Below are 56853 nucleotides of genomic sequence, written 5' to 3' on the forward strand. Positions count from 1 at the left end.
GGTATCTACGACGCGTACACGCGGCTGAACCTGCGCTACTCGCAGATGGCCCCCCTCACCATGTGGGAGGAGAAGAACACCGGCTCGAACCTGCCGGCCCAGATCGAGCTGTACGCGACCGACGGCGGCGCGTACAAGTTCCTCTTCATGGCCAAGGGCGGCGGCTCGGCCAACAAGTCGTTCCTCTACCAGGAGACCAAGGCGGTCCTCAACGAGGCCTCCATGATGAAGTTCCTGGAGGAGAAGATCCGTTCGCTCGGTACGGCGGCCTGCCCGCCCTACCACCTGGCGATCGTCGTCGGCGGCACCTCCGCCGAGCACGCGCTGAAGACCGCGAAGTACGCCTCCGCCCACTACCTGGACGAGCTGCCGCGCGAGGGCTCCCCGCTGGGCCACGGGTTCCGCGACGAGGCGCTGGAGCAGCAGGTCTTCGAGCTGACCCAGAAGATCGGCATCGGCGCGCAGTTCGGCGGCAAGTACTTCTGCCACGACGTCCGCGTCGTCCGCCTCCCCCGGCACGGCGCGTCCCTCCCGGTCGCGATCGCCGTGTCCTGCTCGGCGGACCGCCAGGCGACCGCGAAGATCACCGCCGAGGGCGTCTTCCTGGAGCAGCTGGAGACGGACCCGGCGCGGTTCCTGCCGGAGACCACGGACGAGCACCTGTCCGAGTCCTCGGACGTCGTCTCCGTCGACCTGAACCAGCCGATGGACGAGATCCTCGCGACCCTGACCAAGCACCCGGTCAAGACCCGCCTGTCCCTGACCGGCCCGCTGGTCGTGGCGCGCGACATCGCGCACGCCAAGATCAAGGAGCTGCTGGACTCGGGCGCGGAGATGCCGCAGTACCTGAAGGACCACCCGGTCTACTACGCCGGCCCGGCGAAGACCCCCGAGGGCTACGCCTCGGGCTCCTTCGGCCCGACCACGGCCGGCCGCATGGACTCGTACGTCGAGCAGTTCCAGGCGGCGGGCGGCTCCAAGGTCATGCTGGCCAAGGGCAACCGCTCGCAGCAGGTGACGGACGCGTGCGGCGCGCACGGCGGCTTCTACCTCGGCTCGATCGGCGGCCCGGCGGCGCGCCTGGCCCAGGACTGCATCAAGAAGGTCGAGGTCCTGGAGTACGAGGAGCTCGGCATGGAGGCGGTCTGGAAGATCGAGGTCGAGGACTTCCCGGCCTTCATCGTGGTCGACGACAAGGGCAACGACTTCTTCACCTCGCGTGAACCCGAGCAGCCGACGTTCACCAGCATCCCGGTCCGGGGGCCTGGCCTCGGCTGACCTCCAACAGCACAGCAGAGCCCCTGGCACACGCCGGGGGCTCTGCGCTTGCCCGGAGGCAGGGGTTCGGCAACCGGCGAGATCCGGCCGACCGCACCGGTTTCCTGTTCTCTCAACTGTGATCCCTTGACCCTGTGGTCACGGGATCGGGAGCATCGAACGGGACACAATCGAAGACCTCACAGCGGGGACGGCATGGCAGTAACACGGCTGGTCGGGGGGTGCGAGAAGGGAACGTGTGCCACGTTGTACCGCGTGGAGGAAACCGGGGACCTCCTGGTGCAGGGCTACGACGTGGAGGACGCGGGGGCCGTGGTCGGCATCGAGATCCCTGCCGGTGAGTCCGTGGTCCGCATCCCCGCTGAGATCATCGAGAGGTACGCGCGTGAGCATCTCGCCCGCTGATTTCGAGAAATTGTTCTCCGACTTCCGCCGGGAAGCTTTCCGGTTGGAAACTCTGGACGACTACAGTGGATCATCTGACGCGGATATGATCCGCGCTTTCCTGGCCGGTGAGTCTCAGCCGGACAACTACAACCAGGAATGGGCCGACGAGGTACGCGGCAACGTTGAGACTGGAAAGCGCATGTACCGCGTCCACATCCTCTCGCACCCCATGACTGACTATCTCCGATTTGAACTCGGGTGGGGCTACCGCAAGAACGCGAAGGCTGGAGAAGAGTTCTTCATCCTGGACGTCACAGCCCAGCCGAACCCGCTCGAAGGGGTTCCAGACTTCTGGATGTTCGATGAATCTTCCGTGGTCTCGATGAACTACGGAGAGGGTGGGAAGTTCCTGGGGGCTGAATCCCACTCCGATACTGCGGAATGGATGGCCCGCCGCGACCTAGCACTGAGTCACGCCGTGCCGTTCGCTGAGTGGTGGGAGCGGTACGGAAGCGAGTGAACAGTACGGATCTCGGCAGAGCACTGCGGGAACTGCGAAAGGCCGGCGGGAAAGAGGCCAAGGCGGTTGCCCGCAGTGCTGCCATGTCTCCAAGCAAGCTAAGCAAGATTGAGAACGGTCACCTCGCGCCTAGCGTTATCGACGTAGAGCGCATCCTCTCAGCCTTGGGCGTACCGGCAGAGGTGAAAGCCCAGCTGACCGAAGCTGCCCGCGTGGTGGCCACGGAGGCTACGGCGTGGCGCATCTACCGCCGCACCGGCCTGCACAAGCATCAGGAAGAGATCCGGGCCATAGAGGCTCAGACAAGCCTATTGAGAGTCTTCCAGTCCTCCTGCATTCCAGGGCTTCTCCAATCGCCAGAGTACGTCCGTGCGGTTCAGCAGAATTCAGAACTGACCGATGATGCGCTAGAGAAGATGATCGGCGCTCGGATGCGCCGACAGAAAGTCCTGTACGACAGGCAACGCCGCTTTCGCTTCCTGATCACTGAGTCGGTGCTTAGGTGGGCACTGATCCGGCCGCCAATGATGGCAGCGCAGCTAGACAAGCTCGTCACCATGTCGAGAATGTCGAATATCGTCATTGGCGTAGTGCCTCAGTCGGGACCCAAGAATGACCTCCCTACAACCTCGTTCGTCATGTTTGATGCTCGACTAGTAATTGTCGAGATCCCGCACGCTGAGATCACCACCAGCGAGCCGAGGGACGTAGAGCAGTACGTGAGGAAGTTCGACGGGTTCGAGCATCTAGCCCTAACGGGTGACGTCATGCGTTCCATGGTCGAGAGCATCCGAGATGAGTTCTTGCGCGAACAGGAAACCGGCTAGAACCTCGCCCCGTGCCCGGACATCATTGGTTGTCGATTCCCGGAGACAGCGGCGAAGGGTGCGCAATGGCAACCAAGACGGACGAGTGGGAGTACGTGACCTACGCGCCCCCTGGACAAAAGTATTCGGCCTGCCAGCGGTCCGTTAAGCCTCTCGACCCCGTCCGCCGGGGAACCATCGAGCGGGCTTCGGGCCCGCCCGTGGTGATCTACCGGCACGCGGCGGACTGCCCCGGTCAGAGAGTGGCCGCGTGATGGAGATGCAAGCCTGGAGAAACGCGTGGGACCGGGCCGAGAACGCCTCAGAGTCCATACGTGCAGCCCTTGCCGCCCTCGGTCTTCCCGAGTCCGCGTGGTGCGGCGTGAGGCCGTCCGTGACTAGCACCGGCCGCGCGTACGTGGACCTCGGGAAGCTCCCGACCGAAGCGGTTGAGCAGATCGCCGCAGCCCTTCGGTTGCCCTCGGCGCACTGAGGCGCCGACAGAACCCTGTCTCCGTCCCCACCTCCCGGCGTGAGACAGGTAAGCCCCCGACCGGACAAGGCTTGAACAGGGACAGGATGTGTCCCGTCTGAGTTGACGTGCTCAGGTTCTCCCCCCGGTCCGCCCCTTGGCTGGGGTGCCGCCCTGGGCGGTGAGGGCATCGCGCAGTTCCAAGAGCAGGGGTGGAAGCTTGAGCCGGGTGGGAAGCGCGTCCGGTTCGAGGCTACGTATGCCAACCGTGACCAGCTCTGGACGGGGAACCTGACTGTCGAAGGGCTAACCCCGGACCAGGCGGCGGAACGCCCTACGCTCTACAACGCCTCACCGCGGCCCGTGGGCTGAAATGCATGCCGGGGTCTGCGGTGGTGCGAGCTTCCCCCGATCGGGGGAGAGGCCCTCGCGTATGTCCGCCTATCGGCAGATGGCAGGCCAATGCGCTCCCGGCAAGGCTGTTCCCGTACCCGAACGGCCTACCACGAACGGGAGTTCACGATGAAGAACCGCACGCGCGCCCTCGCTCTCGGCGGATCCGCCGCCCTGCTCGCGGCCCTGGTCGGCGCCACCCCGGCCCCGGCCGCGCCGGCCGCGCCGAAGCTCGCCTCCGCGCACGGCGGAGGCACGATCTTCTTCCCCTACTCCCCCGACGACGACATCCGCTTCACGGTCGACGCCGAGTCGGACCCGTTCACCAGGCCCCTCCCGGCCCCGGGCCTCGAGAAGGGCATGCCGACGGACGCGCGCGGCCGGGTGACCATCTCCCACCACTACGCGGAGGGCGGCTTCACCGGCGTCGCCGAGGCCGAGGTCGACTGCCTGGTCACCGGCGGCAGGACGGCCACTCTCACGGCCGTGGTCAAGACCTCGAACGTCGGCTGGGAGGGCAGGCGGATCGGCATCAGCGTCCAGGACGGCCAGCGCGGGGAGCCGGACCGCCTCGGCTTCTCCTGGGCCGTCGCCAACGCCGACGTGAAGCCGGACGGCACGGTGGCCCAGGGAACGGTGGGAACCTGCATGGCCCCGGCCCCCTTCACGGAGGTCACCAAGGGCGCCTTCAAGGTCACCCCGGCCCCTCTGGCCCCGAGGCCGTAGCCCGCGCGGTGAACCCGGCCTCTCGCAGCAGATCCGTCAGGTACCGGGCCTCCACGGGGGTGGCCCGGTACCCGTCGCGCACAGCGGCCAGGACCTCCGCGATCGTCATCCCGAGCGCATCGCGGAAGACCTTCAGGGCCGCGCCGCCGGAGCCGTCTGCGCGGAGCAGGACCGTGCCCTCGTGGGCGACGACGGCCGCGCGGACCTCGGCGGGCGCCGGTCCCCACCCCCAGTCGAGGTTGCACGCGTCGCGCGGTCCCCCGAACGCGCACCGGTCGCACCCCCACTCCGCTTCCCAGCGCAGCCGCCCGTCGGCGATCCGCTGCCAGGCGTGGAAGACGCAGTGCGGGCAGGGCTCGCAGCACAAGGTCACCATCGTCGGCTCCGGCATGGCGTCACCCTGCCCTGCCCAGGAGGGCGCCCGCATCCGGTTAACGTCGGGGACACGACCCCGCACCTGACCGTTCACGCCGGTTTGCAAGGATTTCCGTGTGACTCCTCCCTCTCCTAAGGAGGGGGCTTCTCACTATGCCGGTTGGGCTTCGCGACGGACCAGCCCGGCCCGTAGAACGTTGAGTGCGCCCACCGTGTCCGCGTGCGCCTGGTGGTCGCACGAGACGCAGTGGAACTTCTCCTGGGTGGGCCGGTTCTCCTTGGCGGTGTGCCCGCATTCGGGGCACCGCCTGGAGGTGTTGCGGGGGTCCACGGCGATCACTTCCCGTCCGGCGCTTTCAGCCTTGGCGTGCAGGATCGTCAGGAACACCCCCCATCCGGCATCGGCTATCGAGCGGTTGAGCCCGGTCTTGGCGGCGGCCCCGTTGGGCAGGAAGCTGCCCGGCGTCTCGGGGTCGGGCTTCGGCGCGGCGGTGCGTACCATGTTGCGGATCTCGAGGTCTTCGTGCGCGATGAAGTCGTGCTCACGGACCAGTGTCAACGCGGTCTTGTGTGCGTGGTCGAGTCGCCGGCGTCGTACCTTGCCATACAGCTTGGCGACCTTTTCCACGGCCCGGCGGTGGTTCGCCGTGCGCTTGTCCCGACGGACGCGGGGGAAGCGGCTCAGGGACTGCTGTGCGGCTTCGAGCTTCTCGGCAGCACGGCGGCCGTGGCGCGGGTTGGACACGAACGCGCCGTTGGAGTCGGCGAGGAACTGGGCTATGCCCATGTCGATGCCGACCACACTGCCGGTGGCGGGAAGTGGTTCGGGCGTCTCCTGCTCGGCGGTCAGCACGACGAACCACTTCCGGCCCTCGCGCTTCACGGACACGGTCTTGACCTTGCCAGCCACCGGCCGGTGCTGGTGGACCTTGACGTGCCCGACGCCCTGGAGGCGGACGCGGGTGACGGGGTCGTGAGGCGTGGCGTCCCAGCGGCAGCCGTCACCGTCCTTGGGGAAGTCGACGGTGTCGAACCAGTTGACCCCACGGAAGCGGGGGTAGCCGGGGGTGTCGCCGGACTTGATCCGGCGGAAGAACGCGGCGAACGCCTTGTCGAGACGGCGAAGCGTGGCCTGCTGCGAGGAGAACGACCAGCGGCCGTGACGCTCCGGGTCGAACGCCCGGATCTCCTTGAGCTGCGCCGACTGCTGCCCGTACCGGATGCTCGTCTTCGACACGTGCCGGTAGGCGTCACGGCGTTCCTGCAACGCCCCGTTGTAGAGCGAGCAGTGATCACGCAGCATCTCGCCCAGCGCGATCGTCTGGCCCACGGTGGGCCGCATGAGGAACTTGTACGCACGGATCATCCGGCCCACCCCCTTTCGGTCTGGTTTCGTTGAGAATACTACGCTTGGTCTATGTCACCACGTTGGGAACCAAATCCGGATCTACGCCGGGGTCGTCATGTCGTATTCAACCTTCATGCGCATCTGGTCTTCGTCACGAAGTACCGGCGCGGTGTCTTCACCGGCGAGATGCTGACCCGCTGCGAAGAGGTGATGCGGGAGGTCTGCACGAGCTTCGAGGCTGAGCTGCGCGAGTTCAACGGCGAGGAGGATCACGTGCATCTCCTCGTCCACTACCCGCCCAAGGTTGCACTCTCGAAGCTGGTCAACAGCTTGAAGGGCGTCAGCTCCCGCTATCTGCGCCAGGAGTACACGGGCACGATGAACCGGGCGATCATGCACGGCCACCTCTGGGCACCCTCGTACTTCGCCGGGTCCTGCGGCGGCGCACCCATCCAGATCGTCAAGGACTACATCGAGAACCAGAAGCGGCCCGACTGACCGTCACCGACGCAGGCGCAGAGCACTCCGGCGCTCCGCGCCTCCGCCCTCGGGATCGCATTCCCTCCGGCCTGAAGGCCGGGATTCCCTGCGAAGATCAAAGGATGGCAGCGACTACCTCATCCCTCCGCACCGCCCGCGCCGTCCGGGTGGTCGCCCACCGCGGGGCCTCCCACGAGCACCCCGAGCACACCCTCGCCGCCTACCGGCAGGCCATCGCCGACGGGGCCGACGCGCTGGAGTGCGACGTGCGGCTCACCGCCGACCACAAGCTGGTCTGTGTGCACGACCGGCGCGTGGAGCGGACCTCCGACGGGCGGGGGGTGGTCTCCGAGATGACGTACGCGGAGCTCGCCGCGCTCGACTTCGGCCGGTGGAAGGGCGAGGAGCACCGCGGGGCGCGGGTGCTGCTCTTCGAGGACCTGCTGCGGGAGGCGCTGGCCGCGCCCCGGCCGGTCGGGCTCGCCGTGGAGACCAAGCACCCCTCCCGCGCCGGCGGCCGGCTGGAGGCCGAACTCGTCAGGATGCTCAAGGAGTACGGGCTGGCGGACGGCTCCACCGGCCGCGTCGAGGTGATGAGCTTCTCCCGGAACGCGCTGACCCGCACGCACCGGCTCGCGCCCGGCCTGCCCACCGTCTTCCTGATCGAGCGCAAGGTCAGGCCGGTCCGGCCGCCGTACGCGACCCACGCGGGGCCGGGCATCGATCTCGTACGCCGGGACCCGGGGCTGGTGGGGCGGCTGAAGGCCAAGGGGCTGTCCGTACGGGTGTGGACGGTGGACGAGCCCGAGGACGTGGAGCTGTGCCTGCGCCTCGGCGTGGACACGATCATCACCAACCGGCCGCGGGAGGTGCGCAAGCAGCTCGAGTCCCGCTGAGGGGCGTCCCGGCGCCTACGCTCCGGGCCTGCGATGCTCCCGGCCTACGCTCCCGGCCGTCGGCGGACGCGTACGGCCACCACTGCGCATGCGGCGACGCCGGCCAGCGACCCCACGAGCAGAGGATTGACCCAGCCCGGGACGACCTGCACGCGGATGCCGTCGGGGAAGGTGCACACCGTCGACACCGGGAAGTGCCGCCGTTCGATGGCGATGTCGGCGTCCGGGGTCCGGTAGCTCTGCGGGCCGTACTGCGCGGTGAGTTCTTCGATGCAGGGCCGGGTGGGGCGAGGGTCGAACCCGCTGAAGCTGCCCAGGGCGAAGGAGATGACGGCGACGCACAGGCACGCCCACGCGCCTTCGCTCCACTGGCCGAAGGCCGACCGGCTCATGCCCGGTCGTCGGGTGGCCCCCAGGTGAACCGCTTTGACGAGAAGGAACGCACCGGCGGGCAGGGCGAGCAGTACGGCTATGAGGGTGATCACCGGGAAAGCCTGCCACACGGTTTGGAGACACCCGGCCGGGGTGCGCCGGCCGGGTGTGGGGGCGCGTCGAGCGGGGCGGTTGCTAGACGAAGCGCTGGTTGGCCGAGCCGTTGCAGGTCTGCAGGCGCAGCTGGTCGTGGGCGGCGGCCACGGTCAGGCACATGCCCGGGGCGGCCGCGGGGTGGAGGGTGGCGCCGTCGCGGACCCACTGCTGGTTGGCGCCGCCGTGGCAGTTCCAGATGATCAGGCCGGTGCCGGCGCCGTAGTTGGCGCCCGGGGCGTCCAGGCAGCGGTCGTGGGTGAGCTCGATGTGGACGGACTTCTTCGCGGAGTCGTACCACCAGCCCTGGTTGCGGCCGCCGTGGCAGTCCCAGCCGATGACCTTGGTCTCATTGGCGCTGGAGCCGCCGTTGGAGTCGAGGCAGTTGCCGGTCGCCTCGTTCCTCAGCGGCTTGTACAGGTCGTCCCAGGCCCCGGCCTGCAGGACGGGCGTACCGGTGCTCGCCGGGTCGGCGCAGGAGCCCTCGCGCAGGCCGGAGTCGTAGAGCTGGGTCAGGCAGGACGCGAACGCGCCGTGACCCCGGTAGTTGGGGTGGAAGGACTGGCGGGCGGTGTTCTCGTCCCACGGGAAGTGGTCCCCGAGGTCCAGGTAGAGGCCGCGGGCCCAGGTGTCCTCCATGCACACCTCGTGGCCCTGGAAGAGCCGCGAGTTGTCCAGGTACGTGGCGCCCGAGGCCAGGGCGGCCGCGCGCATGCCCTTCTCGAAGGTGGGCACCGCGTAGTTGCGGCCCCAGGCTGCGTCGGAGTCGTAGCCGGCGCAGCCTCCGGGGAGCTTGCCGGGGAAGTTCGGGTTGTCGTAGAAGTCGGGGCCGATGGGGCTGGGGTAACCCATCACGACGAGCTTGTAGTCGGAGTCGGCGTAGCCCGCGTCGCGCATGACCGTCTTGAGGTCGGCGAGGGTGGACTCGACCTTGGGCTTCAGGCCGTCGACGCGCGCCTGCCAGCCCGGGCCGTACTTGGGCTCGCAGGTGCCCTGGCTGAGCACCCAGCGGGTGACGCAGTCGGTCATGACCGGGCCGAACTGCAGGTCGTCGTTGGCGCCGGCGACGAGCAGCACCATCTTGATCTTCGTGTTGCGCGCCTTGACGGCCAGGTTGTCGCTCTGCACGAGCTCGTCGGCGTACTGCTTGCTGCCGCCTATCCGGATATTGCCGGTGTACGCGCCGGAACAGGCCACGTTGAAGGTCAGGTCGGCCGGGATGCCGGTGCGGTGGATCGCGGTGTCGGGCGAGCGGTGGCACTGGTTGGCCGAGGTGTTCGTCGCGGGGTCGTAGTTGCCGACGCCCTCGCCCGAGATCTCGCTGTCGCCGAGCGAGATCAGCCCGGTCTTGCGCTCGTTCAGGGGCCGGATGGCCGGGTCGCCGTAGATCTTGACGGCCTCCGCTGCGCGGACTGCCTCCAGTTCGGGCGACAGCGGGGTGACGGCCCCGGCGGTCGTGGCGGTCGTGGCCGCGTGGGCCATGGGGGTGACGGCGGTGACGCCCCCGAGGGCGGCCGCGATCGCCGCGGCCGCGGCGAAGGTAAATCTGAGCCTGGGTTTCGTACGTACATGTGTCATGACGCCTCCCGACGCTGGTGTTACCCCCGGTATTTACTGGCCGGTAGGGGAGTTGGGAACACTTCGAACAAGACAATTGCTCAACTTTTTGAGGAGGCCATGAAGATGACGAACGATCAGCAGGCCCATGGACCGGCGGGCGCGTACCGGACCGAGCACGACTCGATGGGCGAGGTACGGGTGCCCGCGCACGCCAAATGGCGAGCTCAGACCCAGCGCGCGGTGGAGAACTTCCCCGTCTCCGGGCAGCGCCTGGAGCGTGCCCACATCGCGGCGCTCGCCCTGGTCAAGGCCGCGGCCGCCGCGGTGAACGCGAGGCTGGGGGTGGTCGACGAGGACATCGCCGACGCGATCCGGTCCGCCGCCGCAGAGGTGGCCGAGGGCCGCTGGGACGAGCACTTCCCGGTCGACGTGTTCCAGACCGGGTCCGGGACCTCGTCCAACATGAACACCAACGAGGTGATCGCCACCCTGGCCGGCGAGCGGCTCGGCCGCGAAGTCCACCCGAACGACCACGTCAACGCCTCGCAGAGCTCCAACGACGTGTTCCCGTCCTCCATCCACATCGCCGCGACCGCCGCCGTCACCCGCGAGCTGATCCCGGCCCTGGAGCACCTCGCCGCCGCCCTCGAGCGCAAGTCCGCCGAGTTCGCCGAGGTGGTCAAGGCGGGCCGGACGCACCTGATGGACGCCACCCCGGTGACCCTGGGCCAGGAGTTCGGCGGGTACGCCGCACAGGTGCGCTACGGCGTCGAGCGGCTGCGGGCGGCCCTGCCCCGGCTGGCCGAGCTGCCGCTGGGCGGGACCGCGGTGGGCACCGGGATCAACACCCCGCCCGGGTTCTCCGCCGCCGTGATCGCCGAGGTGGCCTCCGCGACCGGGCTGCCGCTGACCGAGGCCCGCAACCACTTCGAGGCCCAGGGGGCGCGGGACGCGCTGGTGGAGACCTCGGGAATGCTCCGTACGATCGCCGTCTCGCTGACCAAGATCTCCAACGATCTGCGCTGGATGGCCTCGGGGCCGCGCACGGGATTGGCCGAAATCAATCTCCCCGATCTCCAGCCGGGCTCCTCGATCATGCCCGGGAAGGTCAATCCGGTGGTCCCGGAGGCCGTGCTCATGGTCGCCGCACAGGTGACCGGGAACGACACGACCGTCGCGGTGGCGGGCGCGGCGGGCAATTTCGAGCTCAATGTGATGCTCCCGGTGATGGCGAAGAACCTCCTGGAATCGATCCGGCTGCTCGTCAGCGCGAGCCGCCTGCTGGCCGACCGCACGGTCGACGGGATCACCGCCAACGAGGCGCGGGCCAGGGAGTTCGCCGAGTCCTCCCCCTCCGTGGTGACCCCGCTGAACCGGTACATCGGCTACGAGGAGGCGGCCAAGGTCGCCAAGAGGGCACTCGCCGAGCGGAAGACGATCAGGGAGGTCGTACTCGAGTCCGGCTACGTCGACCGCGGCGACCTGACCCTCGAGCAACTGGACGAGGCCCTCGACGTCCTGCGGATGACCCGGCCCTGAAAACGTCTCCGGGCTGGGGGTCCCCCCTTGCGGAGTCAAGGGGGAGGGCCGGATTCGGTCGTTTCCCGTCCCCGCGCACCTCCGTGACCTGCACCGCAGCGGGCGCGGGGGCCCCAGCCCTAAGATCTGCGCATGACAGGTACCGGAGGCCGCGGGGGCGGCGACGCGCAGGGCACCCGCTGGCGGCCCGGGGAGCAGATCCTCTGGCGCTACCGCGACCACGCCCCGGGCCTGAAGGGCGCGGTCCACATCTGCCGCCCGGTGACCGTGGTGCAGGACACCGACGAGCTGCTGGCGGTGTGGATGGCCCCCGGCACCGAATGCGTCAAGCCGGTGCTGGCCGACGGCACCCCCGTCCACGCGGAGCCGCTCGCCACCCGGTACACCGCGCCGCGCACCACCGTACGGTCGCGCTGGTTCGGCGCCGGCGTGCTGAAGCTGGCCCGGCCCGGGGACTCGTGGTCGGTGTGGCTGTTCTGGGAGCACGGCTGGCGCTTCAAGAGCTGGTACGTGAACCTCGAGGAGCCGCGGACGCGGTGGTCCGGCGGGGTCGACTCCGTGGACCACTTCCTGGACATCTCCGTCTACCCGGACCGCACGTGGAAGTGGCGGGACGAGGACGAGTTCGCGCAGGCCCGGCGGTCCGGTCTGCTGGACGCGGAACAGGCCCGCCGGGTGCAGGTCGCGGGGCGGGCGGCGGTGGACGTGATCAAGGCGTGGGGGGCTCCGTTCTCCGACGGCTGGCAGGACTGGCGGCCGGATCCCGCCTGGGGAGTTCCGGTCCTTCCCGAGGACTGGGACCGCACTCCGGCGCATACGACCTCATGAGACCCTTGATGCGCCCCCGGGGTTCAAACGTAAGATCTGCCTCCGCGGGTCGCGCGCGGGAAGGGCGTTCGGCCGCACATCGGTAAATGTCGTGCCGTACGCGGGACTTGACCGGAGGTCAACGCAGAGCGAGAGGTAACGAGGGGGACGCGGTACCGCGAGGTGATGGTGTCTCCGCCGCTGAACGGGTATACCGCGACTGACCGAGTTGAGTGCAGCGCACATCGAGCGCAAACGGACGGAATTCCACGCGTGACGGAGTACCCCACCTCGCAGGAGGGCTCGCAGCCTGCCGCGGCCGCCGCGACACCGGCCCCGGGCGGCTCCGGCATGCCCGCCGCCTCCGGCGGCCCGGCGGAGGAACTGGGCCACGGCAAGGCCCCCGTCCCCGCAGCCGAGGCCGTACGCGGCTCGGCCGCGCCCGGCGACGATCCCGTCCGCGCGCACGCGGAAGCCGCCGGCCGGGGCTCGGACGTCCCGCGCCCGCGCGGCGAGGGCCTGCCCGCCCCGCAGGACGGCACGCCCCGTCCGGGCCGCGGCCGCACGCGCGGCTCCGCGGCGCAGGGCGCGGCCGGCCGCCGCGGCCGCGACGGAGAAGCCGCACGCAATGCCGCGCGCGACACCGCAGCGGGCGGATCGCGACGGCGCGACGGCGAAGCCGCACGGAACGCCGCGCACGCGGCAGCCGCCCATGACGAGGACCCGGCCGGCGCAGCCCCGCCCGTCGGGCGGGCCCACGAAGGCGGGGCCGCGGCCGGCGCTGCCGGGCAGGGCACCGCGGCCGGCGGAGCAGCGGGCACCGGCCGGGCGGACCAGGGCCAGGGCCAGGGCCAAGGCCAGGGCGTCGCGGCCAGCGAGGGTGCGGCCGCCGGGCGGGCGTACCAGGGCCAGGACACTGGTACGGCGGACACCGCCGCCGGGACGGCCGACACGGCCGCCGGGGCCGGGCAGGCCACCGGCGGCGGGCAGGCGCTGATCGGCGGGGACGGCGGGCTGGCACGGCGCGAGGGGGACCGGCTGCGGTTCGTCGGGGCCGCCACCCGGCGGATCGCCCGCGGCATCGACCTCGACGAGATCGTGCTCGGACTGTGCCGGGCCACCGTGCCGACCTTCTCGGACGCCATCCTCGTCTACCTTCGGGATCCCCTGCCGGTCGGCGACGAGCGTCCCCTCGGCCCGGTCGTTTTAAGGCTGCGCCGCACCGACCGGCTGCGGCCGATCGACGACCTGACCGGAGCCGAGGGCGTCGGGGCCGCGGGGGTCGCCGGCGAGCTCGACTTCAGCCAGTTGCCGATGGTCGGCCCGCAGGGTGACCTGCCCGCGGCCGAGCTGTGCGAGATCCGCCCCGGCGGGGCGCTCGCCGAGGTGCTGCGCGGCGTACGGCCCGTCTTCGGGTCCGCCGCCGGGGCCAAGGACGCGCTGCCGGAGCTGCTCGGCTCGGAGCACCCCGTACCGCGCGGCCAGCGGGCCATCCTCGCGCCGCTGCGCGGCCGCCGCCGCGTCATCGGCGCCGCGGTGTTCCTGCGCAGCCCCGAGCGGCCCGCGTTCGAGCAGAACGACCTCCTGGTCGCCGCCCAGCTGGCCACCCACACCGCGCTCGGCATCGACAAGGCGGTCCTGTACGGCCGCGAGGCGTACATCGCCGACGAGCTCCAGCGCACCATGCTCCCCGACAGCCTCCCCCAGCCCACCGGGGTCCGGCTGGCCTCGCGCTACCTGCCCGCCGCCGAGACGGCCCGGGTCGGCGGCGACTGGTACGACGCCATACCGCTGCCCGGCAGCCGGGTCGCGCTCGTCGTCGGCGACGTCATGGGCCACTCCATGACCTCCGCCGCGATCATGGGCCAGCTCCGCACCACCGCCCAGACCCTGGCCCAGCTGGACCTGCCGCCCGCCGAGGTCCTGCACCACCTCGACGAGCAGGCGCAGCGCCTCGGCTCCGACCGGATGGCCACCTGCCTGTACGCGGTCTACGACCCCGTCTCGCACCGGATCACCATCGCCAACGCCGGCCACCCGCCGCCCGTGCTCCTGCACCTCGGCGGCCGCGCCGAGGTGCTCCGCGTGCCCCCCGGCGCGCCCATCGGCGTCGGTGGCGTGGACTTCGAGGCCGTGGAGCTGGACGCGCCCGCCGGGGCCACCCTGCTGCTGTACACCGACGGCCTGGTGGAGTCCCGGCTGCGCGACGTGTGGACCGGCATCGAGCAGCTCCGCGAGCGGCTCGCCACCACGGCCCAGCTGACCGGCCTGGACCACCCGCCGCCGCTGGAGGCGCTCTGCGACGACGTCCTGGACATGCTCGGCCCGGGCGACCGGGACGACGACATCGCGCTGCTCGCGGCCCGGTTCGACGGGATCGCGCCCAGTGACGTCGCGTACTGGTTCCTGGACCCGGAGGAGACCGCTCCGGGCCGGGCCCGCCGGTTCGCCCGCCGCGCGCTGACCCGGTGGGGTCTGGAGGAGCTCCAGGACTCGCTGGAACTGCTGGTCAGCGAGGTGGTCACCAATGCCGTCCGGTACGCGGAGCGGCCGGTGACCCTGCGCCTGCTGCGGACGGACGTACTGCGCTGCGAGGTCGGCGACGACTCCCCGCAGCTGCCGCGCCAGCGCCGGGCCCGGGACACCGACGAGGGCGGCCGCGGGCTGTTCCTGGTCAACCGGATGGCCCGCCGCTGGGGCGCCACCCGGCTGAGCAGCGGAAAGGTGGTCTGGTTCGAACTCCCGTTGCCGGGGGCGCATGATCGGCGTTGACTGGGTAGGCGCGGGAGGAGCGGCGAACCGACCGACCCCGCGGGAGGACGCTCGTGACCCAGGATGCGCAGAAGATCCCGTACACGACGAACAATGCCGGGATCCCGGTGGAGAGCGACGCGCACTCGCTCACCGTCGGCCCCGACGGCCCGATCCTGCTCCAGGACCACTACCTGATCGAGAAGATGGCCCAGTTCAACCGGGAACGGGTCCCCGAGCGGGTGGTGCACGCCAAGGGCGCGGGCGCCTACGGCGTCTTCCAAGTGACCAACGACGTCGGCCAGTTCACCAAGGCCGACCTGTTCCAGCCGGGCCGCAGGACCGAGATGCTGGCCCGTTTCTCGACGGTCGCCGGAGAGCAGGGCTCCCCGGACACCTGGCGGGACCCGCGCGGATTCGCCCTGAAGTTCTATACGAACCAAGGCAATTACGACCTGGTCGGGAACAACACACCGGTCTTCTTCGTGCGTGACCCGAGCAAGTTCCAGGACTTCATCCGCTCGCAGAAGCGCCGCCCCGACAACGGGCTGCGCGACCACGACATGCAGTGGGACTTCTGGACCCTGTCGCCGGAGTCCGCGCACATGGTGACGTGGCTGATGGGCGACCGGGGCATCCCGAGGTCGTACCGGCACATGAACGGCTACGGCTCGCACACCTACCTGTGGGTCAACGGCGGTGGCGAGAGGTTCTGGGTGAAGTACCACCTGAAGACCGACCAGGGCATCGGGTTCCTCACCCAGGCCGACGCCGACCGGATCGCCGGCGAGGACCCGGACAACCACCGGCGCGACCTGTACGAGTCGATCGTGCGCGGCGAGCCGCCGAGCTGGACGATGTACGTCCAGGTCATGCCGTTCGAGGACGCCCCGGACTACCGGTTCAACCCGTTCGACCTGACCAAGGTGTGGCCGCACGGCGACCACCCGCTGATCGAGGTCGGCCGGATGACCCTGGACCGGAACCCGGACGACTACTTCATCCACATCGAGCAGGCCGCCTTCGAGCCCTCCAACCTGGTGCCGGGCATCGGCCCGTCGCCGGACAGGATGCTGCTGGGCCGGCTGTTCTCGTACCCGGACACGCACCGCCACCGGATCGGGGCGAACTACGCCCAGCTCCCGCCGAACCGGTCCCGCTCGCTGGTCTCCTCGTACGCGAAGGACGGCGCGATGCGCTTCGAGCCGTCGGCCGCGGCGCGCCCGTACGCGCCGAACTCGTACGGCGGCCCGGCGGCCGACACCGTCCGGTTCGGCGAGCCGGCCGGCTGGGCCGCGGCGGGCGAGATGGTGCGGGAGGCGTACTCTCTGCGCAGCGAGGACGACGACTGGGGCCAGCCGGGCACGCTGGTCCGGCAGGTGCTGGACGACGCGGCCCGCGACCGCCTCGTGGCGAACGCCAGCGGGCACCTGAAGGACGGGGTCAGTGCCCCGGTGCTGGAGCGCGCCTTCCGGTACTGGCGCAATGTCGACAAGTCGCTCGGCGACCGGATCGCCGCAGCGGTCCAGGGCGGCTGAGGCCGCACGGCCCGGGAAACACCGCCGCCCCGCAGCGTGGATGCTGCGGGGCGGCGGTGCGTCAGGGACCGTGCGGTCGCGCTACGGAAGCGTGATCGGCGGACTCTTGCTGGGGTCCGGGCTCTTCGACGGGTCCGGGCTCTTGCTGGGGTCCGGGCTCTTCGACGGGCTCTTGGACGGGTTCGGCGAACTCTTGCCGGGGTCCGGGGAGTTCGACACCGACGGGCTGCTCGACGCGCCCGGGCTGGAGGAGCTCGTCGAGCTCGACGGGGAGCTGCTGCGGGTCGGCGCCTGCGAGGGGCCCATGTCCGCCTCGGAGAGGTCGAACTCGCCGGTGTCCACGCCCTGCAGGGCGGCCAGGGTGTACGCGTGCCAGATCTGCGCCGGGAAGCTGGAGCCGCCTGCACGGCCCTTGCCCGCGGTACCGGTGAGGGTGACCTGCTTGTGGCTGGCCGGATCCTCTCCGAACATCGCGACGACGGTGACCAGTTCCGGGGTGTACCCGGTGAACCAGGCCGCCACGTTGGACTCGGTGGTGCCGGTCTTGCCCGCCGCCTGGTAGGCGTCGCTCTTCACAGCATTGCCCGAGCCGTCTTCGACCACGCCGGTGAGCACCTTGGTGACGGTGTCGGCAGTCTTACGACTGACGGCCTGACCGCCGATGGCGCTGCCGGGCTTGTACTCGGCGTCCTTGTGCTCGGCGTTCTTGACGATCGCCGGCGTTACCTTCTTGCCGTGGTTGTCGAAGGTGGCGTAGACGCCTGCCATCTCCACCGTGTTGGCGCTCATGGTGCCGAGAGACATGGCCGGCTTGTCCTCGGGCCAGCCGTCGCGGTCCTTCATGCCGAGGGCAAGGGCCTGCTTCTTCGCTCTGGCCGGCTTGGCATCGACGATCATCTGGGCGTAGACGGAGTTCACGGAGGAATTGGTGGCCGCCTGGACGGTGAGCATCGGGTCGCCGTAGCTGTGGTCGTCCTGGTTCTGCGGGGCGAACGGGACCGAGCTGCCCACGACGGGGCGCCTGCTGGTGCCGTCGTAGAGCGCGTTCGGCGTGATCTTACGGCCGTCCTGGGTGGTTGCGCCGGTCTCCAGAGCAGTGGCCAGCACGATCGGCTTGAAGGTCGAGCCCGGCTGGAAGTCCGTGCGCAGCGCGTTGCTCTCGTACTTGTCGTTCAAGCCAGTGCCGCCGTACATCGCCACGATCGCGCCGGTTTTGGGGTCCACCGAGGTGGCGCCGGCCTGAACGCTCTGGTCCTGGGGCCTTTCCTGGACGTTCTTGCGGTCGAGCTGGGACTCCAGCTTGTCCTGGACCGCCTTCTCCAGGGCGACCTGCTTCTTCTTGTCGATGTTGAGCGTGAACGTCCAACCGCCGGCCGCGATCTGCTCGTCCTTGATGCCGTGCGCGTTCAGTTCGGCGTTGGCAGCCTGGATCAGGTAGCCCTTCTGCCCGTCCATGCCCGGGGCGGGCTTGGGCTTGATGGGCTCCTGGAACTGGATCGTCTTGCGCTTGGCGGGGTCCAGCTTGCCCATCTCGACCATGTTGTCGAGGACGGCGTTGAAGCGGACCATCACGAGGTGCTTGCCGTTGGGGCCCGCGGTCGCCCAGTCGTACTGGCTCGGGGCCTGGATGACGGCCGCGAGGTAGGCGCCCTGCGCCAGCGTCAGCTTGTCGGCATCCACGCCGTAGAAGGCCTGGGCCGCGGCCTGGATGCCGTAGGCGTTGCGGCCGTAGAAGTTGGTGTTCAGATAACCGGCGAGGATCTCGTTCTTGTCCATGCGCTGGTCGACCTTGATGGCGATCACCAGCTCCCGGAGCTTGCGGGTCGCCGACTGGTCCTGGGTCAGGTAGTAGTTCTTGACGTACTGCTGGGTGATCGTGGAACCGCCGGCCGTGCCCTTGCCGCGGACCGTGTTGAAGAGGCCGCGGGCCACGCCCATGACGTCGACGCCGCTGTCCTGGTAGAAGGACTTGTTCTCGATCGCGATGAAGGCGGTCTGGACTTCCTCGGGGATCTTGCCGATCGCCACGATCTCGCGATTCGTCTTGCCCGTGCGGGCCATGATCGAGCCGTCGGCGTACTCGTAGGTGTTGCTCTGGAGCACCGCATCGGTGCGGGGGTCCGGCGGGTCCACCAGGAAGTACAGGACGACCGCACCGCCCATCATGAGCAGGATCACCCCGAAGAACGCGCCGAGGATCTTCTTCCACGTGAAGAAGCGGCGTATGCCGGTCCGCTTGCCGGCACGCCCCTTCCCGGTGGCGCGCCCGCGCGGCGCCCGCCGCGCACTACTGCGCTGCTGCGCCTTTCGCGCTTCTGCTCGGCCCATCGCTCCCGCTCCGCTCGTTTCCCCCCCGACGTCAGCTCAGAAAGCTAACACCGCAGGTTGTGACAAAGGTTGGCCAAGCATGGCCAATACCGGTCAATTCGGACGTGAGAATCAGCACCCACATCAAGGGAACCGACGCGCGGCAAGCCCATAGGGTTGCGGCAGCCCAAAAAAGTGATATCACTTTGCTAAGCGGCTCGACCGGCCGCGACCAAGCGAATCGGGGCAGATGATGACGAAGTCGGCAGCGATAGCCGCAGATGTACGGGAGTTCACGGCGACCAGCGTGGGCGGCGGACTGGCCTTGCTGCTGGGGCTGTTGGGGGTCCTGGGCGGGGCGGGCCTGATCGCCCTCGGCGCGAACACGGACGGCGGCGGGGCCCAGGCGTCGCTGATCGTGCCCGGCATCCTGCTGATCCTCGCCTCGGTCGTCGCGATGAGCGGGCTGAACACGGTGGCCCCGGGCGAGGCCCGCGTGGTCCAGCTGTTCGGCCGGTACCGGGGGACGATCCGTACGGACGGCCTGCGCTGGGTCAACCCGCTGACCTCGCGGGAGACGATCTCCACCCGGGTCCGCAACCACGAGACGGCCGTCCTGAAGGTCAACGACGCGTACGGCAACCCGATCGAGCTGGCGGCCGTCGTGGTGTGGCGGGTGGAGGACACCGCGCGGGCGACGTTCGAGGTGGACGACTTCACCCAGTTCGTCGAGACGCAGACCGAGGCGGCGGTCCGGCACATCGCGATCGAGTACCCGTACGACTCGCACGAGGAGGGCGGGCTGTCGCTGCGCGGCAACGCCGAGGAGATCACCGAGAAGCTGGCGCTCGAGCTGCACGAGCGGGTGGCGGCGGCCGGCGTCCGGATCATCGAGTCCCGGTTCACGCATCTCGCGTACGCTCCGGAGATCGCCTCCGCGATGCTCCAGCGCCAGCAGGCGGGCGCGGTCGTGGCGGCCCGCACGCAGATCGTCGAAGGAGCGGTCGGCATGGTCGAACTGGCCCTGACCCGCCTGGCGGAGCAGGACATCGTGGAGCTGGACCCGGAACGCAAGGCCGCCATGGTCTCGAACCTGATGGTGGTCCTCTGCGGCGACCGGGCGGCCCAGCCGGTCGTCAACACGGGCACGCTCTACCAGTGAGCCCCGCCGGCGAGCCGCAGCACCCGGAACCGGGCCAAGGCCGGGGCCAGGAACGGCCTGCGCGCGCGGGGCGCCAGGCGCGCAAGCAGGTGCTGCTGCGGCTCGACCCGCAGGTGTACGACGCCCTCGCGCGCTGGGCGGGCGAGGAACTGCGCAGCGCCAACGCGCAGATCGAGTTCCTGCTGCGGCGGGCCCTGTCCGAGACGGGCCGCCTGCCGGGCGGCGCCGCCCCGATCCCGCCGCGCGGGCGCCCTCCGAAACCATCCAGCTAACCGGAAATCTCCTCGAAAGCAAACCAATTCTCAACGAGTCGCGAAGTCGCCGATGGCGGGACGTTCTCAACCAGCCATAAAACACAATACCAGCCAAACGAGTTGACACTCAGCTACGCAGAGGCCACAGTTGATGACTATCGAAAACAAATTCGATAGTCATCACGGGGGGAAATAGCATTGCCTATCTCAAAAACGCTGGCTGGATTCATTGCCATCGCCACCACGACTACGGCGGCCATAGGACTCGCCGCCCCGCAAGCTGTCGCAGCGGGATCCACACTCTGTGGGCCTGGGTACACGATGACGTACTCCGCACGACTTCCTGATGCGGCTAGCCGTTATGGAACCGTCTTCACGTACCAGAAGACCGATTCCGAGGGGCACGTGGACACCTGCGCCATCTTTGACAACAACCGCGCCGGCGCAATGTACATGAAGCTGAAGCTCTGCCCGGATCAAACTTCACGCCCTTGCTCCACAGATGAGGGTAAATTTACGCAGTATGCGGGACCCGTACGCGTCATAAACGCGGGCGTCTGTCCAACACTTACGGCGATCATGAAGTTCGACTCAGGCGCAACGGCAATCGACCGGGTATTCATGGTCCCGCCCTGCGACTGATCGTGCCCCGTGAATATGCCGGGTGCTTGGGGTGATCAAAGGGTCACCGACTCCCCGGCTGCTTAGACTGCAGGTATCACCCGGCGCAGCCCGGGACCGATTCTTCGGCGGCGGCGACCCGGGCTTTGGCCTGAGTCGCCGCCGGAATTTCCCAGAGGCCGAACGATGACGACCGGCGCATGCGCAAGAAGCCTCGTCGTCGGCTTCCAAGCTTCATTCCGCTCAGGATCTGACCAATCCCGCCTTCCTGTTAAGCCGCTCAAATCGCCAGACCCGAACTCGTCGGCACCCAATCGATATCCGGGTCGCCCTGTTGGGGGTAGCCGGCTGCGGCCGGAACAAAGGGGGACGCGCGGCATCTGTCGCCGTCGGCGCAGGAGGCCCTGCGGCTGCGGGCGGTGGCCGCGTTGGTGGCGGGGCGGGACCGTGACGACGTGGCGGCGGTCTTCGGGGTGTCGCTGAAGGCGGTCGACACGTGGTGGGCAAAGTGACAGGCCGGCGGGTGGGAAGCGCTGGTCATGCGGCCTCGCGGCAAACCGGTCGGGGTGCATCAGCTGCTCGGGGAAGCGGAGCAGGCCGCTGTGCGGCAGGCGGTCCTCGATCACCGGCCCTGCGACGTGGGGCTGAGCGGGCAGTTGTGGACGCGGCGGCTGGCGGGCGAGCTGATCGCGAGGCTGTACCGGCTGCGGCTGACCTAACCGGGGGTGGGCAAGTACCTGAGGCGGTGGGGGCTGTCCTTCCAGCGTCCGGACAAGCGGGCCGTGGAGCAGGACCCGGGGGCCGTGCGCCGCTGACACGAGGAGACCTGGCCGGCGATCTGGGCGAAGGCGAAGAAGGACGGCGGCGAGGTCCTGTCGCCGACCAGGTCGGCATCCGCTCGGACCAGGTCACCGGCCGCACATGGGGAGAGAAGGGGAAGACTCCCGTCGTGCGGCGGACTGGCAATCGGTTCTCGGTGAACGCGATGTCGGCGATCAGTGCCAAGGGCCGGATGTACTTGATGGTCTTCACCGAGAGCTTCACCGCCGAGGTGATGTGCCGCTTCCTGGAGCGGCTCGTCGGCCACTTCGACCGCAAGGGCCATCTCGTGGTCGACGGGCACTCCGCCCACCGCTCCAAGAAGGTCTGCGACTGGCTCGCTGCCCACCCCGACGACGTCGAGCTGCACTTCCTGCCCAGGCCGAACTCGCCGCCGAGACCCGTCGCTTCTTCCGCAGACGCCAGCGTCAGCCACACATCGTCCGCGGCTACTTCGGCGACCCGCATGTCCGCTACGTCCTGGACGAGAACTCCATGAGTTTCTGATCAATAGCTGTCATGAAGTGAAATTGCTTCTGCTGATTGACCGTCAGTGCGGGCGCAAGCAAGAAAGATGGCGCGTTCAGGGGGAGTTCGGACCTTGGTCCGATGACCCGGGGGTGACGTGTTTCGCCGTGTCGCTTGGACGGCCTTGGCGGGGCGTGTCTGACGTCTGCTTCAGTGTTGCGTCAATTCCTCTTTGTCTCTCACGGCTTCCACTTCCACTGAATGCGCCCGAAAGGGCAATTTTGGTGAAACTTTGCATGCGGACGAGCTCCGCTTCGCACATCGCGCTCCCTTCCTCGGAACGTAGCGGCCCAGTTGCGTGAGCTGACGCGCCGCAGCGCCCGCGGAGGTACGAGATCGCCGGCCCTGTCCGGTACCACCGCAGGCTCCTTCGCAGGCGTGCCGAGCAGACCGCCGACGATCCCATCACCGGCCGGTTCACCGCCTACCGCGACGACCTGACCATCGCCGCCACCGCCCCGGAGCAGGCGCACCGAACGGAGACAGCCGGGGCCGTCGTCCGCGCGCCTCTCGACGCCACCGGCTGACTCCCACCAAGCTCCCGCCCGCCGTCGGGTTCTTCCGACCGGGGTGGGCGAGCCGTTCCTGTGCCCCAACAGGGCACAGGAAACCCTCCAAAGAAGAATAGGGAAACTCTCTCTTGAGACTCAGAACACGAACACGCTCATCCCTGGCCGCCGTTGTGGCCTGCGCTACCCTGACCGGCGGACTGCTCCAGGCCACACCCGCCTTCGCCGCGCCGAAACGGAACCCCGGCTCCACCGCACCACCGGCATCTCCTGGCCGGGTCGAGGATCCGGGCAAGAAGCTCGGCAACGATTGGAAGACCAGTCCCGACCGCGCGGTGACCGCCGCCGCCGACGCCGACGGCTTGCGTATCCTCGTCGCCGACAGCAGCGAGGCGTACGCGTGGAAAACCGTAGCCACCCTGTCCGAACCGGCCCTGCCTGCGGACTCGTGGATCGGCAACCAGTGCGTGATGGACCGAGAGCACGCCGCCGTCGTCTACGCGCCCCGCAGCTTCACTAACAAGCCGGACCTGATGCAGGGCGGTGCGTTCACCGCCATCGTCAACCTGGCGACGGGGCAGGTGACGAAGCTGCCGTTTACCGCGTCGCTGGCCTACTTCGACCCGTCCTGCAACACGACGGCACACACGGCCGCGTTCACCGCCTTCCGGAACATGAACGACCCCGAGAGCACGCGGACGCGCGTGGTCACCGTGGACACCGCCGGGAAGACCACGAGCACGGCCACGGCGAAGGGAGAAATCACCAGCGCGGTCCCGGTGAAGGACGGCACGGTCGCCGCACTCGGCAACCATCTGGTCCACCTCGACGGCTCCGGCACGGTGAAGAACCTCGCCGACACGGACAGCGTCCCGTTCGACATCCGGCCCGCCGCCGAGGGGAAGATCGCCTTCGTCGACCGCAAGGACGACTCCACGGTGAACGCCAAACTGTTCACTGGTCACGGCAAGCCAGGCGCCATCGCCTCGGGCAAGCTCGGCGACCTCGACCTCATGCAGGGCGAGGCGGGCAGGGTGTTCCTCACCGGCCACCCCACAAATACTCCCGCCACCGCGGGAACCGGGGTCACCCATGTCAACGCCCCGGCCGACACCGACGTGTCCTCCCACGGTCGGCTGGCCGTCGAGCCGGTCCTGACCGCTGGCATCCGTGCCGGCCTGGACCGCGTCAAGAACGCGGGCAAGGACTTCACCAAGACCGAAGAACCCGCTCCGCAGGCTGCTGCGACCGCCGCCGGTGACGAGCTGGTGACAGTCACCAGCACCGCTACCGTCACCGGGACGAAGCTCACGCAGAGGGTGCAGCAGGAAGCCGCCGACGGCTCGGGGACCAAGGCGTCTCCGTCCCTCGGTGCGGCCGCCGGAACGCAGACCCAGCTGATGCGCAGTGCCGAGGCCACAGCCGCGGTATCGAACGATCCGACGGACGGTGACCGTTGGTGCTCCGTCTCCCGCAACGACGTCAAGGTACAGGCGCTGCAGCCGACGTCGAACCAGGTCGAATGGGCCGTCGACATGGCCGTGCGCGGCAACCTGCGCTCCAACTACATCCGGCAGGGCGGCTACCGCAACCAGGCCGGCCTGGTTGCGGTCGACCCACAGGGCCTGTTCCCTCCGCCGGCGTTGAACGGCGGGGGCAAGATCCCCGCCAACGTGCTCCTTGGCATCATGGCCCAGGAGTCGAATCTGTGGCAGGCCGAGTCGGGTGCGATCCCCGGCCAGATGGGCAGCCCGCTGGCCGCCGTGGACGGCTACTACGGCCACAAGGCCGATCCCAACGACCCGGCTGCCTACTGGAAGATCCACTGGGACAAGTCCGACTGCGGCTACGGCGTCGGTCAGGTCACCGACGGCATGCGTCTGGCCGACCACGAGAAGCCCGGCGAGACCAGCCTGTCCCCGGCCATTCAGAGGCTCGTCGCGGTTGACTACGCGTCGAACATCGCCGCCTCCATGAAGATCCTCGCCGACAAGTGGAACGAGGTCCATACGGACGGCCAGAAGGTCACCGTCAACAACGACGACCCGTCCATGGTGGAGAACTGGTTCACCGCCGTATGGAACTATAACCTCGGCTTCAACCCGCCGTCGGAGGCATCAAAGCACGGCGGACACTGGGGCCTTGGCTGGTACAACAACCCTGCCAACCCGCTCTACAAGAAGAGCTGGGGCCACCCGTTCATGAACACCGACGTGGACGGTACGGAGGCGAACAAGGACGCGGCGCATCCGCAGGACTGGCCGTACGAGGCGAAGGTGATGGGCTGGGCCGCCTGGTCCGTCGACACCGGCTTCTCCTACGCCACCACGGGCCGTCAGGACTGGCCCGGCGAGTCCGGGTTCTCCTCGGCCGGATTCCGGCCCGCCTGGTGGACTACCATCGCCGACCGCGCCGCCGTCTCGCCCCCGCTCGACACCTTCTGCAACAGCAAGAACAACTGCAACCCGAACGTCCCGCCCAACTGCCCGGACGCCGAGTGCTACGCGCAGTACTGGTGGAACCAGCCCAACACGACATGGAAGGCCAACTGCGCCTCCACCTGCGGCCACGAGGCCATCAAGTACCAGACACTGGTTGCGGAGCCGGGACGAGGCTACCGTCTCAAGACCGGTACCCCGGTCTGTACCGGCGCGCCGTCCGGATCCAAGGTGGTCGCCTCCGTACCCAACGGCACCGAAACATGGGGCGACTGCGGCCAGGTCTCCTCGGCGGGCAGCTTCCAGTTCGCGTTCAACCCCGGCACGGAGGGCCGCTACCAAGCGAAGGGGGACCTGCACCAGGTAGGCGCCGGCTACGGCGGACACTACTGGTACACCCACACCCGCGACGCAGCTCACTTCGGAGGCCCTGGCGGCTACATGACCATCGACGGTACATGGACCCTAGGCCAGAGCCTCGACTGGGCGCGGGTCCTGGTCCAACTGCCCGACACTGGCGCCCAGACCCGTCAGGCCACCTACACCGTTGAGGGCTCGGACAGTACCAGCAAGCAACGGGTCGTGCTCCAGCGGGCCGGCGGATGGGTAAGTCTCGGCGTGTTCCACTTCACCGGCACTCCGGAGGTCAAGCTGTCGAACACGACGGCGGACGGCAGGGCGGACGAGGACATCGCCTGGGGCGCGGTCGCCTTCCAGCCCCTTGCGGGCAAGCCAGCCAACTCCGTCACTGCGATGGGCGACTCCTACTCCTCGGGTGAAGGAGCCACCGCGCCGGGCGGCGCGGACCTGTACCCGGAGACCGACCGCTTCGACAAGCTGAACGACAAGGGCACTGACAAGTGCCACCGCTCCAAGCTGGCGTGGTCGAGGCAGGCAAAGCTTCCGGGCTACTCCGACTCGATCGGAGCCATGGCCGACGGCCTTGACCCGCAGATGGACTACCACTTCATAGCGTGCTCCGGAGCACGCACCTACAACATCCTCGCCAACGGCCAGTCCAGCGAGGTGGCACAGATCGAAGCCGGATACCTGGACCAGAACACCAGCCTGGTCACACTCAGCATCGGCGGCAACGACGCCCGCTTCACCGACATCATCACGAAGTGCATCGACATCCCGATCCTGTCTCTCACCACATGCCCGAATGCGGAGCTGGACAATGTTGATCCCGCTACCGGTGGCAAGGCAGGCGGTACGACGGGTGCCCTGAAGAACTGGGCGCCGAAGTGGCTGCACGACTCTGTGCGGACGCAGATCGCCAAGACACTGAACGCCATTCACGCCAGGGCGCCGTACGCGAAGGTCGTCCTCATGGGCTACCCGCGCTTGGTGGAGAAGAACCACGACTGTCTTCCCCGTGCCTATGAGGACGGCGAAAACGACTGGGTACGCACTCTGGCCGACACTCTCGCCACCGAGATGAAGGGAGCCACTCAGGATTCCGGATCGTGGGCGGTTTTCTCCGACCCGCGGAACAACTTCGACGGCAAGGCCATTTGCGGTAGTCCCGAGAGCATTCACGGCATCGTGATGACCGGGCGGGAGCAGGCGGACAACGACGCTCCGGTGCCGTCCATGCAGTCCTTCCATCCCAAGCCCGCAGGGGCTCGTCTCTACGCGGACGCCCTGGAACAGACGCTTCAGGGAAAGTGACAGACAACTGATTCGGGGCCTGAGTCAATGTACTCAGGCCCCCTGCCATCGATTAGGGAAGACTGTAGGAATGAACACCCCACACGCAGAGCCACGGCCCGTCGTACCGAGAGTGTTCGGAGTGGCTGTCACCGGTGCGGCCCTGGCCTACGGTGCCGTGCACTTCTTCTCCTGGGTCAAGCATCACAACGACCAGGCATGCGAGAAGACAGACGGCCTCTGTTGGACCTGGTGGGACTGGGCAGCCATCCCCCTCACCCTTACGACTGCCCTGATCATCCTGGTGATCGTCTACAAGCAGCTGGACATCGGGCCTCGGCTCGCAGTCGTCCTGCCGACGATCCTGCTGGCGCCGTTCCCTCTCCTCGCCGCACAGACGACCGTCGGCTGGTGGGCTGCCGCCATCACAGGTGGAGCGTGGTCATGCCTTCTCGCGCTGGCCGCGTGGGGCCGCTACCGGATCCTGGGGCTCTCAGCCTCGGCTGCGCTTCTCCTCGCCTCGCTCGTCGTGCTGTACCGCTGATCACCTGAGGGGTTGCGGGGAATCAAGGTGTTGCTTCCCCGCCTGACGCAGCGCCCTTCCCTCGATGGCATTGGCAACTCCCTGTCATTGCAAGGTTTTGTTGCGTTTCTGCTACCAGACTGCCTGAATCTGCACCAAGCGCACCACGCTGAGCCTGTCGGTGCTGTGGCAGACGGCCCTGCCGATCCTGCTCGGTCTGACCCTGGCCACGGGGGTGGGTCTGGCGCTCGGCTCGGTGCTGATGCGGATGGCCGACGTCCCGGTCCACGTCGACTGGTCCTCGGTCGCGGCGATGGCAGGCATCGGCGTGGGCGTGGTCGCCGTGGTCACCGTGCTCAGCCTGCCGGCGCTGCTGCGCATGATGCGCCCGGACGGCCTGCGCGCGGAGTGACTCCTGGACGCCGGAAGGCCGTTGCGCCCGCTCCCGACCCGGCCCGCCCTACTCGGCAGGCCACACCGGGAGCGGGCGTACGGCTTCGCGCAGGGCTCCCGCGATGGCCCGGAACTCCTCCTGGCGGGCGGTCCCCGTCCGCATGGCGAGCGCGATCCGCCGTGCGGGCGCGGGCTCGGCGAAGTATCCGGTGGCCAGGTACTCGTTGCGGGCGGTCTCCAGGCGCAGCGCGGTGCGCGGCAACAGCGTCACCCCCAGCCCCCCGGCGACCAGTTGTACGAGGGTGGACAGCCCGGCGGCGGTCGTGGTGACGTCCGCGCCGTCGGTCCGGCCCGCCTCGCGGCAGATGTCCAGGGCCTGGTCGCGCAGGCAGTGCCCCTCGTCGAGCAACAGCAGTTGCAGGCCCCGCAGTTCCTCGCGCGGGATGTCCTTGCGCCCGGCGAGCGGATGCTCCCGGGGTGCGAGGAGGACGAAGTCCTCGTCGAAGACGGGCAGTTCGGTGACCCCCGGCACCCCGAGCGGCACGGCGAGCAGCAGCAGGTCGAGCCGGCCGCCGGCCAGCCCCTCCAGCAGCGAGGAGGTCTGCTCCTCGTGCACCTGGAGGTCCATCCGGGGGTAGCGCCGGTGGAACAGCCCGAGCACGGTCGGCAGCAGGTAGGGCGCCACCGTGGGGATCACCCCGAGCCGCAGGATCCCGGTGAAGGGGGCCCGTACCGCCTCGGCCTCCTCCAGCAGGGCGCCCATGGCGTCGAGGACCGCCCGGGCGCGGGCCGCGATCCGCTCGCCGGCCGGGGAGAGCAGCACCTTGCGGGTGGTGCGCTCCAGCAGCTGTACGCCGAGGGCCTCCTCCAGCGCGGAGACGGCGCCGGAGAGGGCCGGCTGGCTCATTCCGATGGCCGCGGCGGCGTCCCGGAAGTGCAGATGCTCGGCGACGGCCGCGAACGCGCGCAGCTGCGCGAGCGTCGCCTGCTTCGCTCCCCTATTACCGACAGCCACTGATAGGTACCTCCGATCACCCGGCTCTAGTCTAGCTATTTCCGTAATCAATCCAGCTGTGTCAGCATGTGAGATCCGTCCAACCCCCTCGGAAAACCCCCAAAAGGGCTATTTTCCATTCCGCAAGGAGAGCACGTGCTCACTGTCGGTGACAAGTTCCCCGCCTACGATCTGACCGCTTGCGTCTCGCTCGAGGCCGGCAGCGAGTTCGCCCAGATCGACCACAAGACCTACGAGGGCAAGTGGCGCGTGGTGTTCTTCTGGCCGAAGGACTTCACCTTCGTCTGCCCGACCGAGATCGCCGCCTTCGGCAAGCTGAACGAGGAGTTCCAGGACCGCGACGCCCAGATCCTCGGCGTCTCCGGCGACTCCGAGTTCGTCCACCACGCCTGGCGCAAGGACCACGCCGACCTGCGTGACCTGCCCTTCCCGATGCTGGCCGACTCCAAGCACGAGCTCATGCAGGCCTGTGGCGTGCAGGGCGAGGACGGCTTCGCGCAGCGCGCCGTGTTCATCGTCGACCAGAACAACGAGATCCAGTTCACGATGGTGACCGCCGGGTCCGTGGGCCGTAACCCCAAGGAGGTCCTGCGGGTCCTCGACGCCCTGCAGACCGACGAGCTGTGCCCCTGCAACTGGAACAAGGGCGAGGGCACCCTGGACGCCGGCGCGCTGCTGGCCGGTGAGTGACGGATGTCCCTGGACTCCCTCAAGTCCGCCATACCGGACTTCGCCAAGGACCTGAAGCTGAACCTCGGCTCGGTCATCGGCAACAGCGACCTCCCGCAGCAGCAGCTGTGGGGCACGGTCCTGTCCTGCGCGATCGCCGCCCGCTCCCCGCGCGTCCTGCGTGAGCTGGAGCCGGAGGCGAAGGCGGCGCTGTCGCCGGAGGCGTACACCGCCGCCAAGTCCGCCGCCGCGGTCATGGCGATGAACAACGTCTTCTACCGCACGCGCCACCTGCTCTCCGACCCGGAGTACGGCACGCTGCGGGCGGGTCTGCGGATGAACGTCATCGGCAACCCGGGCGTGGAGAAGGTCGACTTCGAGCTGTGGTCGCTCGCCGTCTCCGCGATCAACGGCTGCGGCCAGTGCCTGGACTCGCACGAGCAGGTCCTGCGCAAGGCCGGCGTCGACCGCGAGACGATCCAGGAGGCCTTCAAGATCGCCTCGGTGATCCAGGCCGTCGCGGTCACCCTCGACGCCGAGGATGCACTCGCCGCCGAGTAGTACCCGTACGTCCGTGAAGGGGCCCTGCGACTTCGGTCGCGGGGCCCCTTCACTCGTCCGGGTGGCCACCGTCCTTCCGGACGGGAGGGCCGGGTCCGCCCTGAAATGTCGGCCTCGACACCAGCCGCCAGGAGGTCCGTCCGGTCCTGGAAGCCGGCGGCTGCCGGACCGCCGCGCCTGATGGGACCGGCTGGGCCCGGCCTCAGGCTCGCTGATCGTGCCCGGCCTCCCGGACGGCCTGCTCGTACACCGTCGACCCGTGCGGACCGGGGCCGATCGGCGCCGCGCCGTGCAGTTCCTGGTCCCGGGAGTAGGCCCTCAGGTAGACGACCACCGTGTTGGTGACGGCGACCAGCGGGACGGCGACCACCGCTCCGCCGATGCCCGCGACCATGCTGCCCGCGGCCACCGACAGGACCACCGCGAGCGGGTGCACCCGTACCGCCCGGCCCAGGATGAAGGGCTGGAGCACGTGCCCCTCGATCTGCTGCACGGCCAGCACCACGACCAGCACCATCAGCCCGGTCCACGGCCCCTGGGTCACCAGGGCGACGACCACCGCGAGGGCGCCCGAGACCACCGCGCCGACGAGCGGGATGAAGGCGAACAGGAAGATGAAGACGGCCAGCGGCACCGCCATCGGCACCTTGAGGAAGTAGAGGCCGAGTCCGATGAAGATGGCGTCGATGAGCGCGACGAGCACCGTGCCGCGCACGTACGCCGTCAGCGTGCGCCAGGCGCGCGGACCGGCGCCCGCGACACCGGGGCGGGCGGCGGCCGGGACCAGGCCCTGCACCCAGGTCCAGATGCGCTTGCCGTCGTAGAGCAGGAACAGCGTCGAGAACATCGCGAGCAGTATGCCCGTGAGCACCTCGACGAGCACCGTCACGCCCTGGAGGCCGGCGGAGGTGATCTGCTCGGTATTGGTGCCGATGCTCTCGCTGAGGTTCTTCGCGATGTCGTTGATCTGCTTCTCGGTCACGTGGAACGGACTGTCCAGTGCCCAGATTTTGAGCTCGTTGATGCCGTCGCGGACGCGGGCGGAGAGGTCGTCGAGGTTCTCCATGACCTGCCAGACCACGAACCAGCCGACCAGGCCGATGACCACGAACCCGAGGATCGCGGTGACCGCGGTGGCCAGCCCGCGCGGCAGGCCGAGGCGGCGCAGCCGGACCACGAAGGGCTGGAGCAGCGCGGTGACCAGCAGGGCCGCGGCGAAGGCGAGGACGACCAGGCGGACTTCGCTGATCACCTTCATCACCACCCAGAGCATCCCGGCGAGCAGCAGGAGCCGCCAGCTGGCCTCGGCGGCGACCCGCATGCCCCACGGGACGACGCTCGCCGGGTCGGGGCGCCCGCCCAGGGCGGGCGGGTGCGGGTGGTGGGGGTGCTCGGCGGAGGTGCCGGGTGGCGGGGTGGGCACCGAGGCTGCCGGGGCCCCCGCGCCGACGCCCGGGACCGCGCCGACGGCGGCCGCAGCGGCGACGGGAACCGGGACGGCGGCTGCGCCGTTGCTCTCGGCCTCGACCTCGGCGCGCCGCTCGTTGAGGCGCGCCTCCATGAGGCTCAGCCTGTTCCCGAGCCGGCCGAGCCAGCCTGCCCTCTTCGCCATGTCTTTCCCTTCCCCCGCCCGTGGACACACCTCGAAAGACCGTACACGCGAGGAGCCCCGCACCGTAGGACGGTGCGGGGCTCCCCGGAGGTTGTGCGGCGGCTAGTACCAGCCGTTGGCCTGGTGGAAGCTCCAGGCGCTGCACGGGCTGTGGTAGCGCTCGTTCATGTAGTTGAGGCCCCACTGGATCTGGGTGGCCGGGTTGGTGCGCCAGTCGTCGGCGACCGAGGACATCTTCGAGCCCGGGAGCGCCTGGACGAGGCCGTACGCGCCCGAGGACGAGTTCACGGCCTTGTAGTTCCAGGTGGACTCCTCGTTGATGATGTTCGAGAAGCACTGGAACTGCCCGGCCGGGACGATCTGCTGGGCGATGGCCTTGACCTGGGCGACCGTGTAGGAGCTCTGGACGGCGAAGTCATCGGCGCTGCGGGTCGCGGAGCGGCTGGCGACCTGCTCCTTCTCCTCGCGGTCCTTCTTCGCCTTCTCGTCGGCGGCCTGCTGCGCCTCGGCCTTCTTGGACTTGGCGTCCGCGGCGGCCTGGATGCGGGCGGCTTCCTCGGCGACGCGCTTGGCGTCGGTGTCGGCGCCCTGGGCGATAGCGTCGGCCTGCTGCGTCAGGGACGCGCTCTGGACCTGCGCCTGCTCGCCGACCGGGATGTCGGTGAGGAGGGTCGCCCCGGACGCGGTGGTCTCGAGATTGTTCGAGGCGGGGTCGCCAGCGGCAACGCCCACGACTGCGCCAACGGTGGTGACTGCGGTGGCCGAAGCCACTGCGAATCCCCGGACCGAGATCCGGCTCACACGGTGTCCTTCCAGCAGCGTCCGCAGTGACCGGGCGGGCGCAATAGTGCCCCTCGACACTGGCCTCCGTGGTACTGCGATCACTGGAGGCGCGGGCCCGTGGGCAACTCCCTTGCGGGGGCTGCCGCGTGGTGCTCGGGCGGCATACGGCGAACGGCTGTGGAGTTGTGATGCTGCGGTTGCATCTCACGGGAGATACAGGTGTGCCGTATGCGGGGCCTGACGGAAAACAGACTCTGCCGGACCTCGACACCGCAAGGCAATTCTTCGTTGCGTGGGAAAGGTCACACCTGGCATGTTGCCGTTGGTTTCACCAAAGGCCTGTGCAGCACGACGCCGCCCGGCTAGGCTCTCGGGCCTTTGCCGGGCGGCGCCAACTCGCCTTCCCGCTATGGGGGTTTTGCCCCCTTCGCGGCTACAGGGACTCGAGCATCTCGGTGACCAGTGCGGCGATCGGGGAGCGCTCGGAGCGGGTGAGCGTGACGTGGGCGAAGAGCGGGTGCCCCTTCAACTTCTCGACGACGGCGACCACTCCGTCATACCGGCCGACCCGCAGGTTGTCCCGCTGGGCCACATCGTGGGTAAGAACAACCCGCGAATTTGCACCGATTCGGGACAGAACGGTCAGCAGGACATTGCGCTCCAGCGACTGCGCCTCGTCCACGATCACGAAGGCGTCGTGCAGCGAGCGCCCGCGGATGTGCGTGAGCGGCAGGACCTCCAGCATCCCCCGGTTCAGCACCTCCTCGATGACCTCGCGCCCGGCCACCGCCGAGAGGGTGTCGAAGACCGCCTGCGCCCAGGGGCTCATCTTCTCGGACGCGTCCCCGGGCAGGTAGCCGAGATCCTGGCCGCCCACCGCGTACAGCGGTCGGAAGACCATCACCTTCTGATGCTGCCTCCGCTCCAGCACCGCCTCCAGGCCCGCGCACAGCGCCAGCGCCGACTTTCCGGTGCCGGCCCGGCCGCCCATGGAGAGGATCCCGATCTCCGGGTCGAGCAGCAGGTCCAGGGCGATGCGCTGCTCGGCACTGCGGCCGTGCAGCCCGAAGGCCTCGCGGTCGCCCCGTACGAGCCGCACGTTGCCGTCCGGCGTGACCCGGCCCAGGGCCTTGCCGCGCTCGGACTGCAGGACCAGCCCGGTGTGCACGGGCAGTTCGGCGGCCTCCGGTACGTACAGCCGCTCCTCGGAGTAGAGCAGGTCGACCTGCTCCCCGGACAGCGCGAGCTCACTCATGCCGGTCCAGCCGGCATCGGTGATCGCGAGCTCCGCCCGGTACTCCTCGGCGAGCAGCCCCACGGAGGAGGCCTTGATGCGCAGCGGGAGATCCTTCGAGACGACCGTGACGTCGTAGCCCTCGGCCTGGAGATTGCGGGCGACCGCGAGGATCCGCGAGTCGTTGTCCCCCAGTCGGAAGCCGGCCGGCAGGACACCGGGGTCGGAGTGGTTGAGCTCGACACGCAGGGTGCCGCCCAGATCGCCCAGCGGGATGGGGGCGTCGAGGCGACCGTAGCGAACCCGGAAGTCGTCGAGCAGGCGCAGGGCCTGACGGGCGAAGTAGCCGAGTTCGGGATGGTGCCTCTTTGCCTCCAGCTCGGTGATCACCACGATCGGGAGCACGACCTCGTGCTCCTCGAAGCGGGTGATCGCGTTGGGGTCTGCCAGCAGGACGCTGGTGTCGAGGACGTAGGTCCGCCTGTCGGGCAGGCGGCGCTTTGTGCTGGTCACCACGGAAGGACGTACCCCCTCGGAAGAGGTCGGGCCATGAAGACCGGACCGGTCATCGGCACCCATGCCGGGGCCGATTTCCGGCCCTCCCATTCGTCCGTGCGAACCGCACGTGCGTCCTGGCGCAAAGGGCCTCCCGGGCGGACGACCCCATGCCGTCCGCTGAGACTCGACACCCGTGGATCGGGCATCGACCTGAAAGGGATATTCCCCGATCAGGCCCGGCCATGCCATGGCATATGACGGACGCTCGGTGAATCGCTGGTGAAGGCCTTGCGGGGAGGACGCCAGGGGCCGAGGGGGTCCTCGGGGTACGGCGACGGCGCGCCACCGGAGGTCCGGGGCGCGCCGCGAGAGGTGCCGAAAAGTGCCGTCCGGCGCCCGGAGGACGCCGAGGGGGCGTCAGGCGCCCCGGCCGTCAGGCGCCGTAGCGCCGGTGGCGGGCCGCGTAGTCGCGCAGTGCCCGCAGGAAGTCGACCTTGCGGAAGGCCGGCCAGAACACCTCGCAGAAGTAGTACTCGGAGTGCGCGCTCTGCCAGAGCATGAATCCGGAGAGCCGCTGCTCGCCGCTGGTGCGGATGACCAGGTCCGGGTCGGGCTGGCCGCGCGTGTAGAGGTGCTCGGCGATGTGGTCGATGTCGAGGATCTCGGCGAGCTCCTCGAAGGAGGTGCCCTTCTCCGCGTGCTCGAGCAGCAGCGAGCGGACCGCGTCGGCGATCTCCTGGCGGCCGCCGTAGCCGACGGCGACGTTGACCAGTATCCCGTCCACGTCGTGGGTGGCCTGTTCGGCCTCCTTGAGCACGGACTGGGTCTGCGCGGGCAGGATGTCGAGGTTGCCCACGTGGTGGACGCGCCAGCGGCCGTCCGCGGCGAGGCCCCGGACCGTGTTCTCGATGATGTTGAGCAGCGGGCGGAGCTCGACCTCCGGCCGGTCCAGGTTGTCCGTGGACAGCATCCACAGGGTGACGACCTCGACGTCCGTCTCGGTGCACCAGCCCAGCATCTCGGAGATCTTGTCGGCCCCGGCCTGGTGGCCCTGCTCCGTCGTACCTCCGGACGCCTTCGCCCAGCGCCTGTTCCCGTCCAGGATCACGCCGATGTGCTTGGGCGACGCGTCATGGTCGAGGCGGCCTTCCACCCGGCGTGCGTAGAGCCTGTACACCAGGTCGCGCAGCTTCACGATCTTCCAGCCCCTCCGTGCAATGCCCCCGTGCGAAATGCGGTCCGTCCCCCGACTCCGCCACATTACTGCGCGGCGGGATCGGGTACCCAACTCGGTCTGTCACAAGTCCGTGATAGGGAGGACAACGTGACTGATAACAATCCCTATCGGGCAGAGCCCTCGCGCTATGACTCCATGGAGTACCGGCGCACCGGCCACAGCGGCCTCAAGCTTCCCGCCATCTCCCTCGGCCTCTGGCACAACTTCGGTGACGACAAGTCCCTCGAGTCCCAGCGGGCGATCCTGCGCCGGGCCTTCGACCTCGGCGTCACCCACTTCGACCTGGCGAACAACTACGGCCCGCCCCCCGGCTCGGCCGAGCTCAACTTCGGCAAGATCTTCGCGCAGGACTTCGCGGCGTACCGCGACGAGCTGATCATCTCCACCAAGGCCGGCTACCTCATGCACGAGGGCCCGTACGGCGAGTGGGGCAGCCGGAAGTACCTGATGAGCTCGCTCGACGCCTCGCTGAAGCGGATGGGCGTGGACTACGTCGACATCTTCTACTCGCACCGCTTCGACCCGGAGACCCCGCTGGAGGAGACCATGGGCGCGCTCGCGTCCGCGGTCCGGCAGGGCAAGGCGCTGTACGCGGGCGTGTCCTCGTACACGGCCGAGCAGACGGCCGAGGCGGCGCGGATCCTCCGCGAGATGGGCGTGCGCCCCCTCATCCACCAGCCCTCGTACTCCATGATCAACCGCTGGACGGAGGAGGACGGGCTGCTGGACACCCTCGAGGAGGCCGGCATGGGCTGCATCTCCTTCGCGCCGCTCGCGCAGGGGCTGCTGACCGGCAAGTACCTGAAGGGCATCCCGGAGGGCTCCCGGGCCACGCAGGGCAAGTCCCTCGACCCCGGCCTGCTGTCGGACGACGTGATGCGCCGCCTGGCCGGGCTGAACGAGATCGCGGGGCGGCGCGGGCAGTCGCTGGCGCAGCTGGCACTGAGCTGGGTGCTCCGGGACGAGCGGATGACCTCGGCGCTCATCGGCGCTTCGAGCGTGTCTCAGCTGGAGGAAAACGTGGCGGCTCTGGCCGGTGCGCCGCTCTCGGAGCAGGAGCTGAAGGAGATCGACTCCTTCGCCGTGTCCACCCCCGGCACCAACATCTGGGCCCAGCGCGGCTGACCTGCGGTTTTGTTCGCAGGAGGGGGGAAACAAAAAACGGGCCGGTCCGTGGGGGGGATACGGACCGGCCCGAGGGGGGGGTTCCACCATAACCCTTCGTAAAGCGTTATGCGTGCATCGGCGCAAGATGATTACGCTCCGAAACCGCCCAGCAGCACTCCGGTGAGGGCTCCGGCGGCCATGAACGGGCCGAACGGAAACGCCGTCCGGCGTCCTCCGGGGCCCCGCAGCACAAGGGCCAGCCCGTACAGGGCGCCGTAGAGGAACCCGAGGAAGGCTCCGGCGGCCCATACCCCCCAGCCGTACCACCCAAGAGGGACCCCGAGCGCGAGCGCCAGCTTGACGTCGCCGAAGCCCATGCCGGCGGGGTTGATCAGGAAGAGCACCAGGTACGCGGCCCCGAGCGCGGCCCCGCCCAGCAGCGCGAGCCGCCAGGACCCCCCGGCGCCGGGTACGAGGGCGGCCCCGCCGAGCCCCACCGCGACGCCGCCGGCGAGGGGCAGGGTCAGCACGTCGGGCAGCCGCTGCACACCGAGATCCACCATGCCCAGCAACACCAGCACGGGCGCCACCCCGACCAGCACGACCGCTTCGGGCCGCCCCCCGACGGCCCACCCGAGCCCCCCGCACACCACACCGCCGAGGCCGGCGGTCCACCCCGGGCCGACCCCGTACCGATGCCACCGGCCCGCCCGGCCCGGCGGAAAGCCCCCCGCCTCCCGCCGCGCGGCGCCTTCCGCACGGCCCGGCCCGAGGAGCCCCGCCTTCCGCCGCGCGGCGGCCCGGCCCCCGGCAGCGGCGGCGCGCCCCGGCTCGGCACCACCGGCACGATCCGGCCCCGCCGGCGCTTCAGGCGCGGGGCCCGGGGTCCGGCCCCCGGGCTCCGGAGCCGGCGGTGCGAGCGCAGCGGGGTGGCAGCGAGGCAGGCCCAGCCAGCCCCGGATCGGGTGGCCCTCGGGGCAGCGGTCGCGCCAGGCGGCACCCGGCTCGACCGCCAGCCGGTACGCGGCCCGCGGCAACAGCAGCCCCGCAGCCCCGCCATAGGCAACGGCGGCAAGGACGATCACGACCAGGCCCATCCGCCGAAGGTAGGCGCAGATGCCGCCACCTGCATGGGCCCGGGGGCCCAACCGCCCCTACCCTGGCGGCCATGACCGACACACGGCGGCGGTGGAGCGGGTGGGCAGACGGCGAGGGCCTGCTCCGCCTCGGGCAGGACCGGGCGCCGGTCCCGGTGGAGATCGCGGCCTCGTACCGGGCCCGGACCCGCGGGCTCCTCGGCCGCGACGGCATGCCCGGCGCCGCCCTGCTCCTCACCCCGGCCGGGAGCGTGCACACGTTCCGGATGCGGTTCGCGATCGATGTGGCATACCTCGACCGCCGCCTGCGGGTCATCGCCCTGACCACCATGCCCCCCGGCCGGCTCGGGCTCCCCCGGCTCCGTTCCCGGCACGTCCTGGAGGCCGAGGCCGGGGCCATGGCCGCCTGGGGCCTGCGGGTCGGGGCGCAGCTGTACATCGACGGACCAGACGGACCGGACCGTCTCAACTGCCGCTAACGGCTGCCCCGTGATCCCCGGCGGGCGCGCGACGCCGGCTACGGCACCTCGCTTTGTTGTCGGGTCGTCCGAATACGCCCGGGCCCGCTTTTCGGATCACGCCGCGGGCCCGGCATGATCCGGGAGGCGGGCCCTAGGCCCCGCGCGGCCCCGGCGGTAGGTTGGGGCGGTTGAGCTGGGGTCTCAGGGGAGCGGCATGACGGAGAACGCGCGGATCAAGGCGCTGGAGCAGATCATGCCGGCGACGCACGGCGCCGACGAGGACATCGACTGGCCGGCCGCCGAAGCCACCTGGGGCACCCGGTTCCCGGCCGATTTCATCGCGTTCATGGGCCGCTTCGGCGCGGGCTCCATCAACGGCGAGGCCAGCATCCTCCTGCCCCTCCCCAAGCCCGGCCTCCAGTGGGACCCGGCCGCGATGGCCGAGGAGACGGACAACGCCCGCCAGCTCTGGGAGGCGGAGGGCGGCCGGGCCGCCTTCGGCGTGGACCCCGAGTCGGTCATCGCGTGGGGCGTCACCGGCGGCTCCGACATCCTCTGCTGGCTCACCACCGACCCCGATCCGGACCGCTGGCCCGTCCTGGTGGTCGGCCGGCACACCGCCGACGCCTTCGCCGTCTATCCGTACGGCATGGCCGAGTTCCTGTACCGGCTCTGCTCCGACGAGTTCGACGTGAGCCCGGTCAGCATCACCTTCTGGGACGGCGGGCACCTCAGCTTCGTGCACTGGCGCAAGGCCCAGCGGCGCTGGCAGGAGGGCCGCAACCCGGAGACGGGCGAGCCCGACCCGTACGCGGGCGAGTTCGCCGACTGACCTGATCCACACCCTCGACCCGTTCCGCGAAGCATAATTGGCCGGAATCGGGCTTTTCGGCATGTCTACGCGCGTCCGATTTGTTGACCACATATCGGAAAACACCAGCCGGAAAAGCCGCACTTGGAGCATTGACCACAAGTTCCGACCCAATGGAATCAACCGCCCTTCCGCAGGAGAGAATTCCGGCCAACGGGCCACGGACGGACACCCCAGCCCGGAGCAACTCATAAGCAGTAACGGGACTCAAAGAAATTCAGGGGAATACACCCGTGCGACGAAGAATCTTCGGCACGGGCGCGACCGCGGTCGTGCTCGGTTTGCTGATCCCGCTGGCCGGATGTGGCGGTTCAGGCAACGGCGCAGGTGACAGCGGCACGCTCCGCCTGGTCGCCGCGGAATACGGTGACAACCAGGCCACCAGTTCCAAGGCCTTCTGGGACAAGGTGACGGCCGATTTCACCGGCGCCAACCCCGACATCAAGGTCGAGGTCCAGCTCCTGCCATGGGCGGACATCGACCGCGAAGTCACCCGTATGGTCAAGTCCGGCAAAGCGCCGGACATGGCCCTGATGGGCTCGTACTCGGACTTCGCTGCGCAGGGGAAGCTCTATTCCGCGGACGAACTCCTCTCGATCAACGCCGAGGCGAACTTCCTGCCGCCGCTCGCCGAGGCCGGCTCGGTCGGCAACACGCTCTACGGCCTGCCCTGGGTGGCGAGCAGCCGGCTCCTCTTCTACAACCAGGGCCTCTTCAAGCAGGCCGGCATCAGCGAGCCCAAGAACTGGTCCGACCTGAAGTCGGCCGCAAAGGCGCTCAAGGACAAGGGCGTGAAGTACCCGTACGCCCTGCCCCTCGGGCCGGAGGAGGCGCACGCCGAGGCGCTGATCTGGGAGCTGAGCAACGGCGGCGGTTACGCGGACAGCAGCGGCAACTACAACCTGGCCTCCGACCAGAACATCCAGACCTTCCGCTGGCTCAAGGACAACCTGGTCGGCCCCGGCCTGACCGGGCCCGTGCCGCCGTCCCAGCTCAACCGCGCCGACGCCTTCGCGGCCTTCGTACGCGGCGAGGTCGGCATGCTGAACGGCTACCCCCAGCTCCTCCACGAGGCGCGCGCCAAGGGCGTCGACGTCCGCACCGCGACCATGCCGGTCTCGGACACGCTCGGCTCCGGGGAGACCCCGCCGACCGTGGGCGTCGCCGACTGGATGATGGCGTTCAGGCAGAACGGAAAGGGCGCGGAGATCGGCAAGTTCCTGGACTTCATCTACCAGGACAAGAACCTGTCGGACTTCGCGGGCCGCTACCACCTGCTGCCCTCGACCGTCTCCGCCTCCCGCACCCCCTCCGGCGGCGGCCTCGACAGCACGGACCAGTTCTTCCTGACCGCTCTGCGCGGCGCCCAGCTGTACCCGGTGAACGACCCGTCCTGGGTGACGGTCAGCGACACCATCAAGCGCAACATCGGCCGCGCCGTGGAACCGAACGGCGACGCGAAGTCCGTCCTCGAGGAGATCGCCGCCAAGGCGAACGAGGCCGGAAGGAAGCACTGAAGGCACCGAAATCGCCGAACATCCCGCCCGACACGGGACTTTCGCACCTGCCGCACCGCACCCCGTGCGGCAGAATGGCTGCCACGGCTCTTGATCCAAGGCCGCGGACCAGTCGCCCGCCGAGCGCCCACAAGGTGCACGGGGCGGCCGGCCCCTCTCCCTTCCCTCTCTTCCCCTCCGGGTCAGACCTTGCCGTTCTCCGTCGAGAACGCCGTCCGGTACTGCTCGCAGCTGGAGTTCCACTTCAGCGTCCCCGTGAGCGTCCCGTAGCCCGAGCGCGTGACCGACCACTCCACCGTGTACTCACCCGTGTCGCAGGCGATCCGCTTGCCGCCCGGGACCCTGGCGCGCCCCGTCGCCGGCTGGTCCGCCAACTCCTGGTGCACCTCGGCCGCCTTGGCGTGGTCCGGGGAGCGCAGTACGGCGTGCACGACGATCGGGTGCCTGCCGTCCTTGGTCGTCACGGCCTTCTTCACCAGCGTCGAGTCCGACACCGCCCAGCCGAAGTCGAACGAGGGCTGCCACGCCAGGGACTTGGGGTCGGCGACCTGCCGCTTGTAGTCGGGGGCGCCCGAGGGGCCGGGGCGGGTCACCGTCTTGTACCGGACCCCGGGGTAGAGGCGGAACTGCCCGTCCACCTTGTGCATCTCGTCCTTGGTCCACTGCGACTTCATCGCCTTCTCGCCGCCGGCCGGGTCCTGCAGGTACGTGCCCTCCGCGGCGGTGGCGGCCTGGCCGAGGGCGGGGGCGAGGGCCGCTGCGGCGGTGGCGAGGGCGAGAGCGGCGGTGCGGGTGCGCTTCATGCCCGGTCCAACGGGGGCTCGCGGCGGGCTGGAACGAGGCCGGGAGCGCTTTCACCCGTACGGGATCCGCGCTCCGGAATATTTCGTGATCATCTTCTGTTCTCCGGGGCGAGGCGACGGCACCGAGCGACAGGGAGTCCCGATGGGCGCGCGTGTGGGTGTGAGTACGAACGTGAGCGTGAGCGGCACGGTGGCGGCGGGCTGGGAGCCCGTACGGGAGGAGTTCGCGGCCTTCGTCGCGGCCGAGGCGCACTCCCCCGAGGCGCAGCTGGCGGTGTACCGGGACGGTCGCCGCGTGGTCGACCTGTGGGCCGGCGAGGACACCGACGCCGACACCCTGACCGGGGTCTACTCGATCACCAAGGGCGGCGCGTTCCTGGTGGTGGCGCTGCTCGCGCAGGACGGCGTACTGGAGCTGGAGCGCCCGGTGTCGGCGTACTGGCCGGAGTTCACCGGCGGCGGCAAGGAGCGGCTGACGGTGCGCCAGCTGGTCTCGCACCAGGCCGGGCTGCTCAACACCGCCGAGGGCTTCGACTACGCCGAGATCGCGGACGACGCGCTGATCGCGGCGCGGCTGGCCGCGCAGGAGCCGCACTGGGAGCCCGGGACGGCGTACGGGTACCACGCGTTCGTGATCGGCGCGCTGACCGGCGAGGTGGTGCGGCGGGCCACGGGCAGGTCCCTCCAGGAAGTGTTCGAGGAGCGGATCCGCGCACCGTACGGGCTGGACCTGTACATGGGCCTGCCGCCGGCGCTGGAAGGCCGCTGGAAGCCGGTCCTGGACATGCTCCCCACGCCCAAGCAGCTGGCGGCCGCGGCGGCGGGCGGGAACGCGGTGCCGGAGCTGCTGCCGGTCGCCTTCAACGCGCACCGGGAGCCGGCGATGGACCTGGTGGTGTACGCGAACCACCCGAAGGTGAAGGCGCTGGGCCCGGCCTCGGCCGGCGGCGTCGGCACGGCACGCGGCGTCGCGGGGATGTACGCGGCCGCGATCAGCGATGTGGACGGCCGTCCTCCGCTGCTGGAGCCGGAGACGGCGGCCGAGTGCGCGCGGCTCCACACCCCGGGCGACGACCGGGTGACGGCGGGGACGGACCAGTTCGGGCTGGGCTTCGAGCGGCAGCCCGCGGTGGGCCCGCGAGCCTTCGGGCACAGCGGCGCGGCGGGCGGGCAGGGCTGGGCGGACCCGGCGACGGGGATCGCGTACGGGTACACGCGCCGCCGGTTCGGCTTCCCGGGCGGGGCCGCGCCGGAGAACGACCGCCTGACGGCGGCGGTGCTGCGGGCGGCTGCTCAGGCCTGAACGGTTTCGAAGCGGCTGATGCGCCCGTCGTCGGTGGTGGCGAACCGCCAGGCGGTGCGCATTTCGCCCCACGTGTCGTTGCGGTAGTTGACCACGAGGGCGAGGCCGCCGTCGGACTCGGTCTCGATGTCCATGTGACCGCAGGAGGAGAAGATCTCCCTCTCGGCCCACTGGGCGAGATTGCGGTCCGAGCCGTCGTCGGACATGGTCGCGTCCGGAGTGAGGGCGGCCTCGAAGGCGTCCCGGTCGCCCGCGTTGACGGCGTTGACGAAGGCGCGGACGGCGGGGTCGGTCAGCTGGCTCGGGGCGATCACGGGGCCTCCTGGTCGGTCGTACGGCGTCCACACGGGCCGCGCAGGCGGGCCGGTGCGGGACTGCGTACGCGGGCTGCGTACGCAGGCTGCGTACGGGCTGTGTGCGCGACCAGGGAACACCGCGGGCGGCGCCGGGGCGGCGACCCTCACCCGTTCGCCACCGGACGGCGTGTCAGGAGGCGTCCGGGGCGGTGCGGACGGGGAAGCCGGTGGGGCGGCCCTGGTCCTTCAGCCAGGCCAGCACCTGGTCCAGGGCCTCGACGGTCTGGGCCCGGTTGCCGCCGCCGTCGTGGAAGAGGACGGTCGGTCCGTTGCCGATCTCGTTCTTGACCGCGTTGACGATGGCGGCGACGCCGGGCTTCCCGAAGTCCTTGGTGTCGACGTTCCACCCGAGCGGGCGCATGCCGTGCGCGGCGGCGATGCGGCGGCTGTCGGGGGTGAACGCGCCGCCGGGGGCGCGGTAGTACTCCACCTTCGCGCCGCCGCCCGCCGCGTCCTCGATCATCTTCTGCGCGTCCAGGATCTGCTTCTCCTGGTAGTCGAGGGGCTTCTTGCCCATGGCCGTGTTGTGGTCCACGGTGTGGTCGCAGAGCCGGTGGCCGCCCGCGACGACCTGCTTGACCAGATCGGGGTGGGCCTTGGCCTGCGGCCCGATCATGCAGAAGACCGCCTTCACCTCGTGCTTCTTCAGTACCTCGAGGACCTTGGGGGTCCACTGGGGGTCGGGGCCGTCGTCGATGGTGATGTTGACGGTGTTGCCGCCGCTCTCGGAGGAGTGCGCTATGCCGTCGGGTATCTGCGACTGCTGCGCGCCGCCGGCGCCCTTCGCCCCGCCGCCGTTCGCCCCGCCGCCGTTCGCCCCGTCGTCCGAGCCGCCGCCTGTGCCGCCGGTGTCGGTCTGGCGTCCCACGTTCTCGTGCTCGTGCCGGCCGTGCCCCGGTTCCACGAGCACCGTCACCCCCCACACCGTCCCGGCCACTGCGGCGGCCGCGGCCACGACGGCTGCCCCGGCTCGGATGCCCTGCCTGTTCGCCCGCGCCATGAAGCCCATGAACCGTCCACTCCCCATCCGCCGTTGTGAGCGTTCTGCCCTTCAGGACGGCCGTCGACGTGGAGGAGTTCCCGCCCAAAAACAGGACGCAACCACATCAACCTCCCCCGCATCACCCGTATTCACCGACCCCTGGCGCAACGGCTTCAGCGCACGAAAAAGCCCGGCCCCGGCGGGAATCCGCCGGGGCCGGGCTGGTGAACCGTGTGAACCGCGTGGACCGCGTGGCCCATGTGGGCCGCGTGGGTCCGGGTGTCAGTGCGAGAAGGACTCCTGCGGAGCCTGCGCCGCCTTGCCGTCGCCCGCGTCGGCGGCCTGGGCCGGGCCCGCGCCCCGCAGCGGGACCTCCTTGACGAACCAGGCGGCCGCGAAGCCCAGTACGGCGATGACCGCGCCGAGCAGGAACGCGGAGTGCGTACCGGCGGCGACCGCGTGCTGGTAGGCGTCGCGCACCGCTTCCGGCAGCTTCGCCAGGCTGGCGGCGTCGAGGCGGGCGGCACCCGCCGCGCCGGCGGCCTGCGGACCGAGGCGCTCGCTCATGGTGTCCGTGACCTGGCTGGTGAAGAGCGAGCCCATCAGGGCCACGCCGAACGAGCCGCCGAGCGTACGGAAGAGGGTGGCCGAGGAGGACGCGACGCCCATGTCCTTCATGTCCACGCTGTTCTGCGCGACCAGCATGGTGATCTGCATCAGGAAGCCTAGGCCGGCGCCGAGGATGGCCATGTAGACGCCGGAGACCAGGCGGCTGGTGCCGGTGTCCATCTGCGCGAGCAGGAAGAGCCCCACGACCATGAGCGCGCCGCCCGCGATCGGGAAGACCTTGTACTTGCCGCTGCTGGTGGTGATCCGACCCGCGATCAGCGAGACGACCATCATCGAGAGCAGCATCGGGAGCAGCAGCAGGCCGGAGTTGGTGGCGGAGGCGCCCTGGACCGCCTGCTGGAAGAGCGGGAGGTAGAGCACGCCGCCGAACATCGCGAAGCCGACGAGGAAGCCGATGACCGACATGAGCGTGAAGTTGCGGCTGCGGAAGATGTGCAGCGGCATGACGGGCTCGGCGGCCCTGGTCTCGGCGAAGAGGAACGCGGCGATCGACACGATGCCGACGATGATCAGGCCGATGATCTCCCCGGAGCCCCAGGCGTACTCGGTGCCGCCCCAGGTCGTGACCAGCACGGTCGAGGTGATGGCGATGGTCAGCAGTGCGGCACCCAGGTAGTCGATCTTCCCCTGGGCCCTCTTCTTGGGCAGGTGCAGGACGGCGGTGACCATGGCGAGCGCGACGACGCCGAGCGGCAGGTTGATGTAGAACGACCAGCGCCAGCCCATGTGGTCGGTGATGGTGCCGCCGACCAGCGGTCCGCCGATCATGGCGAGGGCCATCACGCCGGCCATCATGCCCTGGTACTTGCCGCGCTCACGGGGCGGGATGAGGTCGCCGATGATCGCCATGACACCGACCATCAGACCGCCGGCACCGAGGCCCTGGATGGCGCGGAAGCCGATCAGCTGGCCCATGTCCTGGGCCATGCCGCTGAGCGCGGAGCCGATCAGGAAGATCACGATGGAGGTGAGGAAGGAGCCCTTCCGCCCGTACATGTCGCCGATCTTGCCCCAGATGGGGGTGGAGGCCGCGGTGGCCAGCGTGTACGCGGTGACCACCCAGGAGAGGTGTTCCAGGCCGCCGAGCTCGCCGACTATCGTCGGCATCGCGGTACCGATGATCATGTTGTCGAGCATGGCCAGGAGCATCGCGATCATGAGGGCCATGAGGACGACACGGACGCTGCGCGGCTTCACCCCCTCGGAGGTCTCTGCCGGCTTCGTGTTTTCGACCATGTCCACTCCCCGTTTACTCACCTGCTCCGGGACCTTACTTGCCGCCCGGCTAGTTCACTACACTGGGGAAGGTAGACCCGACACTAGCCGGGCGTCAAGTAAGTAGTTTGGGGAGAGCCATGTCCAGCAGCAGTCCGCAGGCGCGCCGCGGCAACACGCGCCAGCGCATCCAGGACGTCGCACTGGAGCTCTTCGCCGAGCAGGGGTACGAGAAGACCTCGCTGCGGGAGATCGCGGAGCGGCTGGAGGTCACGAAGGCGGCGCTGTACTACCACTTCAAGACCAAGGAAGACATCATCATCAGCGTCTTCGAGGACCTGACGCGGCCCATCGACGAGCTGATCGAGTGGGCGAAGCAGCAGCCGCCGACGCTGGACATGAAGCGCGAGGTGCTCCGGCGCTACAGCGAGGCGATGGCAGGGGGCGCGCAGCTGTACCGCTTCATGCAGGAGAACCAGGCGACGATGCGGGAGCTGAGCATCGGCGAGACGGTGAAGCGCCGGCTGTTCACGCTGGTCGAACTGCTCCGCACGGAGGACGGACCCCTGACGGACCAGGTCCGCTGCGTGAGCGCCCTGTTCACGCTGCACGCGGGGATGATGTTCCTCCAGCACGTGGAGGGCGACCCGGAGGAGACCCGCCTGGCAGCCCTGGAGGTCGCCACGGACCTCATCACCCAGGCCCACCGGGCCCAGGCCTGACCGGTCGACCGCGCGACCGCAACCGCGCGACCGCCTGACCGCCCGCCCCCGCCCGCCCCCTGGGCGGAGCTGCGCCACACGGGTGCCAGTGCGCCGGTACGGGCCTCCGAACGGCCACGCCTGTGACTCACGGCAACATTTTCGGTGACAGGGTGTGACCACCGCGTCGCGCGACCCAGGGGAGTCCGTCATGGCCCGTATCACCATCAACGGCGTGTCCGTAGACCCGTTGGTCCAGTCCCAGGAGCTCGAAAGGGCGTCGCTGGTCTCCGAGAACGCCTCCGCGTCCAACTATCTGCTCGTCCAGACCGCACACGTGCCGTCAGCCGAGGAGAAAGCCCAGCTGGAGGCTCTCGGAGTGCGGATCCACCAATACGTTCCGGAGAGCACCTACCTGTGCGGCTACCGGCCCTCCGACCTTGAGGCCGTGCGCGCACTGCCGTTCGTGGCCTGGGCGGACGTGTACCTCACGGGCTTCAAGGTGGCCCCGTCGCTGCGGTCGAGCCGGCTCCGGCCGTCGGTTGCCGTCCTGTCCGAGCCGCTGGAGGCGGCGGCGGGCCCCCGGACCCGCACGGTCGACGTCATCCTGCACGACGACGTCGACGCGCGTTCGGACGGCCTGCTGGATCGGATCGCCGCGGCCGCCGGAGTCGGCACGGCCGACATCCAGGCCAACCACCGCAAGGTGCGCATGACCGTCCAGGAGGCGAATCTGCCTGCCCTGGCCTCCCTCGACGAGGTACAGCAGCTCGAAGAGGTCCCCGAGATGACCCTGCACAACACGCTCGCCGGGGGGCTGATGCACGCCCGGGTGTCCCTCAACGGCACGAAGTTCCAGGGCGAGGGCCAGATCGTGGCCGTCGCCGACACCGGTTTCGACCTGGGCTCCACGACAGACGTGCACCAGGCCTTCACCGGCCGGGTCCAGAGCCTGACCGCCCTCGGCCGCACGCTCCCCGACCGGATGGACGACCCCGACGGCCACGGAACCCACGTGGCGGGCTCGGTCCTCGGCGACGGGGCATCGGCGACGATGGGTACCGTCACCGGTACGGCTCCCCAGGCCAAGCTGATCCTGCAGTCCCTCCTGGACGACTTCGGCGGGCTCCGCGGGATTCCGTTCGACCTGCGCGCCTTGTTCGAGCCGCCTTTCCAGGAGGGGGCGCGGATCCACACCAATTCCTGGGGCCCGACGGCCCCGAGCCTGCCGTACGACTCGATGGCATTCGAGGCCGACAAGATGGTGTGGGACCACAAGGACTTCGTCATCTGCATCGCGGCCGGCAACAGCGGTCACGACCGCGACCGGGACGGCCGGATCAACCAGGCGTCCGTCAGCGGGCATGCAGGGGCCAAGAACGTCATCACCGTCGGCGCCAGTGAAAGCAACCGCCCTGAAATCCCCCTCACCTACGGCCAGCTGAGGCCGACCTCCTTCCCCAGCCCTCCGATCCGCGACGACCGACAGGCGGACAACCCGGCCGGCATGGCGGCCTTCAGCAGCCGCGGCCCGTCCCAGGAAGGCCGTATCAAGCCCGACGTGGTCGGCCCCGGCACCTCGATCCTGTCCGCGCATTCGCGCGCGGCGGCTCCGGACGACACCTTCGGCGTCTCCTCGGACCCCGACTACTTCTTCGAGAGCGGCACCAGCATGGCCACGCCACTGGTCGCGGGCTGCGTGGCGGTGCTGCGCGAGACCCTCGTGAAGAACGGGACCCTCACGCCGAGCGCCGCGCTCCTGAAGGCCATGCTGATCAACGGCGCGGTGGACCTCCCCGGCCAGTACAACCCCAGCGAGGCGGGGGACTCCCCGAACAACAACTCCGGCTTCGGCCTCGTCAACCTCGAACGCTCCGTCGTGCTCCCGGGCAACGGCGACCGGGCGGGCTTCACCGACGAGGAGGAGCTGGAGCAGGGCGACGAACGCACGTTCCGCATCACGGTCCCCGAAGGCGACCGTCGCACCCTGAAGATCACCCTGGTCTGGACGGACCCGCCCGGTGCGGGCCTGCAGAACGACCTCGACCTGATCGTCCGAGCGGGCGGCCAGGAACGCCACGGCAACATGGGCACGGACCCCGGGTTCGACCGCGTCAACAACGTCGAACAGGTCCGCTGGAAGGACATCGCCGCCGGAGACGCCGAGATCGTCGTCCGCGCCCACCGGATCACCCAGTTCCCGCAGCCGTACGCCGTCGCCTGGCGCCTCTCCTGACGCTCATACGCGGCACTCACGCGCGGGCGGCACACCTGCGTCTGTGGCCCACCCGGCTTCCCGGATGGGCCACAGGTGTGCCGAAGCCGATCATCTGTCACCCGATCCGGGGGTTTGACCCCAGAAGTGCTACTCTCTGTAATCGGATCCGCTACTTTTGGTGATGTGCGCCGGATGGGGCAGGCCCGCGGCGCCTGAGCCGAAGGACCGGACCCATGCCCGCACAGCGACTCACCCTCGCCGCCGCAGCAGCAGCCACGGCCCTGGCCGCCCTCACCACCGCTGCGGCGGCCCCGCCCTCGCCTCCACCCTCCGACTACGTGGCCCTCGGCGACTCCTACAGCGCCGGCGCCTTCGTCCGCCCCTGGGCCGCCGATGACGGATGCGGCCGGTCCACCCTCAGCTACCCGCAGCAGACCGCCCGGCGCCTCAACGTACGTCTCACCGACGTCACTTGTTCCGGTGCCGAGGCCAGGGCCGGCGTCCTGGAGCCGCAGACCGAGCTGACCGGTCCCCCATCCGTCCCGCCCAAGAACGGCTGGGCCCCACGACCGGCCCAGATCAAGGCCGTTAACGCCGCCACCGACCTCGTCACCGTCGGCATCGGCGGCAACTCCGTCGGGTTCGTCGACATCGTCAAGAAGTGCATCGAACAGGGCATCGCGTCCTTCGGAACCGGCAGCCCCTGTTCCACCCACTACACCCGCGGCCCCGGCACCAGCTGGCTCGACGGCAGATTCACCGCCCTGGAAGCGGACTTCGCGACCACCCTCAAGGACATCCGGACCCGCGCGCCCCGCGCCAAGGTGGCCGTCATCGGCTACCCGGCCGTCGTCGCCGACCGCACCGGCTGCTCCTTCGGCTCCTGGCGCCAGCTCGGCACCGTCACCAAGGGCGACACGCCCTTCCTCGACACCCTCGAGCGGCGGGTCAACACCCTCCTGCGCACCCAGGCGCAACGCGCCGGCGCCGTCTACGTCGACACCTACACCTCCAGCACCGGCCACGGCGTCTGCGCCGCCGCGGACCAGCGGTGGACGTACGGGATCAAGGACGACCTCACCGGCTCCGGCACCCAGAGCGACCCGCCCTCCGGCCTGTGCCGCCTGATCCCCGGCGACGGGGACGCCTGCACCGTGCTCCACCCCAACCTCCGCGGCACCACCCATCAGGCCGACCTGGTCACCCAGGCCCTGGCCGGACTGGGGGCGACCAGGAGATGACCCTCACGAGGATCGACCGGACCGCCCGCCGACCGGCTTCCCGTAGCCGAGGGCGCCGGCCTGGGGAAGCGTCGCCCAGGTCCGGGTCCCGCCACCCGGCTCCCGGGACTCCCCGAAGCCCCAGGCCCCGTCGCACTCCCGGACCACGACGGCCATGAGCCGCAGTGCGGCCCGCCGCCGGGCCTCGCAGTGGGCGGCGAGTCGCGGGTGGGAGTGGGTCGCGTGCCCGTCGTAAACGGTGAGCCGCAGCGCGTCGTCGCGGTACCGCACGGAGAGGTAGAGGTTCTGTCCGGGATCCAAGTACCAGGCAGCGGCGAGCAGTTCGCCGGTGACCTGCTCGGCGGCGGCCTCGATCGCATCGAGCCGGTGCGCATGCAGGACGGACCGCACGGTGCGGCGCGCGATCTGCGCGCTGCACGCCTCCCCGGGCACGGTGAGACTGCACGTCAGCGCATCCGGCGCCGGCGGTTCGCCCCCACCGGCCGCGGGCCCCACCGGACAGACGTCGAACTGGCCCTGGACCGACTGGATGAAGGGATTGAGCATCGCGAACTCCCTGCCGTTGACAAGTGGCTCCGCCGTGGGCGTGGTGGCCTGTCGCCGAGGCATGCGCATGCCGCGGCGAAGCACTTCAACTCCCGTTGCGTGAGCGGTGCGTCACCCAATGTAGCGAGCAAGGTGGTCAATTGACCACTAGATCAAGGTGATTGACCCACCCCTGGCTGCGAGTAACTGCGACACGGCAGACTGCGTCCATGGCTGAACGGACCTTGCCGACCGAACGACAGAAGCGACTGGGAGCCGAGCTACGCAGATTGCGGCTGGCCGCTGACGTGTCCGCCGTATCCGCAGCAGGACTTCTCGGCGTCGACCGCTCCAAGATCTCCGCGATCGAGCAGGGCGTCCGCGCCATCAGCGAGGAGCGACTGCGGACGCTGGCCTGTCATTGCGACTGCGCGGACGAGCCGTACATCAGCGCACTCGTCTCCATGGCGCAGCCACGGGGTCGTGACTGGTGGGAGCGCTACCGGGGCTCCCTGTCGGCCGCGATGCTCGACATCGCCGAGATGGAAGCCCGCGCCACTCGCATGCGGTGCACCCACTCGGTCCATGTTCCCGGGCTGCTCCAGACCAGCGATCACGCGCTCGCCCTGTTCCGATTCGTCGTGCCCGCCCTCCCGGACCAGGAGGTCGCGTTGCGCCTGGCCCACCGACTGGAGCGCCAGCAGGTGCTGGAAAGCGAGTCGGCGCCCGAGTACGTTGCCGTCGTCCACGAGGCGGCGCTGCGCATGCGGTTCGGTGGGCGCAAGGTGGCGCGGGCACAGTTGGAACACCTGCTCCGCGCATCGGAACGGGACAACGTCGTCCTGCGCGTCCTGACCTTCGAGGCGGAGGGATTCCCGGGCGCCGGCCAGACGGTCAACTATCTGGAGGGGCCGGTGCCGCAACTCGATACCGTGCAGATCGACAGCGCACATGGCGCCGAATTCCTGCACACCGAGGCACAACTATCAAAATACCGCGCCCAGTTGGACTGGATGGAGCGGCTCAGCCTGCCGCCGAGCCCATCGCGGGACTTCATCCGCCAACTGGTTCGCGAACTCTAAGGGGACACGATGGCCGACATCTTCTGGGCGGACGCCTTCTGCGGCGAAGGCGCGAGTTGCTACCGGATCGGGGTGGACGGGGAGGGCGGGAGTTACATCGCCGTCGCCGGGCAGGAGGCGGCGTACCTCAGCGACACCGCGGACGCGCTCCGACAGCTGATCCGGGACATCAAGGCCGGCAAGGCCGACCACCTGCTGTAGGCGCGGGGGTCACGAGGACCTGATGAACGCGGTGAGGCCGTCCGCGTAGCGCTCGGGGTGGGTGAGGTGGGGGACGTGGCCGTCCCCCACCAGCGTCCGGATCTGCGCATGGCCGAGCGCCGTGGCGAGCTTGCCGACGATCACCGGGAACCACGGCGGGCTCTCGCTGCCGAAGGTCAGCAGCGCGGGCCCCGTGTAGCCGGAGAGGCGGGCCAGGTCGAGGCGCGACCAGTCGGGGTCGGCCTGTTCGTCCGCGAACGTGGGGGCGTTGGCGGTGAACGTCTCGCGGAACCGCTCCGGCAGTTGCTCCCAGCCGCCCGGTCCGACGGCGACGTCGTCCACGAACCGCTGCGCGCCGACCCGGTGCTCGCCCGCGCGCAGGGCGTTGAGGACGCCGTCGATGGCGGCCTCCATGGCCTGCATCAGCCGACGGAGTTCCCTGTCCTCGTCGCCCACGATGCTCATGAGCGGGGGCTCGTGTGCGGTCAGGCTGCGCAGCAGCTCGGGGCGGCGGGAGGCGAGGCCGAGCGCGGTCGAGGCGCCGAAGGAGTTCCCGGCCACGTGGGCCGGGGCGCCGAGGGTCTCGATGAGCGCCTCGAGGTCGTCCTCGTCCTGCCGCCGGCTGCCCCGGCCCGGCGGGCGCTCGCTCCGGCTGTGGCCGCGCCGGTCGTAGACCAGCACCAGGAACGAGCGCGCGAGGTGGGGGACGACGCGCTGCCAGGTCTCGTGGTCCACCCACGAGCCGTGGACCAGCACCAGGGGTTCGCCCTCGCCCACGACCTCGTAGGAGAGGTCCACGCCGTTCACGCGAGCCCGCGCCATGCCGAGTCTCCTCACCGGGGGTTTCGAGCGCCCGCGCGGACACATACCGCGGGCCGGCGAACGGCACACCTGCGGATCAGGTGAGGCGGCGGTCCTCGGCGTTGATCGGGACGTCGTTGATGCTGGCCTCGCGGCGGCGCATCAGCCCGTCGCCGTCGAACTCCCACTGCTCGTTTCCGTGGCTGCGCCACCACTGGCCGGCGGTGTCGTGCCACTCGTACTCGAAGCGGACGGAGATGCGGTTGCCGGTGTACGCCCACAGCTCCTTGCGGAGCCGGTATTCGAGCTCGCGCTCCCACTTCCCGGCGAGGAACTCCCGGATCTCGGCGCGGCCGGTGAGGAAGCGGTCGCGGTTCCGCCAGACCGAGTCCTCGGCGTAGGCGAGCGCGACGCGCTCGGGGTCGCGGCTGTTCCAGGCGTCCTCGGCGGACTGGACCTTGGCCCGGGCGGATTCCTCGGTGAAGGGCGGCACGGGCGGGCGTACGGCGGGGACGGTCATGGCGGTCACCTCGGTCTGGAGACATGGGAGAACGGTCGTTCTCGACCTTAGAGAACGGCCGTTCTCCGCGCAAGCGGTTCTGGGTTACGCTGCCGTCATGGACGACGAAGAGGCCCGTACCCGGCTGCTGGACGCGGCGGAGGCGCTGTTCTACGCCGAGGGCATCCAGGCCGTCGGCATGGACCGCATCCGCACGGAGTCGGGAGTGCCGCTCAAGCGGCTCTACAAGGTCTTCCCGGCCAAGGAGGCCCTGATCACGGCCTACCTCGAGCGCCGCGACCGGCGCTGGACGGCGGGCCTGCGCGGCGCGGTGGCGGATGCCGCCGATCCGGTCGAGGCCGTCTTCGACTGGCTGGCGCAGTGGTTCTCGGAGCCGGACTTCCGGGGCTGCGCGTTCCTGAACGCGTACGGGGAGCTGGGCACCGGCCCCGCCGGGGTGCTGGACGTCGTACGCCGCCACAAGGCGGAGCTGCGGGAACTGCTGGCGGAGCTGGCCGGCCCGGGGCGCGAGGACCTGGCGGACCAGTTGCTGATCCTGGTGGAGGGCGCGACCGTGGTGGCGGCCCTGGACCCCGGCCCGGAACCGGCGCACCGCGCCCGCGAGGCGGCGTCCGCCCTGCTCCGGGAGCCGCGCGGGGCCGGCTGCTAGACCCGCCTTGCCGGCGGCGGCGCGTGGGCGCCGGCCGTCGACGCGGCGGCTCGCCCGCTCGGGCCGGGTCCGGGCGTCGGGCGTCGGGCGTCGGGCCGGGAGCGGCAGGTCACGCCCGGACGGCAGCAGCCGCAGCCGCCCCTCGACCTCGCCGACCCCGCTCACGCGCACGGGTTCGGCCACCCGCGCACCGCGCCGAACGGCCGAACGGCCGGCGGCGCCGCGCTGGTCACCGCCGGGCTCATGCTGGGCATCTACACCGTGGTCGAGGTGGAGCGGTACGGCTGGACCTCAGCGCACACCCTCGGCGGCGGGGCGCTCACCCTGGCCCTGCTGGCCGCCTTCACCCTGCGCCAGGCCAAGGCCCGCACCCCGCTGATGCCGCTGCGGATCTTCCGCTCGCGCACCGTGGTCGGCGCGAACCTCGTCCAGATGCTGATGGTGGCCGCGCTGTTCTCGTTCCAGATCCTGTTCGCCCTCTACCTTCAGAAGGTCCTGGGCTACGGGGCCGCCGCCACGGGCCTGGCCATGCTCCCGGCCGCCGCCGTGGTCGGCGCGGTCTCCCTCGGCGTCTCGGCCCGGCTGAACGCCCGCTTCGGCGAGCGCGGGGTCCTGTTGGCCGGTCTCGCCCTGCTGGTCCTGGCGCTCGGCCTGCTGACCCGGCTGCCGGTGCACGCCGACCACGTCAGCGACCTGCTGCCGGTGATGCTGCTGGCCTCCGGCTTCGGCCTGCCCTGCCCGCCCTCACCACGCTGGGCATGTCCGGCGCCGGCGAACAGGACGCGGGACTCGCCTCCGGCCTGTTCAACACCACCCAGCAGATCGGAATGGCCCTCGGAGTCGCCGTCCTGTCCACCCTGGCGGCCTCGCGCACCGCAAGCCTGGAGTCCTCCGGCCACACCGCGGCCGCATCGCTGACCGGCGGCTACCACCTGGCCTTCGCGGTCGGCGCCGGCCTGCTGGTGACCGCAGCCGCCCTCGCGGCGACCCTCCTGCGGAGCCCGCGCCGCTGACGGCTCTCCGGGAGGGCCCGACCGACCGCCGGGCGGCGCTAGTTGCCGCCGGCGGCGGTGGTGCGGGGGAAGGTGATCTCGACGCGGCGGTTCTTCTTGCGGCCTTCCTCGGTGCTGTTGTCTGCGATCGGGTAGTCCTCGCTGTAGCCCCGGACGTCGTAGATGACGCCGGGGCTGGTGACGGTCTTGGCGAGCTCGGCCTGAACGGCGTCGGCGCGCTGCTTGGAGAGCTCCTGCCCGTGCTCATAGCTGCCCTGGTCGTCGGTGAACCCGAAAACGCGGATGCGGGTGGCCTTCTGGGTGTTGATCTCCTGCCCGATGGCCTGGATGCGGGCTGCGGCCTGGGCGTTGAAGACGGCACTGTTCTCGGGGAAGAGCACCTCGGACTGCAGGGCCATCATGACGGACTGGTTGGTCTCCTGCCGCCGCTGCTCACCGCCGAGGTCTTCGACGACCTCGGCGATGTCGAGCACCTTGATCGGAGCGAGGGTTCCCCCCTGGGGGATCTTCAGCCCGGGCGAGCTCGAGTCGATGGGCACGGGCGCGGAGGCCGAAGGTTCGGTGCCGGGGGGCACGGACGGCTTGACCCCATCGGCGTGGGCGCTCGTCGCGCCGATGAAGTGGGCCCCGGCGATGACGAGACCGACTACGGCTGTGGATGCGGACAGGTGGAGACGTTTATTCATGGGGTCACCCGGAGATTTTGATGCTGGCCGTAGCGAAGGTGGGAAGGCTGAAGTCGACTTCGGTCGTGCTGGTGGGTGGTGCGGGGAATTGAGCGAAGAACGGGATGGTGGCGCCGCCCTTCACCAGCGACACGCCTGTGGTGCAGAGGCACCTGCCATCCGTATCACGCAGGACGTAGTACCGCTTCTTCCCTGCCTTGTCGACCAACGTGGCACCAGCAACGGATTCTCCGCCCGTGGTGAGTTCATTGCCCCGCCAAGCTGAAGTACCCGTAAAGTCCTTGTCTCCCGAGTTCTTGATCTGCCCGCTGACAGTCAAAAAGCCGCCTGCATCGCGAGTCGCAGAGTTGATCGCCATGGTGATGCCGTTCTCTCCGTTCACGGTCGCGAGCACCTGCGTGGGCTCAGACGACTGTCCCGCACTGGGCGCAGGTACGGAGGCGCCGCCCTTGGGCGGTGCCGCGGACGAATTCCGAGGCTCGCTCGACTTCTTGTCGTCCCCACCTCCGCACCCCGTCAGCACGAGGGCCAAGACCGCCGCAACCGCTACGGCCGCTCCCCTGCGGACCTTCACCATGTGCTGCATGCTCATCTACGCCGTTTCCTTGTCTGTCGTTCACTGTCAGTCGACCAGTCGTACGCTGAAGAGAGCCCTCGCCAGCTGGGACAACGGACCTGGTTTCGCAAGATCCACCGTGAGCGCCTTCCCGCTGCACACAAAGCTGACGCTCCCCTCCCCAGGTGAGGATGGCGATGGGCTCGGCGTTGGTGCCGGTGTAGGCGTTGGGGCGGGGGTGGGAGCGGACCGAAGAGAACATCGCGGTTCGATCCGTGCCTTGGCCGTGGCCTTGGCCTGCATGTCCCCGCTCCCGGGGATGACCGAGTTCCCGACCGTTCCCTTCGTGGTCACAGCGACGGTGAATTCGGGGATGGCCGGTTCGCACTCCGCAGTTGCATCATTCAGGGCGGCGAAATCAATAGCCTTCCTACAGGCTCCCTCCCCCTTGAGGAGATCGCCGTTGACAACCTTCTCCCAGTCGGCAGGGTCGAGACTGAGCAGGTCGATGCCCACGAATACCTGGTCTCTGGCTTCGCGTGCGGCTGCCAGTGCTGCCGCGTCGGCAGCGCCCTGGGCGTTGCTACGGGTGGCGCCGGCCATTCCGACGACGAAGAACGCCAGCGCCGCGAAGAGCAGACCCGCCACCACCACGATGTAGATGGGGAAGGCCTGCCCTCGGTCACCAAGTCGGTCCGTGATCACTTGCCCGCGGTGATGGCACTGATCTGGTCCTTGATCTTGGTCGTGATGTTCTGACCGATGCCCGTGCCGACGATCGCGCCGATGATCACCACGACCACCAGGATGATCCCCAGGTATTCGAACGCCGTCTGGCCTCGATCCCTCGCGCCCTTGCCCGCGTACCGCTTCCGCATCCTCGCCAGGGTGTTCTGCAACATGGGGGTTCCCTCCCGGGCCGGTGCCGCTGTTGGTTTGCGGACCGTACGGGGAGTCACCGGTGATAACCAAGGGTCCCGGGGCCCAATTACGGACCCACTGCGCACTCCGTCTACCCATGGCCGGTCACCCCTGGACGGGCCGTTCCCAGCCAGCGCGCTATCGCCTCGCTGCGGCTCGTGCTCTGGAGCTTCGCGAAGA

At 69.6% G+C, this 56853-nt stretch carries 54 protein-coding genes and 2 pseudogenes (2 of these 56 cut by a window edge); 33 read left to right on the plus strand and 23 right to left on the minus strand.

The features are described from left to right. The 5 genes from AB0I68_RS04475 to AB0I68_RS04495 all read left to right on the plus strand — a co-directional run. A protein-coding gene (locus AB0I68_RS04475; RefSeq protein ID WP_363175662.1) for a fumarate hydratase crosses the window boundary here: on the plus strand, window positions 1-1278 show its 3' portion. 393 nt of this gene lie to the left of the window's left edge; the window shows 1278 of its 1671 coding nt (coding positions 394-1671); the start codon falls outside the window, past its left edge; the stop codon is at window positions 1276-1278. A gap of 255 nt (window positions 1279-1533) precedes the next feature. Continuing rightward, window positions 1534-1683: a hypothetical protein gene (locus AB0I68_RS04480; RefSeq protein WP_363175663.1), complete on the plus strand. Its 150-nt coding sequence runs from the start codon at window positions 1534-1536 to the stop codon at window positions 1681-1683. Continuing rightward, window positions 1664-2185: a DUF6879 family protein gene (locus tag AB0I68_RS04485; protein ID WP_363175664.1), complete on the plus strand. Its 522-nt coding sequence runs from the start codon at window positions 1664-1666 to the stop codon at window positions 2183-2185. The genes AB0I68_RS04480 and AB0I68_RS04485 overlap by 20 nt, the downstream gene beginning before the upstream one ends. Then, window positions 2182-3012, plus strand: a complete 831-nt coding sequence (locus AB0I68_RS04490) for a helix-turn-helix transcriptional regulator (RefSeq protein ID WP_363175665.1) — start codon at window positions 2182-2184, stop codon at window positions 3010-3012. Before AB0I68_RS04485 ends, AB0I68_RS04490 begins: the two co-directional genes overlap by 4 nt. A gap of 973 nt (window positions 3013-3985) precedes the next feature. Continuing rightward, window positions 3986-4582, plus strand: a complete 597-nt coding sequence (locus tag AB0I68_RS04495) for a hypothetical protein (protein ID WP_363175666.1) — start codon at window positions 3986-3988, stop codon at window positions 4580-4582. On the opposite strand, the gene AB0I68_RS04500 is transcribed toward AB0I68_RS04495, so the two are convergent. Continuing rightward, a complete protein-coding gene (locus AB0I68_RS04500; RefSeq protein ID WP_363175667.1) occupies window positions 4551-4973 on the minus strand; it encodes a hypothetical protein in 423 nt (140 codons plus the stop codon). The genes AB0I68_RS04495 and AB0I68_RS04500 overlap by 32 nt on opposite strands. A gap of 135 nt (window positions 4974-5108) precedes the next feature. Then, on the minus strand, window positions 5109-6323 hold the full coding sequence (locus AB0I68_RS04505) for a transposase (protein WP_363175668.1): 1215 nt from the start codon (window positions 6321-6323) through the stop codon (window positions 5109-5111). A gap of 51 nt (window positions 6324-6374) precedes the next feature. Here AB0I68_RS04505 and tnpA point away from each other — a divergent pair, with 51 nt between their 5' ends. Then, on the plus strand, window positions 6375-6803 hold the full coding sequence (tnpA, locus tag AB0I68_RS04510; RefSeq protein ID WP_363175669.1) for an IS200/IS605 family transposase: 429 nt from the start codon (window positions 6375-6377) through the stop codon (window positions 6801-6803). Window positions 6804-6907: 104 nt separating this feature from the next. Next, window positions 6908-7681 carry a glycerophosphodiester phosphodiesterase family protein gene (locus AB0I68_RS04515; protein ID WP_363175670.1) on the plus strand — a complete coding sequence of 258 codons (774 nt, stop codon included), beginning with the start codon at window positions 6908-6910 and terminating at the stop codon, window positions 7679-7681. A gap of 44 nt (window positions 7682-7725) precedes the next feature. Here the strand turns inward: AB0I68_RS04515 and AB0I68_RS04520 are convergent, their stop codons facing one another. Then, window positions 7726-8166: a hypothetical protein gene (locus tag AB0I68_RS04520; protein ID WP_363175671.1), complete on the minus strand. Its 441-nt coding sequence runs from the start codon at window positions 8164-8166 to the stop codon at window positions 7726-7728. Between the two features lie 82 nt (window positions 8167-8248). Beyond that, a complete protein-coding gene (locus tag AB0I68_RS04525; protein WP_363175672.1) occupies window positions 8249-9784 on the minus strand; it encodes a ricin-type beta-trefoil lectin domain protein in 1536 nt (511 codons plus the stop codon). A gap of 105 nt (window positions 9785-9889) precedes the next feature. Here AB0I68_RS04525 and AB0I68_RS04530 point away from each other — a divergent pair, with 105 nt between their 5' ends. The 4 genes from AB0I68_RS04530 (at window position 9890) to AB0I68_RS04545 (ending at window position 16401) form a co-directional block, all read left to right on the plus strand. Next, a complete protein-coding gene (locus AB0I68_RS04530) occupies window positions 9890-11305 on the plus strand; it encodes a class II fumarate hydratase (RefSeq protein ID WP_363175673.1) in 1416 nt (471 codons plus the stop codon). 132 nt (window positions 11306-11437) lie between these two features. After that, a complete protein-coding gene (locus tag AB0I68_RS04535; protein WP_363175674.1) occupies window positions 11438-12133 on the plus strand; it encodes a DUF402 domain-containing protein in 696 nt (231 codons plus the stop codon). 498 nt (window positions 12134-12631) lie between these two features. Next, complete coding sequence (locus tag AB0I68_RS04540; protein ID WP_363175754.1) at window positions 12632-14884, plus strand: SpoIIE family protein phosphatase; 2253 nt, start codon at window positions 12632-12634, stop codon at window positions 14882-14884. A 53-nt stretch (window positions 14885-14937) separates the two neighbouring features. Further along, on the plus strand, window positions 14938-16401 hold the full coding sequence (locus AB0I68_RS04545; RefSeq protein WP_363175675.1) for a catalase: 1464 nt from the start codon (window positions 14938-14940) through the stop codon (window positions 16399-16401). 81 nt (window positions 16402-16482) lie between these two features. Here the strand turns inward: AB0I68_RS04545 and AB0I68_RS04550 are convergent, their stop codons facing one another. Continuing rightward, on the minus strand, window positions 16483-18729 hold the full coding sequence (locus AB0I68_RS04550) for a transglycosylase domain-containing protein (protein ID WP_363175676.1): 2247 nt from the start codon (window positions 18727-18729) through the stop codon (window positions 16483-16485). 229 nt (window positions 18730-18958) lie between these two features. Between AB0I68_RS04550 and AB0I68_RS04555 the strand changes: the two genes are divergently transcribed. The 8 genes and pseudogenes from AB0I68_RS04555 to AB0I68_RS04590 form a co-directional block, all read left to right on the plus strand. Continuing rightward, on the plus strand, window positions 18959-19870 hold the full coding sequence (locus tag AB0I68_RS04555; RefSeq protein WP_363175677.1) for an SPFH domain-containing protein: 912 nt from the start codon (window positions 18959-18961) through the stop codon (window positions 19868-19870). Continuing rightward, the gene (locus tag AB0I68_RS04560; RefSeq protein WP_363175678.1) at window positions 19867-20142 is read left to right on the plus strand and encodes a hypothetical protein; all 276 of its coding nucleotides are present in this window, start codon (window positions 19867-19869) and stop codon (window positions 20140-20142) included. The genes AB0I68_RS04555 and AB0I68_RS04560 overlap by 4 nt, the downstream gene beginning before the upstream one ends. 1169 nt (window positions 20143-21311) lie before the next feature. Then, complete coding sequence (locus AB0I68_RS04565) at window positions 21312-21464, plus strand: hypothetical protein (protein WP_363175679.1); 153 nt, start codon at window positions 21312-21314, stop codon at window positions 21462-21464. 6 nt (window positions 21465-21470) lie between these two features. Continuing rightward, entirely contained in the window at window positions 21471-21560 is a 90-nt protein-coding gene (locus tag AB0I68_RS04570) for a winged helix-turn-helix domain-containing protein (protein ID WP_363175680.1), read from the plus strand. 77 nt (window positions 21561-21637) lie between these two features. Then, window positions 21638-22063, plus strand: a complete 426-nt coding sequence (locus AB0I68_RS04575; protein WP_363175755.1) for a transposase — start codon at window positions 21638-21640, stop codon at window positions 22061-22063. 711 nt (window positions 22064-22774) lie between these two features. Then, window positions 22775-26713 carry an SGNH/GDSL hydrolase family protein gene (locus AB0I68_RS04580; RefSeq protein ID WP_363175681.1) on the plus strand — a complete coding sequence of 1313 codons (3939 nt, stop codon included), beginning with the start codon at window positions 22775-22777 and terminating at the stop codon, window positions 26711-26713. A gap of 121 nt (window positions 26714-26834) precedes the next feature. Beyond that, the gene (locus AB0I68_RS04585) at window positions 26835-27236 is read left to right on the plus strand and encodes a hypothetical protein (protein ID WP_363175682.1); all 402 of its coding nucleotides are present in this window, start codon (window positions 26835-26837) and stop codon (window positions 27234-27236) included. Between the two features lie 133 nt (window positions 27237-27369). Next, a pseudogene (locus tag AB0I68_RS04590) lies at window positions 27370-27627 on the plus strand (FtsX-like permease family protein); the annotation flags it as partial. Window positions 27628-27675: 48 nt separating this feature from the next. Here AB0I68_RS04590 and AB0I68_RS04595 read toward each other — a convergent pair. After that, window positions 27676-28623, minus strand: coding sequence for a hydrogen peroxide-inducible genes activator (locus AB0I68_RS04595; RefSeq protein ID WP_363175683.1), 948 nt, complete (start codon window positions 28621-28623; stop codon window positions 27676-27678). Window positions 28624-28758: 135 nt separating this feature from the next. Between AB0I68_RS04595 and AB0I68_RS04600 the strand changes: the two genes are divergently transcribed. Together AB0I68_RS04600 and AB0I68_RS04605 are read left to right on the plus strand one after the other, a co-directional pair. Continuing rightward, window positions 28759-29313 (plus strand): peroxiredoxin, encoded by a 555-nt coding sequence (locus tag AB0I68_RS04600; RefSeq protein ID WP_363175684.1) that lies wholly within the window; start codon window positions 28759-28761, stop codon window positions 29311-29313. 3 nt (window positions 29314-29316) lie between these two features. Further along, complete coding sequence (locus tag AB0I68_RS04605) at window positions 29317-29853, plus strand: alkyl hydroperoxide reductase (RefSeq protein ID WP_363175685.1); 537 nt, start codon at window positions 29317-29319, stop codon at window positions 29851-29853. Window positions 29854-30055: 202 nt separating this feature from the next. Here the strand turns inward: AB0I68_RS04605 and AB0I68_RS04610 are convergent, their stop codons facing one another. From AB0I68_RS04610 to AB0I68_RS04625, 4 genes are all read right to left on the minus strand, one after another. Further along, entirely contained in the window at window positions 30056-31465 is a 1410-nt protein-coding gene (locus tag AB0I68_RS04610; protein ID WP_363175686.1) for an AI-2E family transporter, read from the minus strand. A gap of 102 nt (window positions 31466-31567) precedes the next feature. Further along, a complete protein-coding gene (locus tag AB0I68_RS04615; protein WP_363175756.1) occupies window positions 31568-32284 on the minus strand; it encodes a transglycosylase SLT domain-containing protein in 717 nt (238 codons plus the stop codon). A gap of 397 nt (window positions 32285-32681) precedes the next feature. Next, a complete protein-coding gene (locus AB0I68_RS04620; RefSeq protein WP_363175687.1) occupies window positions 32682-33998 on the minus strand; it encodes a PhoH family protein in 1317 nt (438 codons plus the stop codon). 415 nt (window positions 33999-34413) lie between these two features. After that, window positions 34414-35175 (minus strand): isoprenyl transferase, encoded by a 762-nt coding sequence (locus tag AB0I68_RS04625; protein WP_030159549.1) that lies wholly within the window; start codon window positions 35173-35175, stop codon window positions 34414-34416. A 129-nt stretch (window positions 35176-35304) separates the two neighbouring features. On the opposite strand from AB0I68_RS04625, the gene mgrA reads away from it, so the two are divergent. Beyond that, window positions 35305-36342, plus strand: a complete 1038-nt coding sequence (gene mgrA / locus AB0I68_RS04630) for an L-glyceraldehyde 3-phosphate reductase (protein ID WP_363175688.1) — start codon at window positions 35305-35307, stop codon at window positions 36340-36342. 131 nt (window positions 36343-36473) lie between these two features. On the opposite strand, the gene AB0I68_RS04635 is transcribed toward mgrA, so the two are convergent. After that, entirely contained in the window at window positions 36474-37421 is a 948-nt protein-coding gene (locus tag AB0I68_RS04635) for an A24 family peptidase (RefSeq protein WP_363175689.1), read from the minus strand. A 71-nt stretch (window positions 37422-37492) separates the two neighbouring features. On the opposite strand from AB0I68_RS04635, the gene AB0I68_RS04640 reads away from it, so the two are divergent. The 3 genes from AB0I68_RS04640 to AB0I68_RS04650 all read left to right on the plus strand — a co-directional run bounded on the left by AB0I68_RS04640 (window position 37493) and on the right by AB0I68_RS04650 (window position 40270). Beyond that, entirely contained in the window at window positions 37493-37900 is a 408-nt protein-coding gene (locus AB0I68_RS04640) for a DUF192 domain-containing protein (protein ID WP_363175690.1), read from the plus strand. A gap of 196 nt (window positions 37901-38096) precedes the next feature. Continuing rightward, entirely contained in the window at window positions 38097-38714 is a 618-nt protein-coding gene (locus tag AB0I68_RS04645; RefSeq protein WP_363175691.1) for an SMI1/KNR4 family protein, read from the plus strand. 272 nt (window positions 38715-38986) lie between these two features. Further along, the gene (locus tag AB0I68_RS04650) at window positions 38987-40270 is read left to right on the plus strand and encodes an extracellular solute-binding protein (RefSeq protein ID WP_363175692.1); all 1284 of its coding nucleotides are present in this window, start codon (window positions 38987-38989) and stop codon (window positions 40268-40270) included. 182 nt (window positions 40271-40452) lie between these two features. Here AB0I68_RS04650 and AB0I68_RS04655 read toward each other — a convergent pair whose 3' ends face one another. After that, on the minus strand, window positions 40453-41073 hold the full coding sequence (locus AB0I68_RS04655) for a hypothetical protein (RefSeq protein WP_363175693.1): 621 nt from the start codon (window positions 41071-41073) through the stop codon (window positions 40453-40455). Between the two features lie 142 nt (window positions 41074-41215). Here AB0I68_RS04655 and AB0I68_RS04660 point away from each other — a divergent pair, with 142 nt between their 5' ends. Then, entirely contained in the window at window positions 41216-42376 is a 1161-nt protein-coding gene (locus AB0I68_RS04660) for a serine hydrolase domain-containing protein (RefSeq protein ID WP_363175694.1), read from the plus strand. Here AB0I68_RS04660 and AB0I68_RS04665 read toward each other — a convergent pair. From AB0I68_RS04665 to AB0I68_RS04675, 3 genes are all read right to left on the minus strand, one after another. Beyond that, window positions 42367-42690, minus strand: coding sequence for a nuclear transport factor 2 family protein (locus AB0I68_RS04665; RefSeq protein WP_363175695.1), 324 nt, complete (start codon window positions 42688-42690; stop codon window positions 42367-42369). The two genes, AB0I68_RS04660 and AB0I68_RS04665, sit on opposite strands and share 10 nt — an antisense overlap. Before the next feature lie 172 nt (window positions 42691-42862). Beyond that, entirely contained in the window at window positions 42863-43732 is an 870-nt protein-coding gene (locus tag AB0I68_RS04670; RefSeq protein ID WP_363175757.1) for a polysaccharide deacetylase family protein, read from the minus strand. Window positions 43733-43996: 264 nt separating this feature from the next. Beyond that, window positions 43997-45580 (minus strand): MDR family MFS transporter, encoded by a 1584-nt coding sequence (locus tag AB0I68_RS04675; protein ID WP_363175696.1) that lies wholly within the window; start codon window positions 45578-45580, stop codon window positions 43997-43999. Between the two features lie 119 nt (window positions 45581-45699). Here AB0I68_RS04675 and AB0I68_RS04680 point away from each other — a divergent pair, with 119 nt between their 5' ends. From AB0I68_RS04680 to AB0I68_RS04690, 3 genes are all read left to right on the plus strand, one after another. Continuing rightward, on the plus strand, window positions 45700-46281 hold the full coding sequence (locus tag AB0I68_RS04680) for a helix-turn-helix domain-containing protein (RefSeq protein ID WP_363175697.1): 582 nt from the start codon (window positions 45700-45702) through the stop codon (window positions 46279-46281). A 190-nt stretch (window positions 46282-46471) separates the two neighbouring features. After that, on the plus strand, window positions 46472-48496 hold the full coding sequence (locus AB0I68_RS04685; protein WP_363175698.1) for a S8 family serine peptidase: 2025 nt from the start codon (window positions 46472-46474) through the stop codon (window positions 48494-48496). Between the two features lie 215 nt (window positions 48497-48711). Then, complete coding sequence (locus AB0I68_RS04690; RefSeq protein WP_363175699.1) at window positions 48712-49719, plus strand: SGNH/GDSL hydrolase family protein; 1008 nt, start codon at window positions 48712-48714, stop codon at window positions 49717-49719. Between the two features lie 3 nt (window positions 49720-49722). Here the strand turns inward: AB0I68_RS04690 and AB0I68_RS04695 are convergent, their stop codons facing one another. Then, window positions 49723-50265, minus strand: a complete 543-nt coding sequence (locus tag AB0I68_RS04695; protein ID WP_363175700.1) for an ATP-binding protein — start codon at window positions 50263-50265, stop codon at window positions 49723-49725. A 209-nt stretch (window positions 50266-50474) separates the two neighbouring features. On the opposite strand from AB0I68_RS04695, the gene AB0I68_RS04700 reads away from it, so the two are divergent. Together AB0I68_RS04700 and AB0I68_RS04705 are read left to right on the plus strand one after the other, a co-directional pair. Further along, entirely contained in the window at window positions 50475-51326 is an 852-nt protein-coding gene (locus AB0I68_RS04700; RefSeq protein ID WP_363175701.1) for a DUF5753 domain-containing protein, read from the plus strand. A 9-nt stretch (window positions 51327-51335) separates the two neighbouring features. Continuing rightward, window positions 51336-51527 (plus strand): hypothetical protein, encoded by a 192-nt coding sequence (locus AB0I68_RS04705; protein ID WP_363175702.1) that lies wholly within the window; start codon window positions 51336-51338, stop codon window positions 51525-51527. Between the two features lie 9 nt (window positions 51528-51536). Here AB0I68_RS04705 and AB0I68_RS04710 read toward each other — a convergent pair whose 3' ends face one another. Continuing rightward, complete coding sequence (locus tag AB0I68_RS04710; protein ID WP_363175703.1) at window positions 51537-52349, minus strand: alpha/beta hydrolase; 813 nt, start codon at window positions 52347-52349, stop codon at window positions 51537-51539. A gap of 76 nt (window positions 52350-52425) precedes the next feature. Then, a complete protein-coding gene (locus tag AB0I68_RS04715; protein ID WP_363175704.1) occupies window positions 52426-52848 on the minus strand; it encodes a nuclear transport factor 2 family protein in 423 nt (140 codons plus the stop codon). 97 nt (window positions 52849-52945) lie between these two features. Between AB0I68_RS04715 and AB0I68_RS04720 the strand changes: the two genes are divergently transcribed. Both AB0I68_RS04720 and AB0I68_RS04725 read left to right on the plus strand, forming a co-directional pair. Further along, window positions 52946-53497: a TetR/AcrR family transcriptional regulator gene (locus AB0I68_RS04720; RefSeq protein ID WP_363175705.1), complete on the plus strand. Its 552-nt coding sequence runs from the start codon at window positions 52946-52948 to the stop codon at window positions 53495-53497. A 216-nt stretch (window positions 53498-53713) separates the two neighbouring features. After that, a pseudogene (locus tag AB0I68_RS04725) lies at window positions 53714-54510 on the plus strand (MFS transporter); the annotation flags it as partial. 38 nt (window positions 54511-54548) lie between these two features. Here the strand turns inward: AB0I68_RS04725 and AB0I68_RS04730 are convergent. From AB0I68_RS04730 to AB0I68_RS04750, 5 genes are all read right to left on the minus strand, one after another. After that, window positions 54549-55196, minus strand: a complete 648-nt coding sequence (locus tag AB0I68_RS04730) for an OmpA family protein (RefSeq protein ID WP_363175706.1) — start codon at window positions 55194-55196, stop codon at window positions 54549-54551. Window positions 55197-55200: 4 nt separating this feature from the next. After that, window positions 55201-55788, minus strand: a complete 588-nt coding sequence (locus tag AB0I68_RS04735; protein ID WP_363175707.1) for a hypothetical protein — start codon at window positions 55786-55788, stop codon at window positions 55201-55203. Window positions 55789-55818: 30 nt separating this feature from the next. Next, entirely contained in the window at window positions 55819-56457 is a 639-nt protein-coding gene (locus AB0I68_RS04740; RefSeq protein ID WP_363175708.1) for a pilus assembly protein TadG-related protein, read from the minus strand. Further along, entirely contained in the window at window positions 56454-56654 is a 201-nt protein-coding gene (locus AB0I68_RS04745; protein WP_363175709.1) for a hypothetical protein, read from the minus strand. Before AB0I68_RS04745 ends, AB0I68_RS04740 begins: the two co-directional genes overlap by 4 nt. A gap of 110 nt (window positions 56655-56764) precedes the next feature. Beyond that, window positions 56765-56853 carry the end of a response regulator transcription factor gene (locus AB0I68_RS04750; protein ID WP_363175758.1) on the minus strand. It continues 682 nt past the right edge of the window, so 89 of the gene's 771 nt are visible here — the last part of the coding sequence; its start codon lies off the right edge, out of view — the gene reads right to left on this strand; its stop codon occupies window positions 56765-56767.

Source organism: Streptomyces sp. NPDC050448, assembly GCF_040655295.1.
GTDB lineage: Bacteria > Actinomycetota > Actinomycetes > Streptomycetales > Streptomycetaceae > Streptomyces.

Coding starts and splice junctions, on each gene's coding strand:
- AB0I68_RS04685 (WP_363175698.1), top strand. CDS start 46,472: ATGGCCCGTATCACCATCAACGGCGTGTCCGTAGACCCGTTGGTCCAG.
- AB0I68_RS04635 (WP_363175689.1), bottom strand. CDS start 37,421: ATGGGCCTGGTCGTGATCGTCCTTGCCGCCGTTGCCTATGGCGGGGCT.
- AB0I68_RS04675 (WP_363175696.1), bottom strand. CDS start 45,580: ATGGTCGAAAACACGAAGCCGGCAGAGACCTCCGAGGGGGTGAAGCCG.
- AB0I68_RS04745 (WP_363175709.1), bottom strand. CDS start 56,654: ATGTTGCAGAACACCCTGGCGAGGATGCGGAAGCGGTACGCGGGCAAG.
- AB0I68_RS04505 (WP_363175668.1), bottom strand. CDS start 6,323: ATGATCCGTGCGTACAAGTTCCTCATGCGGCCCACCGTGGGCCAGACG.
- AB0I68_RS04680 (WP_363175697.1), top strand. CDS start 45,700: ATGTCCAGCAGCAGTCCGCAGGCGCGCCGCGGCAACACGCGCCAGCGC.
- AB0I68_RS04705 (WP_363175702.1), top strand. CDS start 51,336: ATGGCCGACATCTTCTGGGCGGACGCCTTCTGCGGCGAAGGCGCGAGT.
- AB0I68_RS04535 (WP_363175674.1), top strand. CDS start 11,438: ATGACAGGTACCGGAGGCCGCGGGGGCGGCGACGCGCAGGGCACCCGC.
- AB0I68_RS04610 (WP_363175686.1), bottom strand. CDS start 31,465: ATGGCGAAGAGGGCAGGCTGGCTCGGCCGGCTCGGGAACAGGCTGAGC.
- AB0I68_RS04710 (WP_363175703.1), bottom strand. CDS start 52,349: ATGGCGCGGGCTCGCGTGAACGGCGTGGACCTCTCCTACGAGGTCGTG.
- AB0I68_RS04690 (WP_363175699.1), top strand. CDS start 48,712: ATGCCCGCACAGCGACTCACCCTCGCCGCCGCAGCAGCAGCCACGGCC.
- AB0I68_RS04655 (WP_363175693.1), bottom strand. CDS start 41,073: ATGAAGCGCACCCGCACCGCCGCTCTCGCCCTCGCCACCGCCGCAGCG.
- AB0I68_RS04495 (WP_363175666.1), top strand. CDS start 3,986: ATGAAGAACCGCACGCGCGCCCTCGCTCTCGGCGGATCCGCCGCCCTG.
- AB0I68_RS04730 (WP_363175706.1), bottom strand. CDS start 55,196: ATGAATAAACGTCTCCACCTGTCCGCATCCACAGCCGTAGTCGGTCTC.
- AB0I68_RS04555 (WP_363175677.1), top strand. CDS start 18,959: ATGATGACGAAGTCGGCAGCGATAGCCGCAGATGTACGGGAGTTCACG.
- AB0I68_RS04645 (WP_363175691.1), top strand. CDS start 38,097: ATGACGGAGAACGCGCGGATCAAGGCGCTGGAGCAGATCATGCCGGCG.
- AB0I68_RS04515 (WP_363175670.1), top strand. CDS start 6,908: ATGGCAGCGACTACCTCATCCCTCCGCACCGCCCGCGCCGTCCGGGTG.
- AB0I68_RS04500 (WP_363175667.1), bottom strand. CDS start 4,973: ATGCCGGAGCCGACGATGGTGACCTTGTGCTGCGAGCCCTGCCCGCAC.
- AB0I68_RS04525 (WP_363175672.1), bottom strand. CDS start 9,784: ATGACACATGTACGTACGAAACCCAGGCTCAGATTTACCTTCGCCGCG.
- AB0I68_RS04660 (WP_363175694.1), top strand. CDS start 41,216: ATGGGCGCGCGTGTGGGTGTGAGTACGAACGTGAGCGTGAGCGGCACG.
- AB0I68_RS04700 (WP_363175701.1), top strand. CDS start 50,475: ATGGCTGAACGGACCTTGCCGACCGAACGACAGAAGCGACTGGGAGCC.
- AB0I68_RS04605 (WP_363175685.1), top strand. CDS start 29,317: ATGTCCCTGGACTCCCTCAAGTCCGCCATACCGGACTTCGCCAAGGAC.
- AB0I68_RS04640 (WP_363175690.1), top strand. CDS start 37,493: ATGACCGACACACGGCGGCGGTGGAGCGGGTGGGCAGACGGCGAGGGC.
- tnpA (WP_363175669.1), top strand. CDS start 6,375: ATGTCACCACGTTGGGAACCAAATCCGGATCTACGCCGGGGTCGTCAT.
- AB0I68_RS04530 (WP_363175673.1), top strand. CDS start 9,890: ATGACGAACGATCAGCAGGCCCATGGACCGGCGGGCGCGTACCGGACC.
- AB0I68_RS04720 (WP_363175705.1), top strand. CDS start 52,946: ATGGACGACGAAGAGGCCCGTACCCGGCTGCTGGACGCGGCGGAGGCG.
- AB0I68_RS04715 (WP_363175704.1), bottom strand. CDS start 52,848: ATGACCGTCCCCGCCGTACGCCCGCCCGTGCCGCCCTTCACCGAGGAA.
- AB0I68_RS04695 (WP_363175700.1), bottom strand. CDS start 50,265: ATGCTCAATCCCTTCATCCAGTCGGTCCAGGGCCAGTTCGACGTCTGT.
- AB0I68_RS04735 (WP_363175707.1), bottom strand. CDS start 55,788: ATGAGCATGCAGCACATGGTGAAGGTCCGCAGGGGAGCGGCCGTAGCG.
- AB0I68_RS04670 (WP_363175757.1), bottom strand. CDS start 43,732: ATGGCGCGGGCGAACAGGCAGGGCATCCGAGCCGGGGCAGCCGTCGTG.
- AB0I68_RS04550 (WP_363175676.1), bottom strand. CDS start 18,729: ATGGGCCGAGCAGAAGCGCGAAAGGCGCAGCAGCGCAGTAGTGCGCGG.